The organism is Caballeronia sp. BCC1704 (genome assembly GCF_902833455.1).
GTDB lineage: Bacteria > Pseudomonadota > Gammaproteobacteria > Burkholderiales > Burkholderiaceae > Caballeronia.
Genome location: NZ_CADFFT010000004.1, coordinates 451,941 through 508,895, shown reverse-complemented (window position 1 = coordinate 508,895; position 56,955 = coordinate 451,941). Strand labels below are relative to the sequence as shown.

The following is a 56,955-nucleotide window of genomic DNA, read 5'->3' as shown; positions in this document are numbered from 1 at the left end:
GGCAGCACGGACACATCGATGGCCACGCGCTCGGCGATCTGCGCCTTCAGGTACGCCTTGCCGCGCAAGAGCCAGACAAAGCAGTAGAGGATATAGACCGGATTCTTCTTGACGAGCACGAGGAACGATTCGACCAGCAGATCGGTGGCGGTCAGCGTGCCGTCCAGATCGACGCACAGGGGAACGCTAGCTTCGGCCATGATTTCCTCGTTGCGATCATTCGTCGTGAGATTCGGGCGGGCGCCGCCGAACCGTTTGCGTACAGAATAACGAGGGCTCTTTTTCTAGCTCTGTGCGTTAGGGCACTCGTGTCGCGCGCCCGAGACAGTACGGTATCTGTTTCCCTAGGTTTTGTGAATTGTTTGGGACCGCTTGCTTTCGGGGACGGATGCGGCGCTATTAAGTAAGCGCCGCATGGAAGAAACGGTCTCAGCGGCGCTTCGGCACGCCTTCCCAGTTGATGTCGACGCACAGCACCTGAAGCCCGTAAGGCGTTTGCGCCGCGATGGACGCGGTCACGCACAGGTGCGCCTCGTTGATCGACAAATAGGGTGCCGTCAGATGCACGCGCCCCGGCGCGCGCAGCGCCTCGATGAAATAAGGCCGGCGTTCCCAGCTTGCGCCTTCCGAATGCAGCAGCGGGCTGAAGCGCTTCGCGCGCTGCGACGTCCGCACCACAGGCACGACGTTGTCGCCGATTTGCCGACCCGCGTGGTCGAGCAGGAAACAGCGCGCGGTGTCGGCCAGTTGCAGCAATTCGCTCGTGGCGGCGGCGAGCGCCTCGCCTTCCATCAGCTTGACGGCGGCGCGTTCCAGTCCGCTCACGTACGGTTCGAGCCGCGCGGCCTGAGCGCGCTCGCGGGCCGCGACCCGTTCGCGCGATGCCGCCGAGAGCGCGTCCATCGTTTTTGCAGCGACTTCGCTGTGCACGGCGTCGACGCTCGGCTGCGCGAAATACGCGCCCTGCACGAAATCGACATTGCATTCGAGCGCGATCAGCGCGTCGCGTTCGGTGGCGAGGCCGCCCATCAGCACGAGTTGGCCGGATTCGTGAAGCAGCGACACCAGCCGCGGCAACACGCGCTCGATATGCGAATGCTCGGTCGCCTGCTGAAGAATGCAGCGGTCGAGCGAGACGATATCGGGCCGCAACTGCCACACGCGGTCGATGTTCGAATGCTTCACGCCGAAGCCGTCGAGCGCGATCAGAAAGCCCGACTTGCGCAGCGAATCGACGATCTCGGAAAAGCGCGTCGTCTCGCCGCCCGCCTGCTCGGGCACTTCGAGCACCACGCGCTGCGGCGGCAGGCCGATGTCCTTCAGGGCGGCGAGCAGCGCGTCGCCGTAGCTCGTGTCCATCAGCGCGGCCGGGTGAAGGCTCAGGAAAAGCCATTCGTCGTGGCTGTCGAACGCATTGAAGTTGCCGAGATGCAGCGATTCGGCGAGCCGGCCGAGTTCTAGCAAGTCGCCGCGCCGCGCCGCCTGCGTGAAGACCTCGTGCGACGGCACATGCCGATGCGTCTCGTCGCGCGCCCGCAGCGACGCGTGATAGCCGATCGCCCGCCGGTGCGACACCGAAAACACCGGCTGAAACACGCTGAAAACGGTGTATTCGCCATACAGCACGGTGCGACGCGAGCCGTCGTCGCCGGCAACAGGGCGCGGCGGCTGGAAGCGGGGAGGGTCGAGATCAACCATGCTCATGGTCTAACGGGCGTCGATCGGCTTTATGAGATAGGGGCAGTTTACAAGATCGCATCCGATCATTCGAGCAAGAAGCATGCGAATCGAGCATCGGCGCGGGTTTGCGCAGTGGGGCGCGTGCATTCGTCCGCTTATTGCGGGTCGAGATGACGTCGGGCGTCGCGTCGCGGTGCCGTGCGCACCACTGCGGTGCTGCGCGACGTCGCGATGGGGAGCGCAATCGCTCAGTTGGCTTCCGACGGGTCCGGCTTCTTGCGCGCGCCGCGCACTTCCGGCGCGAGTTGCCCGAAGATCCAAGCGGTCGCCGCCGTGATGACGCCCACGCACAGGAAGGTCGCGTGGAACGCAGGCAGCGAATTCGTTTCGGTGACGCGCGGAAGGAGCCCGGTGAACGTCGAGAGAATCGCGCCCGCGACGGTCACGCCGAGACTCATCGACAGCATCTGCACGAGCGAAAACAAGCTGTTGCCGCTGCTCGCGCCGCCGGTGCCGAGGTCCTTCAGCGTGAGCGTGTTCATCGCGGTGAACTGCATCGAATTGACGGCGCCGAACGCGGCCAGTTGCACGAGCCGCAGCCATAGCGGCTGATGCGCGCTCGTGAGCGCGAAGCTCGCCATCATCAGCCCGACGAGCACGGTGTTCGTCACCAGCACGCGCCGATAACCGACGCGCTCGATCAGCCGCGTGACGAGCCGCTTGCTCGCCATGCCGGCGGCGGCGACGGGCAGCATCATCATGCCCGCCTGAAACGGCGTATAGCCGAGGCTCACTTGCAGCAGGAGCGGAATGAGATACGGCATCGCGCCGCTGCCGATACGCGCGAACAGATTGCCGAGCAGGCCGACGCTGAACGTGTGAATCTTGAAGAGATCGAGCGAGAAGATGGGTTGCGCGGCGCGCGTCGCGTGCAGCCCGTAAGCGACGAAGCAGCCGACGCTCAGAATCAGCAATACGAGCACGATGGCGTGTTGAAGGCCGAGATCGGCGAGACCGTCGAGCGAAATGGTCAGCGCCACCATGCCGACCGCGAGCAGCAGATAGCCCGCGAGATCGAAGCGCGCGGTCGCGGGATTGCGGCTGTCGGGCATGTACAGATTCGTCGCGATGCAGCCGATCACGCCGACCGGAACGTTGATCAGGAAGATCCAGTGCCACGACGCGATCTGCACGAGCCAGCCGCCGAGCGTTGGACCGATGAGCGGTCCGATGAGCCCCGGAATCGCGACGAACGCGAGCGCCGAGAGATAGCGTTCCGCCGGAAAGACGCGCAGCACGGCGAGCCGGCCGACCGGCAGCAGCATCGCGCCGCCCACGCCCTGCACCACGCGAAACGCGACGAGCCCGGTGAGCGACTGCGCCTTCGCGCACAACAGCGAGCCGATGGTGAAGATCAGAATCGCGCTGAAAAACACGCGCCGCGTGCCGAGCTTGTCCGCGAGCCAGCCGGAGACCGGAATCATCATCGCCATGGTCAGTGAGTACGCGATCACGACGCCCTGCATGCGCAGCGGCGCTTCGCCGAGGCTTCGCGCCATCGCGGGCAGCGCGGTGTTGACGATGGTCGAGTCGAGCGTCTGCATGAAGAAGCCCGTCGCGACGAGCCACAGCATGATGGTGAGCGATCGGTCGGACGGCTGAACTGTGGCGGTGTCGGTCATGGCGGGCGACGTCGTTATTTGCGAAGCTCGGCGACGAAGTCGTAGTAGTCGTTGCGGCAGTAGGTATCGGTCAGCTCGATCGCGCGCTGGTCCGCCGTGTAGCCGACGCGCGTGATGAGCAAAAGCGCGTCGTGCGGCGCGATGCCCATCTGTTCAGCAATCTCCGGGCTCGCGTTCACCGCGCGAAAGTGCTGCAACGCGCGCACGATGGAGAGGCCGCGCGTGTCGAGATAGCTGTACAGCGAATCGCCGATGGCGAGCGGATCGGGAATCAGCGCGGCGGGAAAAGTGGAGTTTTCGACGGCCATCACAGTGTCGTCGGCAAGACGCAGGCGCTTCAAACGCGCGACCGTGGCCGCGGGAGAGAGGCCGAGCTGAATCACTTCTTCGCGATTGGCCGGCTCGATGGTGCGCGAAAGCCACTTCGAACTCGGCTGGAAACCGCGCCGGCGCAGCATTTCGGAGAAGCTCGACAGACGCGAGAGCGGGTCTTCGTAACGCGGCCGGATGAAGCTGCCCGCGCCTTGTTCGCGTCGAATGAGCCCTTGCTCGACCAGCAGCGCGATGGCCTTTCTCGACGTGATCCGCGAAACGCCCAGCGCTTCCGAGAGCACGCGCTCCGACGGCAGCGCTTCGCCCGCGTTCCAGCGGTTGTCGTGAATGGCGTTGGCGAGCTTGCGGGCGAGTTGCAGATAGAGCGGAGTGTCGCTGTCCGGGTCCGGGCGCAAGTCGCGCCAGCGGTCTTCCGTGGTCGAGTTCATAAATCGGACGCTGTGGGGCCAAGCGGCGATTTTAAGACAAAGAGCGGGCAAAATTTCCGGCGTTTGCCTGCTCTTTCGGACGAGAGAGTGGAGCGATTTGCGAATCGACCGTTCACGCGGTTGCCGGGCCGCCCACGCCGCGCCCGCCGCGCATGTAGAGCGCCACCGACAACGCCACCGCCGATGCCGCCGCCAGCGCCGCGAACAGGAACACGGAGCCGTAGCCGAATTCGCCTGCGACATAGCCGGCGAGCGGCCCGGTCAGGCCGAGCGACAAGTCGAGGAACACCGAGTACGCGGAGAGCGCCGCGCCGCGGCTCGCGGGCGGCACGAGGCCGACCGCTTCCACGCCGAGCGCCGGAAACACGAGCGCGAAGCCGCATCCGGTCAACGCCGCGCCCGCCAGCGCGAAGGTGGGCTCGGCGGAGAGCCACAGCATCAGCAAGCCGGCGCATTCCAAGGCGAACGACACGATGGCCACGCGAAAGCCGCCATAGACCTTGATCGTGTTGGCGAACAGGAGGCGCGCGCCGACGAAGGTCGTGCCGAACACCGTAAGCGAAAGCGCCGCGTTCGGCCAGTGATGCGCGGCATAGAAAAGCGTGATGAACGTCGCGATCGACCCGAAGCCCGCCGAGCCGAGCGCGAGTCCGAGTCCATGCGGCAGCACGCGGAAAAAGACGCTGCGGTACGACATCCGCTCGCCGTGAACGACAGGCACGCTCGCCATGCGCGCCGCGAGCCAGTAGCCGATGCCGCCGAGCGCGATCACGATGAAGCCGAGCGACGCGAAGCCGAGCGAATGATCGATGGCGACGCCGAGCGGCGCGCCGATCGCAAGCGCGCCGTACGTCGCGATGCCGTTCCACGAAATCACCTTCGCGTTGTGCGCGACGCCCACGCGCCCGATGCCCCAGGTAATCGATCCCGTGCCGACCCAGCTTTCGCCGAAGCCGAGCACGAGCCGCGCGATCACGAGCAGCACGAGGCTCACCGCGTGCCATTGCGCCGCGAGTGCCGAGCACAGCAGCAGCACGCCGCTCGCCGCGCAGGCGGCCAGCCCGTAGAGCACCGTTTTCTTCGGGCCGAGCGTGTCGGCGGTGCGGCCCGCGAGCGGTCGCGACAGCAGCGTGGCGAAGTATTGGACGCTGATCGCCGCGCCCGCCATCACCGAGCCGTAGCCCAAATCCGTATGCACGAAGCCCGGCAGCACCGCGAGCGGAATGCCGATCGTCAGATAGCAGAGGAACGTGTACAGCACGACCGAAACGATCCGTAGAGTGACGGCGAAATCGCCTTGCGGCGCGGCGGCGGTGCGGGGCTGGGTAGACATAGGGAAAGTGCGGACTTGAATTCGGCGCGAAGGCGTGATTCTCCCATATGTTGCGGCGCAGCGTCGCAGCCTTTTTTAACCAAATGGGTCAAATTCGCCGGAAGCACGGTCGTGCCGGATCGCCGAAAGCCTTGTCCGGCAAGGCGCTGGCGACTTATCGCGGGGCGAATATGTCGCACATGCAATGTGCGCTATGGGTTCTGCATTTTGGCGGTGATAGCTTTCGAACCATCGAGGCGGTCGGACTATTCCGAAAATACTCGGCCGAACCTCTCCGCCACCGGCTGCGCACCCCGCGCAACCAGCAAGAAGCCATGAAGCCCCGCGAGACATTCGTCATGACCCAGCCGATCCGCTTTTATCACCGCAACGCGATCCGCGAAGTGAGCGGCGCGTCGCCCACGCGCACCGTTCTTCAATATCTGCGCGAAGACGCGCGATGCACCGGCACGAAGGAAGGCTGCGCCGAGGGCGATTGCGGCGCGTGCACGGTCGTCGTCGGCGAGCCGGACGGCGCGGGCGGCGTCGCGTTCAAGGCGGTCAACGCGTGCGTGCAGTTCCTGCCAACGCTCGATGGCCGCGCGCTTTTCACCGTCGAAGACCTGCGCCAGCCCGACGGCTCGCTGCATCCGGTGCAGCAGGCGCTCGTGGATTGCCACGGATCGCAGTGCGGCTTCTGCACGCCGGGCTTCGCGATGTCGATGTTCGCGCTCTACGAGAAGCACGGTCACGCGACCACCGGCTGCGCGCACCGCACGACGCCTTCGCGCGAGGAAATCAGCAACGCGCTGACCGGCAACCTGTGCCGCTGCACGGGCTACCGGCCGATTATCGACGCGGCCGAGCGCATGTTCGATCACGCGCCGCTCGCGCCCGTCGATGTGCAGTCGCTCGCGCGCACGCTCGACAGCATCACCCGCGACGACACGTTCCACTACGAGCACGCCGGCCGCCAGTTCGACGCGCCGCGCACGGTCGAGGCGCTCGCGAAGATTAAAGCCGAGAAGCCGGACGCGCGCATTCTCGCGGGCAGCACGGACGTCGGCCTGTGGGTGACGAAGCAATTGCGCGATATTGGCGATATCGTCTATGTCGGGCAAATCGATGCGTTCAGGCGCGTCGAGACGACGGACGAGTGGATCGAGATCGGCGCGGGCGTGAGCGTCGAGCGCGCGTACGCGGAACTCGCGAAGACCTATCCCGAACTGGAAGAAATGTGGCTGCGGTTCGCGTCGCTGCCGATCCGCAACGCGGGCACGCTCGGCGGCAACGTGGCGAACGGCTCGCCCATCGGCGATTCGATGCCTGGACTCATCGCGCTGAACGCGCGCGTGGTGCTGGCGAGTATCGACGGCACGCGCGAAATGCCGCTCGAAGACCTGTACCTCGCGTATCAGAAGAAGGACATGGCCGAGCATGAATTTGTCGCGGCGGTGCGCGTGCCGACGCGCACGGGAAAACGCGCGAATCTGCGCTTCCGGACTTATAAGCTGTCCAAACGCTTCGACTCCGACATCTCCGCCGTGTGCGCCGCGTTCGCGTATATCGCGGATGGCGACGTGATCCGCGAGCCGCGCATTGCGTTCGGCGGCATGGCCGCGACGCCCAAGCGCGCCGCGCGCGCCGAAGCCGCGCTCGCCGATGCGCAGTGGCACGAAGCGACGGCGCAGGCCGCGATGCGCGCGCTCGGCGAGGACTACGCGCCGCTCACCGACATGCGCGCGAGCAGCGGCTATCGGCTGGAGACGGCGAAGAGCCTGCTGTACCGCTTCTGGCTTGAGACCCGCCCGCACAATCCGCTCTCGAAATCGAAGCTGGATGTGCGCGCGATCGAACTCGTCGAAGCGAAATAAGGACACACACGAACATGAATCAGCAAGCCGAAGCCTTTCTCGCCGACGCGCAGTCCCTCGTCAACGACGCCGACGCGTTCAAGCAGGTCCACGTCTCGCGGCCGCATGAATCCGCGCATCTGCACGTGAGCGGCCGCGCGAGCTACACCGACGACATTCCGCCCATCGCGGGCACGCTGCACGCCGCGCTCGGGCTGAGCCCGAAGGCGCACGCGAAGATCGTGTCGATGAACTTCGACGCCGTGCGCGCGACGCCGGGCGTGGTCGCCGTCTTCACCGCCGACGACATTCCCGGCGTGAACGACTGCGGCCCGATCATCCACGACGATCCGGTTCTCGCGCCGGGTGTGGTGCAGTACGTCGGCCAGCCGATGTTCATCGTGGTCGCGACGTCGCACGATACGGCGCGGCTCGCGGCGCGGCGCGCGTCGATCGAATTCGAAGACTTGCCCGCCGTGCTCACGGCGGAGGATGCGCGCCGCGCCGAATCGTACGTGCTCAATCCGCTGAAGCTCGCGCGCGGCGATGCAGACGGCGCGATGGCGAAGGCCGCGCATCACGAACGCGGCGCGATGAAGCTCGGCGGCCAGGAGCAGTTCTATCTCGAAGGCCAGATTGCGTACGCGGTGCCGAAGGACGATGACGGCATGCACGTCTACTGCTCGACGCAGCATCCGACGGAAATGCAGCATCTCGTCGCGCATGTGCTCGGCGTGCATTCGCACAACGTGCTCGTCGAATGCCGGCGCATGGGCGGCGGATTCGGGGGCAAGGAATCGCAGTCGGGCATCTTCGCGTGCTGCGCGTCGCTCGCGGCGTGGAAGCTGCTGTGTCCGGTGAAGCTGCGCCCCGACCGCGACGACGACATGATGATTACCGGCAAGCGCCACGACTTCGTGTACGACTTCGAAGTGGGCTATGACGACGAAGGCGTGATCGAGGGTGTCGCCGTCGACATGACTTCGCGCTGCGGCTTTTCCGCCGATCTCTCAGGCCCGGTGATGACGCGCGCCGTCTGTCACTTCGACAACGCGTACTGGCTGCCGAACGTCGCCATCGAAGGCTATTGCGGGAAGACCAACACGCAGTCGAACACCGCGTTTCGCGGCTTCGGCGGGCCGCAGGGCGCGTTCGCGATCGAGTACATCATGGACAACATCGCGCGTTCGGTGGGCCGCGATCCGCTCGATGTCCGCATCGCGAATCTCTACGGCAAGACGGAGAACAACCGCACGCCGTATGGCCAGACGGTCGAGGACAACGTGCTGCACGAGCTGATCGCCGAACTGGCCGCGACGAGCGACTATCGCCGCCGCCGCGAAGCCGTGCGCGAGTTCAACGCGAACAACGAGATTCTGAAGAAGGGACTGGCGCTCACGCCCGTGAAATTCGGCATCGCGTTCAACGTCACGCACTTCAATCAGGCCGGCGCGCTGGTCCATATCTACACCGATGGCTCGATTCTCGTGAACCACGGCGGCACGGAAATGGGCCAGGGGCTGAACACGAAGGTGGCGCAAGTCGTCGCGCATGAACTCGGCATCGACTTCGGCCGCGTGCGCGTGACGGCGACGGACACGAGCAAGGTGGCGAATACGTCGGCGACGGCGGCATCGACCGGAACGGATTTGAACGGCAAGGCCGCGCAGCACGCCGCGCGCCAGTTGCGCGAGCGGCTCGCGACATTCGCGGCGGAGAAGTTCGGCGCGGGCACGGTGCCGGCGGCGAGCGTGCGCTTTGCCAACGACTGCGTGATCGTCGGCGAAGACGCGATTCCATTCGGCGAAGTCGTCGCGAAGGCGTATCTCGCGCGCGTGCAACTGTGGTCCGACGGCTTCTACGCGACGCCCAAGCTCTACTGGGATCAGGCGACGATGCAGGGCCGCCCGTTCTTCTATTACTCCTACGGCGCGGCGGTGTCGGAAGTAGTGATCGACACGCTCACCGGCGAAATGCGCGTGCTGCGCGCGGATGCGCTGCATGACGTGGGCGCGTCGCTGAATCCGGCGCTCGACATCGGGCAAGTGGAGGGCGCGTTCGTGCAAGGCATGGGCTGGCTCACGACGGAAGAACTCTGGTGGAACAAGGACGGCAAGCTGATGACGCACGCGCCGTCGACCTACAAGATCCCGACGGTCAACGACATGCCCGCCGATTTCCGCGTGTCGCTCTTCAAGAACCGCAACGCGGAAGACAGCATTCATCGCTCGAAGGCGGTGGGCGAGCCGCCGCTGCTGCTGCCGTTTTCGGTGTTCTTCGCGATCCGCGATGCAGTCTCCGCGGTCGGCGAACACAAGGTGAATCCGCCGCTGAACGCGCCCGCGACGTCCGAGGAGATTCTGCGCGCGGTCAATGCGGTGAGGAGCGCGCGGTCATGATGCATGTCGTCGTGTTCGGCGCGGGCCACGTCGGCCATGCGCTCGTGAAGGTGCTGGGCACGCTGCCGTGCGTCGTCCAATGGGTCGATGCGCGCGACGAGCTTTTCCCCGACGAAGTGCCCGCGAACGTGCAGATCGAAGCGACGGATCTGCCGGACGCCATCGTCGATGAAGCGCCCGCCGGGGCGTATTTCATCGTGATGACGCACGATCATTCGCTCGACTTCGCGCTCACGCAGCGCATCATGCGGCGCGACGACTTCGCGTACTTCGGGCTCATCGGCTCGAAGACGAAGCGCGTGAAGTTCGAGCGGCGATTGGTGGAGCGCGGGTTGGCCGCAGAACGGCTCGTCGAGATGACGTGCCCGATCGGCGTCGAAGGAATCGTGGATAAAGCGCCGGCGTCGATTGCGCTGGCGGTCGCGGCGCAGGTGTTGCGGGTGCGGGAAGGGCAGGCGCGGTCGGTCGCGCAAAAGCCGGAGAAGTCAAAAGATTTAGCTTGAAGCCTTTTTCGGTGCGAGCCTCAGACGTGATTGCCCGTAGCTGCCTTCCATCCGGCATTTGCACATACAGGAGAAAAGCCAACACGTAAAGCGACGCCATTATGGAAGTAGAGGCCGAATTAAGATATATCTTCTGTCTACCTTACTCTGCCGTCCTTATGATATCGCCCATACCAACTCGCGTCGTGCATCTACGACGGGTGTCGGTAGTAGCTGGAACGCAGCGCGACGGGTGATTTGGGAGAGCAAAGATGGGGTTCAGCTTTAGAAAGAGCATAAAGATCTTGCCGGGAGTACGAGTCAATCTCAGTCGGCGCGGAATTAGCACCTCTTTCAGTGCCAAGGGATTCACGTACAACACGAGGGGGCGGCTAACAGCCAGCATCCCTGGAACGGGTATCAGCTACACCCGCAATATCAAGAGTCAAACGAGGCATAAGCCGGACAAAGCTGCTTTTGCCGTGGTCGAGCATGTGAATGCCGGATTTTCGGAATCGCTCTCCAAACGTGAGCGGACTACCCGCGATTTCGTGCAATTAGTGCAACAGCGCACGAGGGTTGCGCTCCATCAGTATTTTCTTTCGCACGGTGTGTTTGTTTCCCCGCAGGAGCTGACAGAAGCATTGACACTCGAAGCGCATCAGGAATTCTTCGAACGACTATCGCCGCAATTTGAGACCACGAGTAAAGCAATCCGGCTCGCTGACGACATTGGGTCGATATCGCTTGCCGAGAAACAGAAGGCGATGGCCGCGCTCTATGAGATCGAATCCCGATGCGAGCAGGCGCGCGGGGAGCGCGGCGCATTGGAGGTGGCGGCTGTATCGCTGGAGCGAAGCATCGGTAGTTGGCCGGCGTCGCCGAACTTCTTCGGCGCGTTCTGTCTGGGGCTAATCGGATGCGGATTCCTTTATGCAGGCGCCTACGCAATCGGATTCGTTGTCCTAGCAGTCGCAATGGGTCACGGATGGCAAAAACTGAGCGCCTTCGAAAAGAAGAAGCGATATCTGCGTTCTCAAATTGAAGCGGCAGATGCGGAGTTCGATTCGCTTCTCACCGAGGAAATCTCTCAGCGACCCACTGCTCCCGTTCGCGTAGACAATGCACGGTTCAATGCCATCGTGCTCGCTGTCGTCATGTGCGTTATGTCGACTGCGACACTTGGTTTTCGGACGATGAATGGCGTATTGGTTGCGCCGGCGCCTGGCGTCTCTGAAGAGGTCACGCAAAGCGCGGCGGCATCGGTTGCGCAGGGCAATTCATCAACGCCTGACGCCGTCCCCGACTTCGCCTGGTTGGTCGGAAAACAGCCATGGGAGGCGGTCAAGGATCAGCGTTTCCGCGCAGCGTTCAACCACGTTCCGCGCATGGAATGGAAAAGATTCTCGGATCGCCTCGCTCTCAGCGACTCAAAAGGCATTCAATTGAAGGATGGCTATTACTTCGCAGAGGGCTGCAAAGCGCATTCTTGCAACACCGATATCGCGGCTTTCGCAATCAGCGCCGCCACGGGGAAGGGGGACCTGATCTACGCGACTACTCCTGATCAGCCCTCGGGAAAAAGTGTCGGCCACGCATTCTCATGGACTGACATGCCCGTTGCCTCGACCCCGTTAGCAGCCTGGCTGACGCTGAACGGATTGTGATACACGTTACGGGGGCGCGCGTGCCATGAGCGTCGAACGTGTTCAGTGGCTCACCCCTCACGCCCCAAACCCCCGCTCCGCCCGAAACTTTCCCGGCGCGACGCCATACACTTCCTTGAACCGCTTGCTGAACGCCGCTTCCGACTGATAGCCGACGTTCGCCGCGACATCCGCGATGCTCTTCTTGGTGTGCGTGAGCATGGTGCTCGCGAGCTGCATGCGCACATGGCCTAACAGCGCGAGCGGCGAGCTTTCCGAATGCGCCGAGAACGCGCGCATGAACGTGGCGCGCGACATCGCCGCTTCCTTCGCGAGCATGTCGAGCGTCCACGGATCGGCGGGGCGTTCGAGCATCGCGATCACGGACGCGCCCAGCCGCCGGTGCGCCAACAGCGCGAGCACGCCCGAAAGCGACGGCTGCTCGGCCAGCCACGCGCGCAAGACCATCGCGAACAGAGCGGTGGAAAGCGCCGCCACGATCGACGGCGCGCCGAGCTGCGCTTCCTCCGCCTCGCGACGCATCGCCGCGACGAGCGGCCCCAGATACGGCGCGGACGCGCGCGTGAACGACACGTGCACCGCGTCCGGCAACACGTCGATGAGAAGCGCGCGCGGCGCATACGTGAAGCGCCCGCACAGCAGATCCACCGCCGGCTGCGCTTCGCCGCAATTGCTGCGCACCGTGACCGCGCCGTTGTCGCGCGTCTGCATGTCGCCGCCGCGTGTGTCGCCACCCGCGACGTGAAGCACGTGTGCGTCGCCGCGCGGCAGAAAGAGAATATCGCCCGCTTTCAGGTCGATCGGCGCATGGCCCTTGCGCGCCACCGTGCACGCGCCGTCCAGGACGACGTGATACGCCGCCTCGCCGGCCGGCGCGGGCGCGTGATCCACTTCGAGCGGGCCGCGCAAAAGACAACGCAAATCAAGCGCGCCGGAAAGCTGCGCGAGTTGAATCAAGCGGTCGAGAGCGTCCATGTCGTGAGCACGTTATTTGGCGACGGCCGCAGCGGACTCATGCACCGGCGCGGTCTTTCGGCCGATGAGCGAGTCCGACACGCGCGACATCAACGCGCAGAGCCACGCCACATCGGTCGATTGATCCGACTGCGGCTGCGACAGCCGATAGCACTTGATGCGCGGAAACGGCACCGGCGAATCCAGCACCGCGAGCGGAAGCATCGCGGCATAGTGTTGCGCGAAACGGCGCGGCGCGGTGAAGATCAGGTCCGATTGCAACAACACCTGCGGCACGAGACCAAAATACGGAATCGTCGTGACAATTCTTCGGCGGATGCCCGCCCGCGCGAGCCCGATATCGATCGGATGACGCTTCGCGCCGCTGTACGGCGTGGGCGCGAGGTGCGCGGCGAGCGCATAGCGTTCCACCGTCAGCGGCTCGCGCGCGAGCGGATGGTTCGCGCGCATCAGGCAGACGAACACGTCGGAGAAGAGGTCCTGTCGCTCGAAGCGCGGCTCGGGCTTCGTCCAGTTGGCGACCATCAAGTCGATCTCGCCTTCGTCGAGCGCGCGTTCGTGGTCGCGCATCGGGTTCAGGGATTCGATTTCGAGACGCGCATGGGGCGCGGCGTCGCGAAACGCGGCCACGAGCGTCGGCATGAAGAAATCGTTCAGATAGTCCGGCGCGGCGAGCCGGAAGGTGCGGCGCGAATGGGCGGGATCGAAATCGCCGTGCGGCGTCGCGACGAACTCCACCTCGCGCAGCGCGCGCTGCGCGGGCGCGAGCAGCGTCTCGCCGTATTCGGTCGGCACCATGCCTTGCTTGCCGCGCACGAGAATCGGATCGTTCAGGATTTCGCGCAGGCGGCGCAGCGCCGTGCTGATGGCCGGCTGCGTCTGGTTCAGGCGCTGGGCGGTCTGCGTGACGCTGCGCTCCAGCAGCAGCGTGCGCAGGACGCGGATGAGCCAGATGTCGAGGGAATCGGCGGGTTCGTTCATGGGCTTTGCGTGGGACCGGAGGCCGAAGCGCCGTGTCGGGTGCGGCAACGGTTAAAAACGGACGGCGCGGCGCACGGCCGCAACCGAAGTTAACCCTGTTCCGATTTTTGACGCCATAGCGCATGCCCTATGCGCGGCATAGGCGCGGCATAGGCGACGGTCGCGAACGCGTTCGCCGTGGTTCAGCCGCCGACTGCCGTCGTGTCGCCGGGATCGGCTTCCGGACGGGCTATCGGCAACGTGCTGATGCGCTTGACCTCGGCCGCCTCCAGCCAGTTCGGCGAGCGCGCGACGTAGAGCACCATCGGCAGCGTGTCCTCGCCCCAGAAGATCTGATCGTTCACGACGAAGGTCGGCACGCCGAACACGCCCATCGCGACGGCGCGGTCATTGTTGTCGCGCAGCCTCGCCTTCACGTCCTCGTCGTCGATGCGCGATTCCGCCTCCGGCATGCCCACGTATTCGCAGAGCGCGCGAAAGCCATCGGGCGACGATGGATCGCGCCCTTCGCGCCAGATGAAGCGAAAAATGTCGCGCACGCGCGTCATGTCGCCGTTTGCGAGCACGGCGAGCCGCAGCGCCTTCACCGGATCGAACGGATGCGCGGGCGGCATGCGGAACGGAATGCCGAGTTGTTCGGCCCGAAAGAGCGCGTGGCGATACGTGAACACGCGCTTGGACGGAATGGTGGCCGCGTGCGGCTGCTTCCAGCGGTCGAGGAGCTTCAGCAGTTGCACGGGCACGAATTCGAACGGCATGTCGGGCCATTTGTCGTGCTGCTCCAAGAGCAGATACGAGAACGGCGAGATGAAGTCGAAAAAAAAGTACGGGCGACCGTCGGCGGTCGAATGCGGGGCACTCATGTCGTTTCTCCTTGCTTTTGGCGCGCTCGCGCTGGCCTCGTCGTTCGCTCTACGTGTTCGGTTGCTGCGGCGCTCACGCTGCGGCATTCGCCGGCTGGCGTCGTGTCCTGCATCCGGTGCGGCGAACGCGCGCCGCGTATCTCCCGACCGCTTATCGCGATCGAATCATTCGATATTACGTGCTGCGCTGCTCCGTGTCTTCACGCGACGCGACTTGCCGGCGCGAAGGCGGCTGCGCGTTCGCGCCGGCCTCGGCGGCGAGCCGCTCGCGCACGAAGCCGATGTGCTCGCGCAACACATAGAACTGGTCCGCGAAGGCGAGCGGCATCTTCATCCGGTTGACCGCCGATTCGATCGCGTCGATTCGGTCGAGCAGGGCGTCGCGCTGCGCGGTGTCGGGGCCGCTGATCGCCTCCCGTTCGATTGCAATCAACGCGCCATACCAGCGATAGATGCGCGACTTCACGCGCCAGCGATACAGCCCCGGCACGAGCCGCAGCGCCGGAATGAGCACGACGACGAGCGGCACGAGCACGACGAGCACGCGATCGGCGAGACTCGCGATCCAGAACGGCAGCACGCGGTACAGAAAACTCTTGCCCGACTTGTAATAACGCTCGGCGTCGTCGCTGATGCGGAATTCGTGGGCGAGCGGCGCGGGAAATTCGTTCGCGCGCTGCATCAGGTTCGCGCGGCTGTGGACTTCGCGCGCCGCCTCGATGAGCAGGTCCGAGAGCGCGGGATGCAGGCTGTCGCGGGCGACGAGCTCGACGGTCGGCGCGATCATGTGGACCGGGCGCGGCGGCAGATTGTTGGCGAAATCGAACGCGCCCATCGGCAATTCGATCTCGGTGAGGTAGGGAAAGCGCCGCGCGTAGGCGTCGGCCTGCGCGAAGTCCATGAAGCGCACGCCCGGCGTGCGCAGCAGCTTCGCCATCGTCGGCGGCTGCGCGGAATCGCCCGTCAAAAGCGCGGCGTCGATCTGCCCGCCTTCGAGCGCCTTGGCCGCGGCCTCGCCGGACAGCGGCAGCAACTGCGTGTCGCCGCCGGGCTCGATGCCGTTCGCCTTCAGGAGCGTCAGCGCAAGCGCGCGCGTGCCGCTGCCCTCGGCGCCGATGCCGAGCCGCTTTCCCTTGAACTCCGACAGCCGCGAAACCACGGGCCCGCGATAGAACACGGCGAGCGGCACGTATGCGACGCTGCCGAGCGATTCGAGGTCGTCGTGCACTGCGCCCGGCGGCATCATGCCGCCCTGCACGAAACCGACATCGACGCCGGAATCCGGCTTCTCCAGCCGCGTGAGATTGTCGAGCGAGCCTTGGGTCTCCAGCACGTTGAGCGTCACGCGGTTGCGTGCGAGGATCGCCTTGTACTTCTGCGCGCTGTTCCAGAAAGAACTGCCCTTCGGCCCGGCCGCGATGGTGAGCGTGTTCGGCGGCGCGGGTTGAATGAGCCGCACGGCCAGGTATAGCGCCGCGATCGCCACGACGAGAATCGGGCCGAACGTCAGCGCGAGGTCGCGCCACGACACCGCGACGAAACGCGCGACGATTTTCGGTTGCGGCCTGCGTCGCGGGCGTTCCTTTTGGGGATTGCCGTCTGATTGAGTCATCTCGTGCCAACTGTCAACTTCGTGCCCGAGAGCTTACCCGAACGCGCGACGCGAAGCCCTCGCGGCCCGGCTGCCGTCGCGGCGGCGGCATGCGTGTGACACGCGTGTGTCGCGTGCGGGCGGCTCGCGATGTTAAATGCTTTGCGCTAATGCCCGCGCTGGGCTAAATTGACGTTCGCCGCCGCACGGCAAGGACTTCCGTCCGAAAACCCGTTATTTGGGTCAGGCGGGCACGTGCCGCCTTCTTGGGCGCTTGTTGAATTGCCGTGCGTCAGGACAACACATAGACGAGCCGACGGGTCATCCGCCCGAATAACGGCCGAGTTCGTTTCTTCGCCAGCCTCTCGCAGCATTGCATGACAGCATCCGCGGCACGTCGCCGCCGGTTCGCCGGTCCATTGGACCGCCGGCCGCGCGGCCACGGGCATGCGCGGTGCCGTACGCCTTAGGCCGGTCCACGCTGTCCGGCTTGAAGTGCAAACGAGCGAAGCAGCAACTGTGCGAAGTCAACAAGCGAAACAAAAGGAGAAACCATGAAAGTTGTCGATATGTTGAAGGCGCTGGGCGTCGTGGTGTGCGTGGCGGTCGCGTCGAGCGCCTATGCTCAATCCAGCGATGCCGCGGCGACCACCGGCACCGAATCCGCCGCGCCGACCAAGGCGCAGAAGTCCGCGACCAAGAAGACGGATCGCAAGCTCGGCTACGACGTGCGCCGCGCGCTGTCGAAAGCGCAGGGCTTCGATGTGTCGAACGTGTTCGTCCGCGCACGCGGCGGCGCGGTCACGTTGACCGGCACGGTGCCGGAAGGCGCGCAGATCTCTCAGGCCGAAGAAGTGGCGAAGGGCGTGACGGGCGTGCAGTCGGTCTCGAACAAGCTCACGCTGAGCCCGCAAAACGGCGGCAAATAAGCGGCGAGCCTCAGCCGTTTCGGGCGAGGCGCGCGAACGGGCTCCGGCTTAGGTCGGAGCCCGTTTTTGTTTGGTGCGACAGCCGGCCGATGAGCCAGCGCGGCGCTGCCAAGCCGGGTGAATGGGATAGGTGCTGTCCGGCCGCGACGCTGTGCGCGAACGGAGGCAGCGCGTCGGCGAATGGGCGGACGCAGGGCGGCGAGGAGCCCGTTATCGCCTTGTGCGACAGCCGGCCGATGAGCCAGCGCGGCGCTGTCGAGTCGGGTGAATGGGATAGGTGGTGTCCGGCCGCTTCGCTGTGGCGCGAAACGGAGGCCGCGCGTCGGCGAATTGGGGCGACGCAGGGCGGCGAGGAGCCCGTTTTTGTTTGGTGCGACAGCCGGCCGATGAGCCAGCGCGGCGCTGTCGAGTCGGCGATATGTGCTGTTCGGTCGCTCCGCTCTTGCGTGAACCGGGAAATGCGCGTCGACGAATGGGCCGACGCCGGCCGAAGTCGCAACGCCCCGCGAATCGGCAATCGCTCAGCCTGTCACCGCCGATGCGGCACGAGTGCGGATGCCGTGACTGCGGTCTTCGCAGTCGGTAGATTGTCGGCGAAGCGGTGCGTCACCGCCGACGCCGCAGCCGACCAACGATCCATCAATGCGTCACCGCCGACGCCGCAACCGGCGCCGATGCCGCCACAGTACTGGCGGCAGCCTGGGCTTCCTGCTTAGTGGCCGCCGCGGCCTCCGGCGTCTGAATCGCGGTCGCGGCCGCGGCAGGCGCCTGCACGACGATCGGCGTCGGCGTCAACTCCGGCGAGCTGACGATCAGTGAGGGCGCGAGCGGCTTGCTCTCGACTTCATCGGATGCAATGGGCGAGCTGCGCGGCACCGTCGTCAGATAGTGGCCCATCAAGCCGAAAAAGCGGTCATAGAACTTGCCGGCCGGCACGGTTTCGCTCGAGATCTTGACCATCGCGTCGCTGTTCGAGCGGATCGGCAGCGAAAGCGAGCCGAGCACGCTCAGGCCTACGCTCGCGGACGTATCGCTCTTCTTGAGCGCGTAGCCGTCCTGCACGGCGTTCACATAGGCGATGCTCTGATTCGTCGCGTTCTCGCCGGGCGTGCACACGACATGAAACGACACCACGACGTGCGTCTCGGCGGACGGCTGGAAGTTCTTCGTGGCGTCGACGCTGTCGGCCTGCGCCATCGTCGTGAGAAACCCTTGAGACAGCAACGCGCGGCGCGCGGCTTCGCAGGTTTCCTTTACCGTGGCGTCGAAGTTATGCGCGTAGGGGCTCGCGCCGGTGTTGAACAACTCCTGCTGATAGCTGGGCGTGGTAGCGGTGCGGCCACCGCAGGCAGCGAGCGCGAGAAGACCGAGTGAAACGACAGCGAGGCGCAAGGACGACGGGATAGGCATGGCAGGGGGCAGAAACCAGATCTGTGACAAGCAGACACACATTTTAGTGCGGTCCGAGCCTCCGATGAAAAAGCACAATCCGAAAACGTCGAAAAATCCGAGGCTTACAGCGAGATGACCGTCGTAAGGCGCCTGTCGTGGCGCTCACCAAACGCGGACGCGCATGCGAAAAAGCCCGGCGCGGGGCCGGGCTTCGCATCGGTCGATACCGCTTACGGACGATTGAAATCGACCGCATTGACCTCGGCAGTCGCGCGATTCGCGCGTCCGGACGCCGACGCGCCGTCCGCCGAGCCGCCGAACGACGTCGCCGCAGCGCCTTGCGTCCCGTGGATGCGGGCTTCCGCAGCCTGGATCGCGGCCGGGTAAGTCGTGTGATCGCTGGCGGGGTTGTAACCGGCGCGCTGCAGTTCGGCCAGTTGCGCCTTCACTTCGGCGCGGGTCAGAGCGCCGTTTTCGTCCGCGTGGGCCAGCGCCGGGGCAGCCAGTGCCGAAGCGATGACGATGGCGGGAACGATTGATTTGAACATGATAAACCTCCGTATCTGGTTGAGCGGGACGCCGCAGGAGCTTGGACTCGCACTGCGTTGTCGTTGAGATGCAGTGTAAGTCGGCTGCGACTAGGTATAAACCCTAGTTAAGCGAAAGCTGAATTGTCGAAATAGGATTAATCCGCTCAATCGGTTTGCCAGAGCGATTGACGCTGCATCGCATGCAAGTAGCGAGATGCATCGGCCCGCGGCCTAGACGAGCTTCTGCATATTTTTTGTTGCATATCGCGTGGTATCGTCGTCTGCGTACCGCGTCGTCCGCCCACATTAACGTCGGATGAATCCTTCGGGCTGCTTAGCGACGCGCTCTACGGTCAACGCAGCTTTCGCCATGAGAACATCGCCTATGACGACGTTTGATCTCATCTCGCCGCGCGACGAACCTTGCCGGCTCGTCAATCTGGCCCTGCGCGTCCGCGCCTCCTCTACAAGTTCGCAGCCTCACTACACGCCGACGACTTCCGTCCAAGAAGGGCACATCATCGAGGAAACGCCATGAACTTTCCGGTCGATCGCTCCGCGCCGGCGAGCGCGAACGTCGATGCAGCGGCCGCGCCAGCGCCGGTCTCGCGCGCCGGTCCGCGAGCCGCGATGCTGCCGCGCGTGCTTTTTTTCGCGACCGTGCTGTATGGCGCAGCCTTGTTCTGGATCGCGCCGCGTCCGCCGCTCGCCGACTTGCCCCAGCACGCCGGGCAGGTCATGTTGCTGCGCGATCTGCTCGAACATGCGTCGCCGTGGCAAAGCCTCGTGCAACTCAATCTGCTGACGCCATATCTCATCGGCTATGGGCTGGCTTTGCCGCTCACGTATCTCATGCCGGTCGCGGCCGCGCTCAAGTGCCTGATGACGGTCGCGTACCTGGGGTTCGTCGCATCGTGCGTGGGCTTTCGACGTCATTTGCATGGCGATGCACGGCTCGACTGGCTCTTCGTGCCCGGATGTTTCGGCTTCGCGTTCGGATGGGGCTTCTACACGTTTTTGGTCGCGGCGCCGCTGGGCATTCTGTTCATCTGGCTGACGTACGGTTATGCAACGGCGTTGTCGGTGAAGAAGGGTGTCGCCATCGCGCTGGCGGGCGCGGTGCTGTTCTTCTGCCACGGGCTCGTGTTTCTGTTCGCGTGCGCTGTCGGCGTCGGCTTCGTGCTCTTCAAGCAAAGGCCGCTCGCGCGCGGCGTGAAGGCGCTCGCGCCGTTCGTGCCGCTCGGCTTGCTGTGCATTGCCTATGTGCTGCGCAGTCGCGCGACCGATCCGCTGCTCGGGCAGACGGTGCCCGACATCGTCGTATTTAAATGGGGCTGGAATTTGCACCGCGTGCTCTCGCTGCCCGTTTATGTCTGGGGCATGAGCAAGAGCGCCGCCATGTATCTGCCGCTCGTCGCCTTGATGTTCGCGGCGCCTTGGCTCTGGCGCGACAAGATCAATCGGGACCGCGCGGTGATCGTCCCGATGCTGGCCGTGACTTTCATCTGGTTCGCCGTGCCCGACGCGGCGCTCAAGACCGGCTATCTGTATCACCGGTTCGCGCTTTTCCTGCTGCCGGCCTATGCGCTGATGTTCTGTCCCGCGCCACGGCCGGCGAGCGATGCGCGCGCATCGGCGTCGGGTTCGGCGTTGGGTTCGCCCTGGACCGCATGGCGAGGCGTCGGCGTGCAGGCCGCGATCATCGCGGGATGCTGGATTTTTCTCACCGATCAAGCCGTCCGCCTGCATCGCTTCGCCGCCGAGAACGCGCCGCTCGAGAAGCTGCTCGCGCGAGCGGAGCCGGGTCAACGCGCGCTGAACCTCGTGTTCGATCGGGAAAGTCCCGCGTACGGGAGCATCGCCGCTTACATGCATCAGGCGCTGTGGTATCAGGCGGAGAAACACGGGTTCGTCGATTTCAACTTCGCGACGTTCGTGCCGCAGATCGCGCGCTTCAAACCGGGGATGCTGCCTTTGCAACCCCCGGCGCTCGAAGGCGATCCCCGGCGCTTCGACTGGACGAAAGACAACGGGCGGCAGTATCGGTATTTCTTCGTGCACAAGGCGGGGCCCGTACCGGAGAATTTTTTCGTCAACAATGAATGCGATGTCGTTCAGGTCGTGCAAGAGGGCGAATGGTCGCTGTATGAGCGGCGCGATTGTCGCTGACACGGCCCGCCGATTGGCGTGCGCGCCGGCAAACCGCAGCGCGCCCGTCGTTTCGATCAGCTAGTCGGACTGTCCGCCGATGCCAGATGCCCGTGCTTCATCAGCACGGCGCGCGCGCCCGAGGCAAGCAGCGCCTCGCCCTGACGCACCAATGTGCGTCAGTATCACGAGAGGTTCGACCCGCCAACGTACCGTGCGTCGATCATGCCGTGAGCAGACGGCGCCGAATCAAGCGACGCATGACGTTTCGCCTGGGAGCTCTCTCCTCTCGGCCGCAATGCCGGTTCCCGTGCTTACACCGCAAGCGGTTCGGGAACGCTTCACGGTGCTGGGCCGGCCTCCGGCCGACAAATGCGGCGCTCGCTAACCCCGCCACAGGCTCGACGAGAACAGGCGCCATGCGTAACGGCCGCCCAACGCGCGCTTCGCTCGCGCAGTTGCCGTGTCGCATGCGGGTGCGGCGTCTCGCGAAGCATGAGCCGCGATGAAACCTGCCTAGTTCTTCGGATGCGCGAAAAAGAAGCGCAGCATCTCGGCGCTGGCGTCCGGTCCGCTCGGGTCGGTGTAAGTGCCGCGCGCGCTGCCGCCGGACCACGCGTGGGGTGCGCCGTGAAGCGTCCACAGTTCGGCGGGCAGCCCATCGGGCGATACGAACTGCTGCACCGAATGCTGGCGAGTTCCCGCCACGCCCGCCATGCGGCGCTCCGGCCCGCTCGCAACAAAGCCTTCGACGACTCGGCGCGCGTTGACGTGATTCACGGTGGCGTCTGCATCGCCGTGAAAGACGATCAGCGGACAGCGAACGGCCCCCGACGCCGCCGCCTTGCCTTCGCCGCCGCGCATGACGGCGAGCGCGGACGGCAGATCGTGCGCGTGTCCGGCGGGCAGTCCCGAGTGAACGCCCGCTGCCGCGTACAAGTCGGGATAGCGTTGCGCCATGATCGCCGCCATCGCACCGCCCGCCGACAAGCCCGCGACGTAGACGCGCTTCGCATCCACATTGTGAGTGGCCATGATTTCGCGCGTGATGCCGGCTATCAGCGACGGCTCGCCCGCGTCGCGCTGCTGGTCGGACGGCTTGAACCAGTTCCAGCATTTCGATGCATTCGCGCTTTGCGGCTGAACCGGGTACGCGACGATGCACGGCTGCCGTTCCGCGAGCGCGTTCATTTGCGTGCCGGCCGCGAAGTCGTCGGCGTTCTGCGTGCAGCCGTGCAGCATCACGACGAGCGGCAATGGCTCGTTGCGATAACCGCTCGGCACATAAAGCTTGTAGTCGCGCTGACCGGCGGCATTCGCGTAGCGGCGCGTGCTGAAGTGCCCGCGATCTTCCACTTCGGGCTGCGGTTCGGCGCGCGCGGGCGTCTTGAGGCGTTCGGTGAAGCGTGAGAGCCCGGACGCGGGCGCGGAGGACTCCGCGTGGGCATGGTCGCCGCGCATCGCGCGCTTGACGACGTCGGTGGCGGCATCGCTGTTGCCGTTCTGAAAGAGCTGAAAAGCCTCTTTCATCGAGTCGAGAAAACCTTCGTTCAGTTTCATGTCTTGTCCGGTTTCGGATGCAGAGCGGTCGAGCCGCAATCAGCGGATCCGGTCTGCAAGCGCGGCCTTGACGGCCGGCGATGCGTGAAGGGCACCTCGAACCAGAATCGATTCGATGGTGGCAAGCGCGAGTTCGGGGGAAACGTCGGCGGCGATGCTCGCGAGGCCCAGCACCTGAATCTTCAGCCGTTCATTGGCCGCGCGCACCGCTTCCAGGTCCTGTCTGGAGAAATATTGAAGCCCGAGCACGAGCGCACGCCGGGTCGCCGTTTCCCGAACGACGGACGCGTGCACCGCGAGTTGATTGCGGATAGCCGTGCGGATCAGGTCCGTGCGGTTCGAGTAAAAGCCTTCTTCGACGAGCAGATCGATCTGGCCGAGGTCGACGGGGCCGAGGTTGATCGTGATTTTTTCGGTGTCGCCGCCTTTTGAGCGGGTGAGGTCGTTTGGTTGTACGGGCATAAGGGGCTCCATCCTGCTGCCATCTAGGTGGATGGTCAGCGGCGGGTTTTCAAGTGGCAGTTCGCATTTTTTAAAGCGCGCGGTCGCGTCGCGCAGCGGGATATGGCGGCGCGGTTGCGCAATCTGCGGCGGAGGAGGGAACTGCCTTCTCGTGATAACTAATGGCTAGTCGCCGCTTTGTGCGGCGAACCGCGTTGTCGGCGTAACCGGCGCGGCAAGGCTTGGAATTAGCGGCGCGGCGCCCTTCGGGATCAGTTGGCCGACGCCGGTCACGTGGCCGCGCGGCAAGCCTGTCGACGCGAGGCCCGCACTGCGAGCTTGCCGGTAGCGCGGCCCCGGCGGCTGTACGCGACTCAGCCAGTCGCTAGCGCCTCGCACGCGTCAGTTTGGCGACGCATTGCGCAAAACGCTCGTTGCTGGCCGCGATACCGTATTCCTCAGCGCGTTCCAGCGCGCTTTGGCGCATGCGATTGCTCAACGCATCGTCGGTAAGCAAGCGGCGCATGGCGCTCGCGAGTTCCTAGTCCGCTCGAACTGTGAATCCTGTTGCCAAGCGCCAGTCGCGTAGGCGTGCGGCAAGCCTGTCGACGCGGGTCCGCATTGCGAGCGTGCCAGTAGCGCGGCCCATGCGGCCGTACAGAAAACAAGCGGCCGCTAGCGCCTCGCACTCGTCAGTTCCGACACGCATCGCGCAAAACGCTCGTTGCTGGCTGCAATGCCGTACTCTTCAGCGCGTTCCAGCGCACGCGCGCGCATGCGATGCATCAACGTTTCGTCAGTGATCAGGCGGCGCATGGCTTCGGCGAGTTCGTCGTCCGCTCCGATCGGAAACAAGATGCCGAAGCGGCCGTCGCCGAGAATCTCGCGCGGGCCGGTCGGGCAATCGCTCGCTATCACGGGCGTGCCCAGCGCGAGCGCCTCGAGCAGCACCATCGGCATGCCCTCGTAGCGCGAACTGAGCACCAGAACGCGCGCGCTGGCGACCAGCGCGTGCGGGTTGTTGCGATAACCCGCGAAGTGCACGCGCGCGGCGATACCGAGCGCGTCTGCGAGCCCTTCGAGTTCGCCGCGAAACGCGCCGTCGCCGACGATCACCAGATGCTCCGCGATATCGCCGGCACTCACGAGCCGCGCGTAAGCCCGCAGCAATGTGCGATGGTCCTTCTGGATTTCGTCGAGTCGCGCGACGGACACGATGTACGGCGCATCGCACAGCGGCTTTTCGGTCGCCAGCGCGTCGCGGCGAATACGTTCTATATCGATGGCGTTCGGCAGCACGAACAGCCGCTGCAGCCCGTCGCCGAACATGCGGCGCGCTTCATCGGCCATGTGCTGATTCAGCGCGGCCACGCCGTCGTAACGCGCGAACTGCGCCGCGAGCCGGCGCTTCTTGCGCGGACGGTCGCCCAGCCGCGCATCGAAGCTAAAGTGGTTGACGCCGAGCCACGCCGTGCCGAACTGGCCCGCCAGGCGGCGCAGCGACATGTCGAAATCGACGATCAGCGCGTGCCGCCGCGCCAGTGCTTGAATGCGTCGCTTCACATAGGGCCGCACAGAGAGCGTGTTGAAGACGTCACGCCCCACGCGCCCGAGCTTGCTCAGCTTGCGCGCGTAACGTCGCGTCTGAAAGTAATTGAGCCATTGCTTATCAGCGAGGATCTCGATGCCGACATCCGGCGGCACGAGCGCCCGAAAGCGGCTCTCGAACGCCGGGGAGGAATGCATCACGGACAGCGTGACGCTGAAGCGCTCACGGTCGAAGACCCGCAGCCACTGGATGAGCGACGATTCGATCCCGCCGTCGTTGAAGTCGACGATATGGAAAAGCACCGGCACACGTTCGCCCGCTGGCGGCCGTGCGTTGGTTTCGGAGTCGGCTTGGCTTGCGATTGGGCTTGCGGGAAGAGCGGCAGTCGGCACTGTGGGAACGCGTTCGTCGAAAAGAGAAGGGCGAAGCTGCCATGCTACCGCAGTTGCCGAGAGGCAAAGACGAGCGCCCGCGACCAAAGATTTCGTCTCGAGGACCGGAACGCGCCCGCTCGCAGGCGCCGCGGCCCGCCAGCGATGGCAGCGAAGCTGTCACTGATCCAGTCTAGACGCTTTATGAACATGACCGCGCGCACACGTCCGAAGCCGTCTCCCTCCCTCCTTGAAATTGTCAAATCCGGTCCATATAATTGGCACTCACTGCACGAGAGTGCTAACAAGATTTCCGTCCGGCGGGCTCCGCCCAAAAGACGGGCTTTCCCGCGTTTTCAGTCTCATTCAAGAGAGGAGTGTGTATGAACCTTCGTCCTTTGCACGATCGCGTCATCGTCAAACGTCTGGACCAGGAAACCAAGACCGCATCGGGCATCGTGATCCCGGAAGCAGCGGCAGAAAAGCCGGATCAAGGCGAAGTCCTGGCCGTCGGCCCGGGCAAGCGCGATGACAAGGGCACGCAAAACGCCCTCGACGTGAAGGTGGGCGACCGCGTGCTCTTCGGCAAATACGCCGGCCAGACCGTCAAGGTCGACGGGCAGGAACTGCTCGTCATGCGCGAAGAAGACATCATGGCCGTTCTGGTCAACAAGTAAGCATTCTTCCTGTACGCCGGGCTTCGCGCCGAAAGGGCGGCGGGCCGGCACACTGAATCGAATCAAGGAGTCTGGATATGGCAGCTAAAGAAGTCACTTTCGGCGATTCCGCACGCGCCAAGATGGTCGAAGGCGTGAACATTCTGGCCAACGCGGTCAAGGTCACGCTGGGTCCGAAGGGCCGCAATGTCGTGCTCGAGCGTTCGTTCGGCGGCCCGACGGTCACCAAGGACGGTGTCTCGGTCGCGAAGGAAATCGAACTGAAGGACAAGCTCCAAAACATGGGCGCGCAAATGGTCAAGGAAGTCGCTTCCAAGACCAGCGACAACGCAGGTGACGGCACCACGACCGCTACCGTGCTCGCACAGTCCATCGTTCGCGAAGGCATGAAGTACGTCGCATCGGGCATGAACCCGATGGACCTGAAGCGCGGCATCGACAAGGCCGTCGCAGCAGCCATCGAAGAACTGCGCAAGATCAGCAAGCCCTGCACGACGAACAAGGAAATCGCGCAAGTCGGCTCGATCTCGGCGAACAGCGACACGTCCATCGGCGAGCGCATCGCTGAAGCCATGGACAAGGTCGGCAAGGAAGGCGTGATCACCGTCGAAGACGGCAAGTCGCTGCAAGACGAGCTGGACGTCGTGGAAGGCATGCAGTTCGACCGCGGCTACCTGTCGCCGTACTTCATCAACAACCCGGACAAGCAAGTCGCCGTTCTGGAAAACCCGTTCGTGCTGCTGCACGACAAGAAGGTTTCCAACATCCGCGATCTGCTGCCGGTGCTGGAACAAGTCGCGAAGGCCGGCCGTCCGCTGCTGATCATCGCTGAAGACGTCGAAGGCGAAGCGCTCGCAACGCTGGTCGTCAACAACATCCGCGGCATTTTGAAGACCGTTGCTGTCAAGGCTCCGGGCTTCGGCGACCGTCGCAAGGCCATGCTGGAAGACATCGCGATCCTGACCGGCGGTCAAGTCATCGCGGAAGAAACCGGCCTGACGCTGGAAAAGGCGACGCTGCAAGAGCTGGGTCAAGCCAAGCGCATCGAAGTGGGCAAGGAAAACACGACGATCATCGACGGCGCTGGCGAAGCCGTGAACATCGAAGCGCGCGTGAAGCAAGTGCGCAAGCAGATCGAAGAAGCGACGTCGGACTACGACCGTGAGAAGCTGCAAGAGCGCGTGGCCAAGCTGGCCGGCGGCGTGGCAGTGATCAAGGTCGGCGCTGCGACCGAAGTCGAAATGAAGGAAAAGAAGGCACGTGTCGAAGACGCTCTGCACGCAACGCGCGCAGCAGTGGAAGAAGGCATCGTGGCTGGCGGCGGCGTCGCGCTGATCCGTGCTCGCAAGGCCATCGAAGGCCTGAAGGGCGCGAACTCGGACCAGGACGCGGGTATCCGCATCGTCCTGCGTGCGATGGAAGAGCCGCTGCGCCAGATCGTCACGAACGGCGGCGAAGAAGCCTCGGTCGTGGTGGCGGCTGTTGCTCAAGGTTCGGGCAACTACGGCTACAACGCGGCAACCGGCGAGTACGGTGACCTGGTGGAAGCCGGTGTCGTCGACCCGACCAAGGTGACGCGCACGGCGCTGCAAAACGCGGCATCGGTGGCAGGCCTGCTGCTGACGACCGACGCAGCCGTCGCCGAACTGCCGAAGGAAGATGCTCCGATGCCTGGCGGCATGCCCGGCGGCATGGGCGGCATGGGCATGGACATGTAAGACGGCTTCGGCCCGATTACATCGGTGCGAGTCTCGCAAGGGGCTCGCGCCATGCCAGAAAAAACCTGCAGCGATGCAGGTTTTTTTTCGTCCATCGACAAGCTATTTGTTCATCTCGTCGCGCAGCTTTTGCGCGGCGGCTTTGTAGTCGTATGTCGGGTAAAACTCCGTGTGATATCCGCCCCACGCGGTCGTCTCGATCGCGCGATTCACTTCCCGCAGCCTGTCCGCCGGCACGCGCAACGTCACCACTTGCCCGATGCCCATCATCACGTACCACGACACCACTTCCACGCCTGGCGGCGGAAACGTCTTGAAGTAGCCTTGTTCCTTCAACTGCTGGTTGATCTTCGGCAGCGGCTTGGACTCGTCGTGCTTGAGGAAGATGGTCAGCAGGAACGTGCCGTCGCCCGCAGGCGTGGCCGGCGGCGGCGATGCGTCCTGCGCATGGACGGGCAGCGCCGCCGAGACAATCGTGGCGAGCATCGTGGTTCGGATCAGGCGAGCGAAGCGTCGTGCCGGCTTGTGCATCAGCGGATCTCCTTCGGAAGCAACGAACGGAAGCGGAAAGGCACTACGCCTTCCGATGATGAAGATGCAGACGCTCCATCACATGCAGCGCGTTGGGCTGCGCGTGGCCGAGCGTCGTGTTGTCGAAGATGCACCACACCTCGGGCGTCTTTTTCGCGCGGGCTTGCAGCGTGCGCGCGAGATCGTCGAGATACGGGAAGTCGTACGAAGACTTGTAGAGATCCGGCGAGCCGTGCAGCCGCACATAGACGAGCGACGTGTCCGCCCGATGCTTGATCTCGCAGTCGTCGGGAATCGGATCGGCGTCCACGTACGCGATGTGATGCGCTTTCAGAAGCGCCGCCGCATCCTTGGTGAACCAGCTCGGATGGCGCGCCTCGCAGGCAACCGGCAGCATGGTGCGCTCGCGCAGCGCCTTGAAGAAGGCATCGGCCAGATCGTGTTCGAACGCGAGGCTCGGCGGCAGTTGCGCAAGCCAGCAGCCGAGCTTGTCGCCCAGCTTGCCGGCGGCGGCCAGAAATTCGTCGATGAGCTCGTTGGTGTCGGCGAGCCGCGCGTCGTGCGTGATCGCCTTGGGCAGCTTCACCGAAAAGCGGAACGAGTCGGGCACGCTCTGCGCCCACTTCTCGTAGGTCTGCTCGCGATGCGGCTTATAGAAGCTCGAGTTGATTTCGACGCACGTCAGCACGCGCGCGTAGCGTTCGAGATGCGTGCCTTCGTCGGGAAAGCTCGACTGGACCGAGCTCGAAAGCGCCCAGCCCGCGCAGCCGACGCGGATGGCGCCTTGCGGGCCGGGCTTGTGCAGATGGGGCAGTCGATACGGCATGCGCTCGCAAAGCCTCCCTTCGTTGGTCTCCGAACTCCGTTCGTGTCGCTTCGTTCACTGCATCGTTGGCACCGATTTCGTCTAATGCCGGGCTTCTCCGGGCAATCCGGCCGAATCATCGGGCAAAGACGCGGCGTCGGTTTCGTCGTCCGCGTCGTTGGATCGCGCCCAGAAAAAGCGATCCGGCAAGTACGCGCCCATGCCCGGACGAAACGCGGCGCGCGCCGCCTGAAACACGTACTCCTGCGCCTCGCGCGCGGCCTCGGCGGGCTCCTGACCGTTCGCGAGCAGCGCGGCAACCGCGGCGCCGAGCGTGTCGGTGAGGCCCATCACGCGATGCAGCCCGCGATCCCACAGGTCCTGCCGCACCTGTCCTTCCTCGCTGTACAGCGTGTTCACATGCCGATGCGTGCCCGTTTCCATCGCCAGCACGTACTCGCAGCCCTGCGCGAGAATGTGCGAGATGGCGGAATCAAGCGTCGGCGCTTCCGCGTCGCTGTCCGGCTGCGCAAGCTGCAAAAGCGTCGCGTGATCGGCGATCAGCATGGTCGTCTGCGGCACGAGCAGGTCGGCGAGCGATTCGCGCAGCTCGTCGGCGGACAGTACGTGTTCGTCGTCGAGCGTGAAGTCGGGCGCGAGGATCAGCGGAACGTCGTCGTAGTCGGACACCACTTCCGCGATCGCGGAGACCACTTCCGCCCGCGTGGCCGCGCCGATCTTGAATGCGGCAATCGGCATGTCTTCTAGCAACATGCGCGCCTGAGCGGCGACCGCGTCGGGGTCGAGGCCGTTGACCTCATCGCAGGTTGCGGAATCGCGCACGGCGTAGCCGGTGAGAACCGTTGCGCTGTGGCAGCCCATGCTGGCGAGCGTGAGCAAATCGGCTTGCAGGCCGGAGCCGCCCGTTGGGTCCGAGAGCCCGAAAGTCAGAACGATCGGTGGAGAGTCGCCGGTCATGGCAAGAGCGGACATTTTTGATTTGAATTGCACGAGTGAGACGTTTCAGTTGCAGCGAACGCGAAAAAAGCCGCGCACGCGCCCGGACACGGTTCGATTATGCGGCCTATTGCCGCCCGCCTGCCGTCCGTGCGCACCTTTTTGCAGAGCGGTGACGCACACATCCCGCTATTTGGGGGATGCACGTCGGGCCGGCGCCTTGCTAGGCATCCACACGGCAACACGGTACCATCATGGCCTAATTTCAATCGACCAATCGACGCGGCATAAGTATGGAATACAGAAGCTGGATGTGCCTGATCTGCGGCTGGATCTACGACGAAGAGGCGGGATTGCCGGAAGAGGGCATCGCGCCGGGTACCCGCTGGGAGGACGTTCCGATCAACTGGACCTGTCCCGAATGCGGAGCACGCAAGGAAGATTTCGAGATGGTCCAGATCTGATCCGCATGCTCTACCGCGCCGCATGGCTCACGCCATGCGGCGCGTGTTTTTTGCGGCCTGCGATTCGTGCAGGCGTCGCAGGCGAGTCGGGTCGCGCGTCGGCGCCAATCCGGCAGGAACATTCGTTCCCGCCTGCGCTCGTAAAAGGCATACGCTTTGAGCACGACAGGCTCGGCGGCGCTTCGCTGCCGCGCTCGTCGATAATGCAGTTCAACCGCGCGTCGAGGCGGCGTCGCCACGCGCGTTTCTGGCTTGTGAGCGCCCGTTATGACATCTCGTCCCGACCTTCCCGTTCCGATCGAAGCCTTGCCGAACCCGCGCGGCGGCTCAGTCCGGCTCGCCGAAATGGCGCTCACGGACGCCATGCACGCGTTCCAGCGGCAGGGCGAGATCGCGCCCGCGCTCAAGCGCGCGATTGCCGCGCTGCATTCGGCCGGATGGCTGCCCGCGCAACGTTTCGCGGAAGCGCTCGCGCTCGTCGCGCCGCTCGGCGATGAATCGGAGGGCACGCACGACCGCATCGCTCTCGCCATGTCCGCGTTCCGCGCGGCGGTCGAGCGCCACAACCTGCGCGAGCTGTCGTGTTCGACGGAACTCTTCGATCACTATCGCGGGCTGCACGCGCTTTTGGCCGTGCATACGCGCATCGCACCGGTTTCCTACGACGACCTCGCGCTCGCCGGACGCGCCATTGCGCCGTCGACGCTGCGGGGCGTCGCGCCCGAAAGGCTCGCGCGGGTCCGGGCGCACTACGAGGCGGCGCTGCTCGCGTTGCTGCGCGCGGGCGCCGACCAGCCGCAAGCCGACATCGACGAAACCTTCTCGCGGCTCGATGCCTGTCTCGCCGAGCTCGCGGGCCCCGATCCGTACGATTTCTGGCGGCTCGCGTCGTCCACGGTGCGGGCGCTGCGCGACCGGGCCGGCCGTCATGCCGATCTTTCCAGCTACGCGGACGCCAAGCGGCTCTACGCCCGCTTCAACCTCGTGCTGGCGGATCAGGCGCACGCGTCGACGTTCGCGCCGCGTTCGCTCGTGCGCGCGACGCTCGCGTTGCTGTGGCGCGACTTCGCGCTCTACGGCGCGACGCCTGAAGACGCCGAACACGTCGACGTTTTGCGCGACTACGGCCTGACCGTGGCGTGGCACGTCGCGGCGACGCCCGCGTCCGAAGCCGCGTGGGAGCAGGGCGCGGCGCAGGCAAGCGAGGAAAGCACGCGCGAGGCCGTCACGCGCGATCTCGGCGTGCTGCGCGTGAACGCGGCCGCCTACGAAGACTTTCTGCAAAGCGCGGAGGCCTCGATCGAAGGGCTCGTCGAGCGCGGCACGCAGGCGAGCGAGACCGGCACCGTCGATTCCGCCGCCGCGCTGCATGCGGCGAACGCGTCGCATCGGCTGGGCGCGGCGGCTTGCGCGCTCGGGCTCGGGCACGTCTCGCTGCTCGCCGATACGCTCGGTCTCGCGTGGCGGCGCGTCGCGCATCAGGGCGAAGGCGCGGCCGAAAGCAATGCCCGCGGCCTCGACGCCTCCATCCCCGAGCGCGCCGCGCAAACGCTGCGCTCGATGCTGCATCAGGCGGCCGCGGGGATTGCGCCGTCGGAAGGACGCGCCTCGATTGCCGCGCTGACCGCGATGATCGAGCGTCCTCCGGCCGTCACGCGATAGCGTCGTCGTCGTCCTCGTCTGGGGACGACGCCCGTTTTCTGGCCGGCCCGCGCACGACGTCGTAACGCAGCAGTGTCCGCTTGCGCGCGGCGTCGTGATCGACGATCGGCGGCGGATAGTCCGCGCCCAACGCGATATTCGCGGCCTTCAGCGCGTCGGGTTTCGCGAGCCACGGCGCATGAATGTCGCGGTCGGACAGCGCCGCCAGCTCCGGCACGTAGTGGCGGATGAACTTGCCGGCGGCATCGAACTTCTGCGACTGCGTCACCGGATTGAAGATGCGGAAGTACGGCTGCGCGTCGCATCCGCTAGAGGCGGCCCACTGCCAGCCGCCGCTATTCGACGAAAGCTCGAAGTCGTTCAGCTGCGCCTCGAAATACGCCTCGCCGCGCCGCCAGTCGATGCCGAGATCCTTCGTCAGGAAACTCGCCGTCACCATGCGCAGCCGGTTGTGCATGTAGCCCGAGGTGTTGAGCTGGCGCATGGCGGCATCCACGAGCGGGTAGCCGGTTTGTCCAGCGCACCACGCGGCGAAATTCGCGTCGGCCGCCTCGCCCGTTTCCCATTCGATGCGGTCGTACTCCGGCTTGAACGCACGATGATCGCCCGGCATGCCCACGCGCGGAAAATGATGCAGCACCGCGAAGTAGAAGTCCCGCCAGATAAGCTCGGAAAGCCACGTCTGCGCGCCGCGGTCGCCGTGGCGCTGCGCGTCGTGCGCGACGCGGGCGAGCGCGCGGATGGACACCGTGCCGTGCCGCAAGTGCACGCCCATGTAGCTCGGGCCTTTCACCGCCGGAAAGTCGCGCGTGCGGTCGTAGTCCGTCATGCGGTCGCGGAAGTCGTCGAAGAGCGCGTACGCGCCGACGGTGCCTGCCGGGAACGCGGGGCCTTCTGCATCGGCGAAACCGAGCGCGGCGAGCGACGGAATGCCTTGATCCGCCTGCGCGGGCGGCTTGCCGAGCGCGTGCAGATTGTCTTCCGACGCATACGGCTGCAACGCGTCCGGCGTGAGCGTTTCGAGCCACTTGCGTTTGTACGGCGTGAACACCGTGTACGGCTTGGCGCTGCCCGTCAGCACGTCGTCGCGGTCGAAGATCGCCTGATCCTTAAACTCGAAAAACGCGATGTTCGCGCTCGCGAGCCTTTGCGCGACTGCTTCGTCGCGTGCCTTCGCGGACGGCTCGTAGTCGCGGTTCACGAACACGGCGTTTGCGCCGCACTCGCGGGCGAGCGCGGGAATCGCGTCGAGCGGCATGGCATGCCGCACCAGCAGCGCGCCGCCGGCCGCCTGAAGCGTGCGGTCCAGCTCGACCACGCTCGCATGAATGAAGGGCACGCGACGGTCGTTTTTAGCGAGCGGAGCGAGGATTTCGCGGTCGAAAACGAACGCGCACAGCACGCGACGGCACCTTGTAAGCGCATGATAGAGTGCAGCATTGTCTGCCGCGCGCAGGTCCCGCCGAAACCAGACCAGCCCCACATCGAAGTCGGCCATCTCGCAGCGCCTTTGTTAAAATCCTGAATTATGTCCAAGACTTCCGATCGCATCAATTTGACGAACCAGTTCCTGATCGCCATGCCCTCCATGGTCGATCCGACGTTTTCCGGAACGGTGGTCTACCTTTGCGATCACACCGATCGCGGTGCGCTGGGTCTCGTCATCAACAGGCCGACCGACATCGACCTGCAATCGCTTTTCAACCGCATCGACCTCAAGCTCGAAATCGAGCCGCTCGTGCATTTGCCCGTGTATTACGGCGGTCCGGTGCAGACGGAGCGCGGCTTTGTCCTGCACGAGGCGGGCGAGGGCGAACCGTACAGCTCGTCCATGAGCGTGCCCGGCGGCCTTGCCATGACCACATCGAAAGACGTGCTCGAAGCGGTCGCGAGCGGCAAGGGCCCCGAGCGTTTCCTGCTGACGCTCGGCCACGCGGGCTGGGGCGCGGGGCAGCTCGAAGAAGAAATCTCGAAGAACGGCTGGCTCACGGTCGAAGCGGATTCGCGCATCATTTTCGACGTGCCCGCCGAAGACCGCCTCGAAGCGGCGCTGTCGCTGCTCGGCGTGTCGCGCTCCATGCTTTCCGGCGAAGCAGGGCACGCATGAGCCGCGAAGCCACGCTGCTGGCATTCGATTACGGCGAAAAGCGCATCGGTGTCGCCGTCGGCAATACGTTGACGCGTAACGCGCGGGCGCTCGCCGTGCTCGAAAACCGCGACCGCGACTATCGCTTTCAGGAAGTCGGCAAGCTCTTGCAAGAGTGGAAGCCGGACGCCGTGGTCGTCGGCATGCCGATGCATCCGGACGGCACGCCGCACGAAATGAGCGCGCTTGCGAAACGCTTCGGCAATCAGGTGAACGGCCGTTTCAACGTGCCGGTGCAGTGGGTGGACGAGCGATATTCGTCCGTCGATGCGAAAGCCGACTTGCGCGAGCGCGGCGTGCGCCCGAATGCGCGCGGCCGCTTCGACGGCATCGACGCCGAAGCTGCCCGCGTCATCCTCCAACAATATCTCGACGGACTTCCCGACGATCATGAGTTCCATTGACGCAGAGGCGCTGTATCGCGCGCTCGTCGAACAGATTCGCGAGGCTTACGGCGCGTCGCTCGCGGCGGCAGACGGCGTGGCGCTCGCGGGCATCTACAGCGGCGGCGCGTGGCTTGCCGAGCGGCTCGCGAAAGACGTGGGCGCGCCGCATTTCGGCGTGGTGAACGTGGCGCTGCATCGCGACGACTACGCGAAGAAGGGCCTGCACAGTCAGGCGAGCCCGACTTCATTGCCGTTCGCAGTCGAAGGCCGCCGCATTCTGCTGATCGACGACGTGCTTTCCACCGGCCGCACCGTGCGCGCGGCGATCAACGAGCTCTACGATTACGGCCGTCCCGCGTCCATCGATTTCGCCGTGCTCGCCGACCGCGGCGGACGCGAAATGCCGATTGCGGCGCGCTTCACCGGCGGCATGGTGGACGTCGCAACGAACGAAGACCTCGTGCTCGCGCGCCGCGACGACGGCACCTTCGGCTTCACGACCGAGCCGCGCACGCACTGACGCTCAAGCGGCACGCGTCTCACGCCCAAGCAGCAAGCCTTTTCTCAAAGCAACGCCTGGATCACCATGAACACCGCCACGCAGAGCGCAGCCGAACCGGGCGCGCAGCAAGCTGACAAGACCAGCGACACCTTCCGCTACGGCTTTCTCAAAGGCAACCCGCAGCTCACGAAAAACGGCGAGCTGAAGCACTTGCTGACCATCGAGGGCCTGCCGCGCAGCATCGTCACGCATATTCTCGATACCGCCGAGCAGTTCGTGAGCGTTACCGATCGCGAAGTCAAGAAGGTGCCGCTTCTGCGCGGCAAGTCGGTATTCAACCTCTTCTTCGAGAATTCGACGCGCACGCGCACCACGTTCGAAATCGCGGCGAAGCGCCTCTCGGCGGACGTGCTGAATCTGAACATCAACGCGTCGTCGACGAGCAAGGGCGAGTCGCTGCTCGACACCATCAACAATCTCTCCGCGATGCACGCCGACATGTTCGTCGTGCGTCATGCGTCGAGCGGCGCGCCGTATCTGATCGCCGAGCATTGCGCGCCGCACGTGCACGTGATCAACGCGGGCGATGGCCGTCACGCGCATCCGACGCAGGGCCTGCTCGACATGTACACCATTCGCCACTACAAGCGCGACTTCACGAAGCTGCGGGTGGCGATTGTCGGCGACATTCTGCATTCGCGCGTCGCGCGCTCGGACATTCATGCGCTCACGACCTTGGGCGTGCCGGAAGTGCGCGCCATCGGTCCGCGCACGCTGTTGCCGAGCAACCTCGATCAGATGGGCGTGCACGTCTACCACAACCTCGACGAAGGTCTGAAGGGCGTGGACGTCATCATCATGCTGCGGTTGCAGAACGAGCGCATGAGCGGCGCGCTTCTGCCGTCCGCGCAGGAGTACTTCAAGAGCTGGGGCCTCACGCCCGAGCGTCTCGCGCTGGCCGCGCCGGATGCCATCGTGATGCACCCCGGCCCGATGAACCGCGGCGTGGAAATCGATTCGCAAGTGGCCGACGGGCCGCAGTCGGTCATCCTGAATCAGGTGACCTTCGGCATCGCCGTGCGCATGGCGGTGATGGGCATTGTGGCCGGCAACAGCGACTAATCAGAACGACATGAAGATCCAGATTCAAGGCGGCACCATCATCGATCCGGCCGCAGGCACCGAAACGCGTAACGACGTATTCATCGCGGCCGGACGTATCGTCGCGATCGGCGAGGCGCCCGCCGATTTCAACGCGGCCAAGGTCATCGACGCTAACGGCTTGCATATCGCGCCGGGCTTCGTTGATTTGTCCGCGCGTCTGCGCGAGCCGGGCTTCGAGCACAAGGCGACGCTCGAATCCGAAATGGCCGCCGCGATGGCGGGCGGCGTGACGAGCCTCGTCTGCCCGCCCGACACCGATCCGACGCTCGACGAACCGGGCCTCGTCGAAATGCTCAAGTTCCGCGCGCAGAAGCTGCATCAGGCGCATGTGTATCCGCTCGGCGCGCTGACCGTCGGGCTGAAGGGCGAGAGCATCACCGAAATGGTGGAACTGACGGAGGCCGGCTGCATCGGCTTCTCGCAGGCGGACAACCCGATTGTCGATACCCGCACGCTGCTGCGCGCGCTGCAATACGCGACGACCTACGGCTACACCGTGTGGCTGCGCCCGCAGGACGCGTTCATGGCGAAGGGCGGCGTGGCGGCGAGCGGCGCGGTGGCGTCGCGGCTCGGGCTGTCGGGCGTGCCGGTGTCGGCGGAAACCATAGCCCTACATACCATTTTCGAACTGATGCGCGTGACCGGCGCGCGCGTGCATCTGTCGCACGTGTCGTCGGCGGCGGGCGTGGCGCTCGTGCGCGCGGCCAAAGCCGAAGGTCTCGCCGTCACGTGCGACGTCACGATCAACCACGTCCATTTGACGGACGTGGACATCGGCTATTTCGATTCGCAGTTCCGCCTCGATCCGCCGTTGCGCCAGCAACGCGACCGCGAAGCGATTCGCTCGGGCCTCGACGACGGCACCATCGACGCCATTTGCTCGGACCACACGCCGCTCGACGATGACGAGAAGCTCCTGCCATTCGCCGAAGCGACGCCGGGCGCGACCGGTCTCGAACTGCTGCTCTCGCTGACGGTGAAGTGGGCGCGTGAAGCGAACCTGCCGCTCGCGAAGGCGCTGGCGCGCATCACGTCCGCGCCGGCCGATGTGCTGAAGCTGCCGGCGGGGCGCATCGCCGTGGGCGCGCTCGCCGATCTCTGCGTGTTCGATGCGGGCGCTTCCTGGCGCGTCGATCCGCGCAAGCTGAAGAGCCAGGGCCGCAATTCGCCGTTCCTGGGCTATGAGCTGCCGGCTCGCGTGCGCGCGACCATCGTCGGCGGGCATCTCGCTTACGAAAGCCGCTGATTCATGAAGTTGATGTTGCGCAAGCTGCGCCTCGCTGCTCATTTGCTGCACGGCGCATGGATCGTGGCGCGGCGCTTTCCCGGCGCTACTGCAAGCGAGCGCATGGCGATGAACCGCGCATGGTCGCTCGAGATGCTGCGGCTCGCGGGCATGAAGCTCGTTGTGCATAACGACGAAGCGCGGCTGGATGCCGGCGTGCTCGTCGTCGGCAACCATGTGTCGTGGATCGATATTTACGTGATCAACGCGTGGCGGCCGACGCCGTTCGTATCGAAGGCCGAGATTCGCCAGTGGCCGGTGGTCGGCTGGCTCGCGCAACAGCTCGGCACCGTGTTCGTCCAGCGCGAGAAGCGCAGCGACGCGAAGCGCATCATGCATGAGCTGGCGGACCGGCTCGTCGCAGGCGAAATGATGTGCGTCTTTCCCGAAGGCACGACGAGCGACGGCGTATCGCTGCTGCCGTTTCACGCGAATTTGTTTCAGGCGGCGGTGTCTGCGTCGCGTCCGGTGCAGCCGATCTGCCTCATGTACGAGGATGCGCGCGGCATGCAGACGACCGCGCCCGCGTATATCGGCGATATGTCGCTCAGCGATTCGCTCGATGCGCTGTTGCGCGGCGGGCCGATCACCGCGCATCTCTACGTGTGCGATCCGCTCGCGCCGGGCGCTGACCGGCGGCTGCTCGCAAGCGAGGCGCAAGCGGCGGTTCAGGCGGCGCTGGAGCGGATGCGGGGCGCGCCGGCCGTCGTCATGGAAGCGCCGCTGGCGCCGCCGATCACTTCTTCATCGCGCAACTCACCTGCGTGACGACGCGCTGCGCGGGGTCTTTCGTCAGCCGCACTGCCGACAGCTTGTTGCCCCACACGCAGCCGGAATCGAGACAGAGAACGTCGTCGCGGATCATGAGGCCGAGCGCGGCCCAGTGTCCGAAGACGATGGTGACGTCCCGCGTGCGGCGGCCCGGCACGTCGAACCAAGGCATGTAGCCGGGCGGCGCGGTGTCCGGGCCCCCGTTGCCGGCGAATTCCATCGCGCCTTCCGCTGTACAGAAGCGGATGCGCGTGAGCGCGTTGTAGATCACGCGCAGGCGGTCCATGCCGGTCAGCGAATCTTCCCAGCGATGCGGCTCGTTGCCGTAGAGTTCGGCCAGCGTCTCTTTCCAGTTCGGCGCGCGCAGTGCGGTTTCGAGTTCGTGCGCGAGTTCCAGCGTCATCGTGACGTCCCACTGCGGCAAGACGCCTGCGTGAACCATCAGCGCGCCGTCTTCGAAATGGGCGACCGGCTTGTGCCGCACCCATTCGATGAGATCGGCGCAGTCCGGTGCCCCGAGGATGTCGTCGAGCGTGTCGCCTTTTTTCGGCTTGCGCAGGCCGGCGGCGACGGAGAGCAGATTCAGATCGTGATTGCCGAGCACGACGGTCGCGCGCGAACCGAGCGCGATCACGTCGCGCAACGTTTCCAGCGACTTGGGGCCACGGTTGATGAGATCGCCCGCGAACCAGAGCGGCGTGTCGGGTTCGGGCGCGGCTTTCTTGAGCAGGCGCTGAAACGGGTCGCAGCAGCCTTGGAGGTCGCCAAAGACGAGGGGAGCGGACGAGACCGCGAGGCTTGCGGAGAGTGCGTCGGTCATGGGTTCAGTGCGAAAGCGCGACGCGGCTTTGAAGTCGCGAGCCGGACGCCAGTCGAATTGCGGTGCGACAAATTATGCCGGTGATTAGAAAAACGCAACGCTCGATCGCTTTCGTACAAAAGATCACCACGGCGTCATTCCCGCCCACGCGACGGAAATTGACTAGCTGTATCAAGTTGTTAGCCGTGTAGTTTTTGCACTGCATGGCTTTATAATTGGCGGCTGACCAAAAATTGAACCGCGTCCGGCAGTCGGTCGCGGTTCCCGCATTTGATGCATCGGGGCATCGAATGCTGCAATTTTTTCCACAGCTTGCGCGTGCGTGTTCAGTCGCGCGAAGACTACAAGCAGCCAAAGGGTTTCTATGATTCTCGTGACGGGCGGCGCCGGTTTTATCGGCGCGAATTTTGTTCTGGACTGGCTCAAAGGCTCCGATGAGCCCGTGCTCAACGTCGATAAGCTGACGTACGCGGGAAATCTCGGCACGCTGAAATCGCTCAAGGACGACACCCGCCACCTGTTCGTGCGTGCCGATATTTGCGACCGCGCAGCAATGGACGAACTGCTCGCCACGCACAAGCCGCGCGCCATTCTGCATTTCGCGGCAGAAAGCCACGTCGACCGCTCGATTCACGGTCCGGCGGATTTCGTGCAGACGAACGTCGTCGGCACGTTCACGTTGCTGGAAGCTGCGCGCATGTACTGGAGCGCGCTGCCCGAAGCGGAGAAGCAAGCGTTTCGCTTCCTGCACGTCTCGACGGACGAAGTCTTCGGTTCGCTTTCCGCAACCGATCCGCAATTCTCCGAGACCACGCCTTACGCGCCGAATAGCCCTTATTCGGCGACCAAGGCTGGCTCCGACCATCTGGTTCGCGCGTATCACCACACGTACGGTTTGCCCGTGCTCACGACGAACTGCTCGAATAACTACGGCCCGTATCAGTTCCCCGAGAAACTGATCCCGCTGATGATCGCGAACGCGCTCGCAGGCAAGCCGCTGCCGGTTTATGGCGACGGTCAGAACGTGCGCGACTGGCTGTATGTGGGCGATCACTGCTCGGCCATCCGCGAAGTGCTGGCTAACGGCAAGCCTGGCGAGACGTATAACGTCGGCGGCTGGAACGAGAAGAAGAACCTCGAAGTCGTGCATACGCTTTGCGATCTGCTCGACGAGAAGAAACCGAAGGCAAGCGGTTCGTATCGCGATCAGATCACGTATGTGACGGATCGCCCGGGACACGATCGCCGCTACGCCATCGACGCGCGCAAGCTGGAGCGCGAACTCGGCTGGAAGCCGGCCGAAACGTTCGAGACGGGTCTCGCCAAGACCGTTCAGTGGTATCTGGACAATCAGGAATGGGCGGACGAAGTCGCTTCCGGCGAATACCGGAAGTGGGTCGAGACGAATTACGCGCAGCGGGCATAAGGAGCAGGCATGGCGCGCAAAGGCATTATTCTCGCCGGCGGGTCCGGCACGCGGCTCTATCCGATCACGCACGCAGTATCGAAGCAACTGCTGCCCGTGTACGACAAGCCGATGATCTACTATCCGCTGTCGACGCTGATGATCGCGGGCATTCGCGATGTCCTCGTCATTTCGACGCCGCAAGACACGCCGCGTTTCGAAGCCATGCTCGGGGACGGCAGCCAGTGGGGCATGAACATTCAGTACGCAGTGCAGCCGTCGCCGGACGGGCTCGCGCAGGCGTTTATCATCGGCAAGGAGTTCGTGGGCAACGATCCTTCCGCGCTCATTCTGGGCGACAACATTTTCTACGGTCACGATCTAGCGAAGCAGTTGGCGAACGCCAATGCGCGTACCGACTGCGCGACGGTTTTCGCCTATCACGTGCATGATCCGGAGCGTTATGGCGTCGTGGAGTTCGACGAGAGCTTCCGCGCGCTGTCGATCGAAGAGAAGCCGGCGAAACCGCGATCCAACTACGCGGTGACGGGTCTGTATTTCTACGATAACCAGGTGTGCGACATCGCAGCGGACATCAAGCCGTCCCCGCGCGGCGAGCTCGAAATCACCGACGTCAACTCGCGCTATCTTCAGCAGCAAAGGCTGAACGTCGAGATCATGGGTCGCGGTTACGCGTGGCTCGACACCGGCACGCATGAGTCGCTGATCGAGGCGGCGACGTTTATCGCGACTTTGCAAAAGCGTCAGGGGCTGGTGGTGGCTTGCCCGGAAGAGATCGCGTACCGCAAGGAATGGATCGACGACGAGCAACTGCTTGCGCTAGCGAAGCCGCTGTCGAAGAACGCGTACGGTCAATATCTGCTCAACCTTCCGAAGGACCAAGTCGCATGGCCATCCAGGTAACTGCCACGGCGCTGCCCGAAGTCAAGATCATCGAGCCGAGAGTGTTCGGCGATGCGCGCGGCTTCTTCTACGAGAGCTTCAATGCGCGCGAGTTTGCCGAGCACGTGGAAGCGGGCGTCGAGTTTGTGCAGGACAATCATTCGCGTTCGGCGAAGGGCGTGCTTCGCGGGCTGCATTATCAGATCCAGCATCCGCAGGGCAAGCTCGTTCGCGTGGTGGAGGGCGAAGTTTTTGACGTCGCCGTGGATATTCGCAAGAGCTCGCCGAACTTCGGCAAGTGGGTGGGCGTAAATCTGTCGGAAGAGAATCATCGGCAGTTGTGGGTGCCGCCGGGCTTCGCGCATGGGTTCGTCGTGCTGTCGGAGACGGCGCAGTTTCTTTATAAGACGACGGATTATTGGTATCCGGAGTTCGAGCGGAGCATTGTGTGGAATGACGTCGACCTCGCCATTGCATGGCCGTTCGAGGGCGAGTTGATCATCGCCGCCAAGGACCGGGACGGTGCCGCGCTCGCCGGTGCCGAGGTGTTCCAATGAGACTGCTGTTGACCGGTGCGAACGGGCAGGTCGGCTGGGAGTTGGCGCGCAGCCTCTTGCCGCTCGGTGAGGTCGTGCTGGCGACTCGCCAGACTGCCGACTTCACTAAGCCGAACGGCGTGGCGGGGCTTGTCGAATCGGTGCGTCCCGATGTCATTGTGAATGCGGCTGCATATACCGCCGTGGACAATGCCGAGCAGGAAGAGGAAGTCGCACGCCGCATCAACGGCGATGCGGTTGCGGAAATCGCCGCAGCCGCCGCGCGTACCGGGGCGCTGCTCGTCCACTATTCGACGGACTACGTGTTCGACGGGACCGCGAAGGACAGCGCAAAGGAAACGGACGCCGCTGCACCGCTCAACGCCTACGGTCGTTCCAAGCTCGCCGGCGAAGAGGCGATCATCGCGTCGCAATGCGACTATCTGATTTTCAGAACGACGTGGGTCTACGCCGCGCGCGGCAAGAATTTTCTCTTGACCATGCTCAAGCTCGCGGCCCAACGCGAGGAGCTGAAGGTGGTCGCAGACCAGACGGGTGCACCGACGAGCGCCCGGCTGATCGCCGACCTGACGGCTCACTGTATCCGTCACGCACACGCCGAACGGCTCGACGGGCGCTTCGAGAGCGGCCGCTTTCATATGACGGCGGGCGGTAGCGTGAGCTGGCATGGCTTCGCCGAGGCGCTGATCGACTATGCGCGGGCCGTCGGTCGATTCGATATCAAGACGCGCACCATTCTCCCGATTGCGACGTCGGAATATCCTCTTCCCGCGCGTCGTCCGGCGAATTCTCGCCTCGACTGTTCGCACTTCGACAGGCGGTTCGGTCTGCATCGTCCTGCCTGGGATGTGTGCATGCGACAAACCATAGACCAGCTCGCCGGCGTTTGACGGCCCCTCGCGCCAACTTGCGCGTGCGATCAAGTTTCGAAGAGTAAAGGACTGAATGAGCCGTTACAGCTACCGTAATCCCTTGGCAGTCGTCGATTCGCTCGTCAGCCAGCGAGCCCTGATTTATCAGTTCGTCAAAAGAGAGGTGTCAGGACGATACAAAGGATCGTTTCTCGGTCTCTTTTGGTCATTCGTGAATCCGCTGCTGCTTCTGAGCGTGTACACCTTCGTGTTCGGCGTCGTCTTCAAGTCGAAGTGGCGTCCGGCCTCGACGAGCCATTTCGAATTCGCGGTGGTCATGTTCGTGGGCGTGCTGACGCACGGGCTACTGGCCGAGTGCATCAATCGCGCGCCGGGCATGATCGTGGCGAACACGAATTATGTGAAACGCGTGGTGTTTCCCCTGGAGACGCTCACGTGGATCACCCTTGGCACTGCTCTCTTTCATACGTTCATCGCGTCGCTGATTCTTATCGGCGGAATTCTGCTCTGGCAGCAGCATCTTCCGGTTACGGCGTGGACGGTGCCGCTGATCCTCGTGCCGTACCTGTTGCTCATCGCGGGCGTAACGTGGTTTCTCATGTCTCTCGGTGTCTTCCTGCGTGACATCGGGCAACTCATGTCCATCGTCACGTCGCTTCTGATGTTCCTGTCACCGGTCTTTTATCCGACAACGTCCGTGCCCGAGCAGCTGCGATTCCTGATCGAATGGAATCCGCTGACGTTCATCATCGAGCAGCTTCGTAACGCGCTGATCTGGGGTGGTACTCCGGACTGGCTCGGCATCCTGAAGTATTTCGTGTTTGGCTACATCGCCGCGTGGTTCGGCTATGCCTGGTTTCAACGGACCCGCGGCGGCTTCGCGGATATCCTCTGAGCAGGCGCGAACGAGACATCTATGAGTGAATCCGCGATCGACATCCGCGACGTCGGCAAGTGCTACAACATCTATGAGCGCCCCCGAGACCGCCTACTCCAGATGCTGGTCGGACGACGTCGCCAGTTATTCCGTCAATTCTGGGCATTGAAGAACATCAGTTTCACGGTTCCCAAGGGAGAAACCATCGGGATCGTGGGCCGGAATGGGTCGGGCAAGTCAACGTTGTTGCAGATCATCGCCGGCACGCTCACGCCCACCACAGGCTCGGTGTCGGTTCATGGCCGCGTCGCGGCCCTCCTTGAACTGGGATCGGGCTTCAATCCGGAATTTACCGGACGAGAAAACGTCTATCTGAACGCCTCCCTGCTGGGCCTGTCGACCGAAGAGGTGGACGAACGCTTCGATAGCATCGTGTCCTTCGCGGATATCGGCGCATTCGTCGATCAGCCCGTGAAGACTTATTCGAGCGGGATGATGGTTCGTCTTGCGTTCGCGGTTCAGGCGCAGACGAATCCGGAAATTCTTATCGTTGACGAGGCCCTCGCCGTTGGCGACGCGCGTTTCCAGGCGAAATGTTTCGACCGCCTGAAGCAACTGAAAGACAACGGCACCAGCATTCTGCTGGTGACGCATAGCAGCGAGCAAATCGTGACGCATTGCTCGAGCGCCGTGCTGATCGATTCGGGCGAAATGCTGCAGCAAGGCGCGCCGCGCGAGATCGTGAACCGCTACCTGGACCTGCTTTTTGGCCGCGACAGCAATCGCAAGCGGGTGAAGTCGTCACAATCCGACGAAAACGGCAACGGATCGGACGGTAATGGCAAGAAGCGGATCGACGAGAGCATCGACGTCGGCGCAGGGAAGCTTCTCTTCGACGAAGATGCGTTCTCGCAGCGGCCCGGCTACAACCCCTACGAGTACCGATGGGGCGACGGGTCTGCGGTCATCAGCGACTTCCGGCTCGAAAGCGACGGCGTCGAATATCCGCATTCGGTGGAGAGCGGCGCGCGCTTGCGCCTCGATGTGGCAGTGACGTTTCAGCGCACCCTCGTGCGCCCCATTCTGGGCGTGACGGTCAAGACAAAGGAAGGCGTTACCGTCTTCGGTTCCAACTCGGAGTTGCTCGCCTGTGACGAAGTAAAAAACATGGGCGGAGCCGGCGAGCGCATGCGCGCCACGGTATTTCTCGACTGCAAGCTAGGGCAGGGCGACTACTTCATCTCGCTCGGCATAGCGACGCGAGAAGGCGAGAACATCGTGCCTCACGATCGGCGCTACGATTCCATCCATCTGGTCGTGAGCCCGGATTCGTCTTTCTTCGGATTGCTCGACATGAATATGTCGATGCAACTGCATCAGCCATGAGCGGATTTCGCGCCAAACTGCGCACCGTCAGGCGCGCGCGCAACGTTATTGCTGCAGCCGGCGGCCCTGCCGCGGTCTCGCGCTATGCGTTGAGATTGTTGCGTACGGAGGGACCCACGGGGCTGTGGTCTCGGGTCGCGCGGCACGTCCTTGGTAACAGGCCGGTCGGATCGGACGTTCGCGGCGATCGCGCCGAGCAACGCGCCAAGAAGCGCGCCGCTCTTGCTTCGCAGTTGACGCTGCTCGACGCGAGCGACGGCGCCTTGCTGACGGAAGCCTCGCGAACGACATTCGGCGGCGTCGGCGAAACCGTGGTGTCCGTACTGCTGATCCATCGTCAGGAGCGTCAGCGCGTTGTCGAAAGCCTGCTCGCGCTGAAGCACGCCACCGCCGGCGGCGCCGCCGCGATGCAAATGAACGTCATACGCGTCGGCGAGGCCGAGGCCTGGCTGGAAACGCTGAGCGGGCTCCGGCTGCTACGCTCGCCGTCAGAAGCCGAGATGCTCGACACCGTGCGCGCAGCCGTCCAGGACCTGCAAGGCGAGTTCGTCCTGCTGACGACCGATGCCGTGCAGGCTCAGGCGGGCGCTATCGATGCGCTGGTGCATCGCTTGAGAACCGAGAGTAGTGCGGTGGCTGCCTGCGGCATGATCGTCTGCGCCGATGCGACGCTCGTTGAATCGGGCGCGCTGTGGGGTCCGGATGGCGGCCTTCGCCGCCTGGGCAATGGCGACGACGCGAGCGATCCGTCTTACGCCGTCAGCCGGCGCGTGCCCGCGGCGACCGACCTCGCGGTCCTGGTCCGCCGTGATGCGCTGCTGGGGGCCGCTGAAGTCGCGCACGCGCAGGTTCACGCTGCATCCGCCGTCGACGCGCTCATGCGCGCCTTTTGGCAGAGCGACGAAGCGATCGTCTTCGAGCCGCTTGCACGCTTCGCCTGCCCCGCAATGCCTGCGGAGCCGCCCCGGACCGTGGCGATCCTTGGTGGGAAAGAGCGATCGTCCGACCGCGTGGCGCGAGAGGCGTCGGATATTCGCGTGCTCGCCTTCTATCTTCCGCAATATCATCCGATTCCCGAGAACGACGAGTGGTGGGGCAAAGGTTTCACCGAGTGGACCAATGTCTCGAAGGCCAAGCCGAACTTCGATGGTCATTATCAGCCGCACCTTCCGGCCGACCTCGGTTTTTATGATTTACGCGTCCCGGAAGTCCGGCAGGCGCAGGCGGATCTCGCGCGCGGGGCGGGGTTAGCCGGTTTTTGTTACTACTACTATTGGTTCAGCGGCCGCCGCCTTCTGGAGCGGCCCCTTCAGGAAGTGCTCGACACCGGCAAGCCTAGTTTTCCGTTCTGCATCTGCTGGGCGAACGAGAACTGGACGCGTCGCTGGGACGGGCTGGAGTCGTCGCTGCTCATGGGGCAGTCGTATACGCCGGAAGACGAAGCGGCGCTCTTTCGCGACTGGCTGCCGCTTCTGCGCGACGAACGGTATATCCGCGTCAACGGCAAGCCGCTCGTGCTCATTTATCGGATCTCTTTGCTTCCAGAGCCGCGCAGGGCGGCAGCCACGTGGCGACGCATGGCGCGAGACGCCGGTCTGGGCGACGTGTATCTGGCCTACGTGCAGTCGTTCGACAGTTGGGCACGCGGCGAAAAGCCGAGCGACTTCGACTTCGACGCCAGCGTGGAATTCCCTCCTCACGGTTGCGGCGTGCCGTACACAGGCGAAGTGGAAGGCCTCGCTCCGAAGTTCCGGGGCGCGCTGTTCGATTACCAGGCCACCGCCGAAGTCTGCCTTGCGAAGACAAATCCCGGTTACGCGATGTTTCGCGGCACGATGCCTTCATGGGACAACACGGCGCGCAAGCAGGACACGGGGCACATTTTTCTCGGCGCATCGCCTGAAGCGTATGAGAAGTGGCTGGACGGCGCGCTGTCGTACACCGACCGCTTCGCGTGCGGCGATGAGCGCATCGTCTTCGTTAACGCGTGGAACGAATGGGGCGAAGGCAATCACCTCGAGCCGGATATGCGCTACAAGCACGCTTACCTCGACGCCACGCGCCGAGCCATATCGAGATGGACGCGCCGCCCGGCATGAACTCCATGGACCGCGTGAGCTTTCACCGTCTTCAGTCGATACTGCGCTTTCAGTCGCGCGCCTGGTTGCGGCGCGTTCGCGCGACGTGCGGCCGTACCGGGATGTCACGCCTCGCGTCGGCCGTGTTGACCGCGGTGGGATCACGCGCCCTCGCGGCCGCGAGCGAAATGCGAGCACGTACCGGCTCGGATGAAGCCAACGCGGCGCTGAAGTTGCTGGAAAGGCTTCCCTTGCGGACACGCGACAGCCTGCGTTCGGCGTTTCTGGCGGTTCGTGGGGGACGGCGACATCCCGAATACAGCGACCGGCTTCTTCCCGGCATGGCACCGTCGGAGATAAGGACCATCGCCCTCTACCGCTGGAGCGCCACCTGGGACTGGCAGGCCGTGGCGGCCGCCGGCGTGAGGTTCGTCGGACACAGACAACCTCGAATCCCCGGAAAGTTCGGCTTCTATCCGAAGACCGATCACGATCTCGCTGTTCGACACGCGCGGCTTGCGTCCGACTACGGCATCCACGCTTTCTGCATCCCCGCTCGGAGCGCCGCCGCCAGCGACGGTGTGACGGCGGCAGAACTGTTGCGGCTTCTGAACGACCCAGACTTGACGCTGCGCCTTTGCGTTCTCTTCGATCTTGCGCCCGACGCCGCTTCCGCTGCGGCCTGGGACGAGTGGCGCGATGTGCTGACGCATCCACGTTATCTTCAGGCGGCCGGCGGGCCTCTCGTCCTGGTCACGGGATCGCACGTTGGAACCGGCGCCCGGCTCTCCAGAGCGATGCTGGCGGAGATTGGCGTTGCCGACGCGCATCTGGTGGCGGTCTCGGCCGAGCCGGTTGCCGACGGAGGCTACGACGGCATCGCACGGCTTTCGCTTGGTCCTGCTGCCGCGCCCGTTCAGCCCGTGCTGCTCGATGCGCACTTCGGGGGCGCACTGTCCCGTTATGCCGACGACGCCAGATGGCTGCTCGGCGACGACCATGCGCGCCCACCGTTTTATCCGACGGTGATGGCCGGGATGGACGACAGCCCGCTTGTCGGCGAGCGGGCGCGAATCTGCACGGACCCGACTCCCTCGAAGTACGCGTCCGCGCTGGCGGCTGCATGCGCACGGGCAAGAAGCCGCACCGACCGACCGTCGTTTGTCTTTCTGAATGCCTGGAACGACTGGCTGCGCGGCGCAGTGCTCGAACCGGATGCCGATACGGGCTTCGCTTACCTTGAGCGAACGCGCCGAGTGCTCGAGCAATTCACCTCAGGAATGCCGGACGGCTGGCGTCCGGACAGTCGCGAAGTCGCCGTGATCGTGCATTTGCACTATACGGAACTGTGGCCCGAAATCAGCGGGTTTCTCGCTAACGTGCCTGCTGGCTTCAAGTTGTATGTATCCGTCAATCAACACGCGCCAGCCGAGTGCGAGACCGAGATCCTCGCATCGTTCCCTCATGCGGTCGTCGAGCGGCTCGAGAATCGTGGACGGGACTTGTATCCGTTCCTGCACATGCTCGCCCGGGCACGCGCCGACGGATGCCGTTTTGTATGCAAGATTCATTCGAAGAAGTCGCTGCACCGGGTCGACGGGGACGTGTGGCGGCGCGATCTTTTCGGCAAGCTGCTAGGCAGCGAGCCCGGGCCGCTGCGCATTCTTCATGCGATGCAGTCGCGACCGTCGGTGGGCATGATCGGTCCCGAAGGGCACATGGTCCTGTCGGACCGCTTCCGGGGTTCCAACGACGCACGCGTGCGCGAACTGGCGGCGTCGCTCGGATTCGACGCGGCGGACATGCGGTATCGTTTCGCGGCCGGCACCATGTTCTGGGCAAGAATGGAGGCGCTCGAACCGCTGCTCGGCCTCGGCCTGAACCGCGACTCGTTCGACGAGGAAAACGGTCAGACGGACGGCACGCTCGCACACGCGCTCGAGCGCCTGCTACCGCTCTCGGCGCGGCGCGCGGGAATGAGTGTCATCGACACCGGTGAGATCGCCGGCGGCAGTCATCGAGCTGCGGCCGTTTCCGAAGACGGCGCCTACCGGTGGGCACAGTCGTCGCGAAACACCTGAGGCCGCGCCGACGCGGCCGCTGTCATCAGCAGAACATTGCAACATAAAACGAAGGATCAACGCATGTCATTTTCGCTGGAGCGAAGCGGATATCGGTTCGATGCCGCCACCCGGGTGTGGCGGCGACGGGGCTACGAAGGAATCGCCTATAGCGACGGCGATGCAGTCGAGGAGCGAATCGGGCAAATCGTGGCTGGCGCGGCCGACGTTTCGCTTCATTCCGCGGAGTTGACGACGCGCATCTCGGACTGGCCATCGCTCTACCATCTATCGAGCGGGCGAGCGAACGTGCTTCGTCCGTTCGAGGCGAAGCTCGCGTCGCGTCGCGTGCTCGAAATCGGCGCGGGTTGCGGTGCGATCAGCCGCTATCTGGGCGAAGCCGGCGCGGACTTGCTCGCGCTCGAAGGATCGCCCAGACGTGCCGCCATCGCTGCTTCGCGATCGCGCGATCTGCCGAACGTGCACGTAGTGACCGAACGTTTCGACGACTTCCGGACCGACGAGCGTTTCGACGTCGTCACGCTCATCGGCGTGCTGGAATATGCATCGCTCTTCACGCCGGGAAGCGAGCCCGCTGTCGCCATGCTGCGTCGCGTGCGGGACTTGCTCGCGCCGGGCGGCATCGTCATCGTCGCGATCGAGAATCAGGTCGGCCTGAAATATTTCGCCGGAGCGCCCGAGGATCACGTGGGAGTGCCGATGTTTGGCATCGAGGACCGCTACGGCGATGTCGGGCCCCGCACGTTCGGCAAGGGCGAACTGACGTCGGTGTTCCAGCGCGCTGCGTTCGCCGCGCCGAACTTTCTGGCGCCGTTCCCCGACTACAAGTTCCCGGTTGCGGTCGTGAGCGAGCGCGGTTTCTCGCATCCCGCTTTCGAAGCATCGGCGCTCGCCGTGCAGACGGTGCATCAAGACCCGCAACTGCCGACGAATCTGTCCTTTATCCTGCAACGCGCATGGCCGACCTTGATCCGCAACGGACTCGGCATGGACGTGGCGAACTCCTTCATCGTCGTGGCGAGCGCAGAGGAAGCCGGTCAGAGCTTGCCAAAGGAGGCGCTCGCTTACTACTACAACACGACGCGCCGCGCCCCGTTCTGCAAGGAGGTCCTCTTCCGGGCGGTCGGCGCAGAGGTCGTTGCCGAGTCGCGAGCCCTTTATGTGTCGACCGGTTCGGCCCGGCATTCGGGACGCTACCGTTTCCTGCTGAACGAAACCGAAGCGTATGCGCCTGGCCGCCTGCTCGCGGACGAGTTCGTCAGCATCATCTCGAAAGACGGTTGGACGCCGTCGGAGATCGGCGCATTCCTGCGGCGCTACCTAGACCTGGCGCAGCGGCTCGTACGTGAGCGAGGTCACGACTGCACGCTGGATTCTGCGCATGCTTCGGTGCCGGGCTGTTTCCTCGACCTCATTCCTCAAAACATCGTGCTGCGCCACGACGGTCTCGCGCGGGCAATCGACCTCGAATGGCAGACGAAGGACAGCATCGAATTAGGATTCCTTTTGTTCCGGGCGATGCTGTCATTGATCAATCGGAATTTCAGCTTCTCGCCGCGCAGCGATGCGGCGTTGCTGAGCCGAAAGCAGTTATTTATCGATGCGGCGCGCGCGGCCGGCATGGCGATTAGTGATGAAGACTTCCACCGCTACGCTGCGGAGGAGGGCGAATTCCAGAGCTTCGCGACGGGCCGGGACGTGTCCGAATTCCTGGCGGGTTGGGCGGACGAGGGCCTGCCGCTCGCGTCGACTGCACCGGCCCGGTTCACCGCGACCGTCTACTACGGACATCCGGATGTCGGTTTCTCGGACAGCCGCACAGTCGCCGCGCAAGTGAGCGGCGGGCCGGAGACCGTCCGACTGACGCTGCCGCCGGACGCGTCTTCGCCGAGCATGTTGCGCATCGACCCCTCCGACCGCCCCGCCTGGTATCAGATTTCGAGCATCGAGGTGCTGGATGACCGGGGCATTCTCCGCTGGACTTGCGCGCTGAAAGACGATCTCGTGCTTTCGCCGTCCGTCATCCCGTTGCGGGCCGCGCCGGGCGACGCGGGGTTGTTGATCTTCGCGAGCGACAACGATCCGCAGATGCTTCCCGTCATGCCGGCCGACATCGCCTCGCAGGTCGGCGCCGGGTGGGCGCTGGAAATGCGCATTCGTATCGTCGAGACGCACGAGATAGCGAGGCGGTTCGGCGACAGCATGGCGCACTGGGCGGGACAGGTCGAACAAGCGCGCGCGGGCGTTGATCGGGCCGCAGCGGAACAGTTGCACACTGCCCGGGCCCTGCGCGACCTGAGCGAGCAGCTTGCCGCGAGCCAGCAACGCGTGCTGGCGCTCGAAGCGCGCCTCGCCGCCAGTGGCATCGCGTTGGACGGAGGAGAGGGGCAGTGAACAACTCGAATCAACCGCTGATGCCGGCTGCAGACATGCCACTTCTCACCATCATCACGCCCTGTTACAAGACCGTCGCCTACTATCTGGAGCGTCTCGCGACTTCGCTGTGGCCGGTGCAGTCGGACGTGCAGTGGATCGTCGTCAACGACTCGCCGGAGGACACGGCCATCGATGCGTTCGCGCAACGCATGGCGTCGTGCTTCGAGCACTTCGAATACGTTCGCCATGACCGCAATCGCGGAATCTTCGCGGCTTATACATCCGCGCTCGTTGCCGCCAGCGCACCGTATGCGGCGATTCTGGATCACGATGACGAAGTCGATCTCATACCGCTCGTGCAATTCCTGAAGCGTCATCGCGACGAATACGATCTCGTCTTCACCGACGAAACCAAGTTCTCGGCCGAGACGCGAGAGCGTTACTGGAAGCCGGAATTCGACGGCCTCAGCGCGATGCATTACTTCTACATGCATCACATCACCTGTTTCCGCACGAGCATCTGCAAGGAGATGATCCTCGCGGAGCCCGACGCAGAGGCCCGCTATCGCAGCTGTTTCGACATCTGGCTTGCGTTCGGCTACCAGCGGCGCTTTGCCGACAGGGCGCTCAAGCATGCGCATCTGCCGTATGCGGCGTACGGATGGCGAATTCATCCCGCGAGCACTGCGATGAACCTGGGGCAAAAGCCCAAGGCGGAAGCCGAGCGGCTGGAAATCGCGGCCAGGCTCTACGAGCCGCTCGATGCCGGCGCGGCCATCTCGGTCGATCCCGTCGCGCGATATGTCGTGCGTTACGAGCATGCCCTTTCGTCGTCCGAGTCGCAGGGCGAACTTGCCGCACTCCTGTCTGCGCATTTCGATGCCGGATTCGCCGCGCCCGATGGCCGGCGTGTCGATGTGGCCTCGTCTGTCGATCCGGGCTTGCTGAATCTGCTCGCACGCGTCCCCGTCGGATTGCTCGCCTGGCATGCCGGCGAACGCTGTCTCGTTCTGCCGCGAACGGCTGTCCCTGAGACAAGCGAACTGGGAAGGCAAGTTGCGCGACATGTTCGCGACGTACCGTTCGTGGCGCCGGCAACGACGCTCGACGGCGCCGCGCTCGATGCCGTGTTTCTCCGGCGGCCGGCTGTTCTCGTGCGCAAAGACTCGGGATTTGCGCTGGATCGCTCCCGACTGAACGTCCTTGTTGTCTGACCCGATGTACCCAACCATGACTTCATATTCGCCACTCGTCACCGTTGTCCTGCCCGTCTACAACGGCCAGCGTTTTCTCCGGGACACGCTCGAGTCAATCAGCGCGCAGCAGCGGGAGGACGTCGAAGTCGTTATCGTGGATGACGGCTCGTCGGACGACAGCTGGGACATCATCAGCCAATGGAGCAGTGCGCAACCGTTTCATGTGCGCACCGTTCGCAAGCCGACGAACTACGGCGTCTGCGCCGCGCTGATCGACGCCACATCCGTCGCGCGCGGGCGTTACATTGCACAGATCGGGCACGACGACGTATGGCTGCCCGGCCATCTCTCCGGACTGGTCGACGCACTCGAACGCCATCCGGATGCCTCCGCGGCATTCGCGGATATCGCGTACATCAACGCGGAAGGCATGCCCGCCAATGTCACGATCTTCAATCACGCGCTGCTTCGGTCGAATACGCACGCCGAGCTGTTCGCGGCGTTGCTGAGCGGCAACTTTCTTTGTGCGCCCGCTTCGATGTTCAGGCGCGACCGTTTCAGGCAATCGTTCTGGGGTGTGTCGAACGAGCGTCTGCAGGACTTCGAATTATGGCTGAATCTTCTGTTCGAAGGCCGATTCGTCAGTTCGGAAGCGTCGACCTGTCTATACCGCGTGCATGCGAACAACCTGAGCAGCGGATCGGCCATGCGCCGCCAGAGCGAGTACGAACTGCTCGCCACGCTTACACGCGTGCTGTTGAGCGAGCGTTTCGGCCGCTTCTACCGGTCCATTGAGCTTCCCGATGAGCGGCTTGCATTCGTCGACAGTGCGCACGCTCGCTTGATCAATGTCACGGAATACGCACCTGCCATCCGGTCGCTGCACTCGATGCTGCTGGAAAATCTCGTAGCGCTCGAAGACGTGTGGCCGGCGCGCATCAACGCCTTGCGGGCCGAGCTCGCATTGCGGCTTGGCATGTATCGGAAATACCTGGCGATTTCCAAGACATATCCCGCCCATTATGCCGACTCGCTTCCGCATATTCCTTACCTGGTGCCCGTTCACGACAAGGTTGGGAGCCCTTACGCCGCGCTGGTCGAGGCGGGCGTCTTTCGCGACGGAAGGGGCGTGGACGTGGCGGGGTCGGGCACGGTCTATTTCTTCGCCTGTCCGGAGCACGAAGTAGAGGCACACATGAAGTACCCGTCTTTCGCTGAAGCCGTGGCGCGGCGCCGCCTGATCGTCTTCGGCGCGGAGGCGACGCAGCCGGTGCAGAGCGGCTTCGCGCTCGGGTCCAATGCCCGCGTCGATCATGGACTGATCGACAAGATCTTCCGCTTTTTCGAGGAGGATCATGGCTCGTTCCAGGTGCATTCGGAGTGGCGCGGCGCTGCTGCGCCGCTGCAAAAAACCATGTTGCGCCGGTTGTATCATCGTACCGGCGGTTTCGTTCCCGAACGATATCGGCCCGCCGTCGCGGCCGGGGTGCGCAGGCTTCTGCGCCGCCGCTAACGTTTTCTCAATTGCTGACAGCTCGACATGAACCCAAAAACAGTGCTGGTCACGGCCGCCGGAACCGCGACGGCCGTCAACGTCATCAAGAGCCTGAGTGCGCTCGAGGGCGTGCGTATCGTGACCACTGATTCGAACCCTGCACAATTGATCGCGGCGCCCACACGCTGGCAGACGACTCACTATCAGGTGCCCCTCGCCTCGGACGTCGAAGCGTTCGTCGATGCGCTCAGCCGCATCGCGAAGCAGGAAAGCGTCGATGCGATCTACCCGATTCACGATCAGGAGATTCTGGCCGTCGCGCAATTTCGCTCGCGTTTCAACGACACGGTGAAGACGCCGGCATTGACCGCCGCCGCAGTCCAGGAGTGCAACGACAAATGGAAGAATTTCCAGAAATGCCGTGCGTCCGGGTTACCCGTACCCGACACCCTGCTCGGAAGCGAGCTCACCGCGCAAAACTTTGCCGCGCCGATGGTGCGCAAGCCCCGCCGGGGTGTGGGCAGCGCGGGCGTGCGAGTCGTGAACGCGTATGACGAGCTTCGTCCGGACGATCTGACCGAGGACGTCGTCTTCCAGTCTGTTTGCATCAAACCCGAATATACGATTGACGTCCTCGCCCTTGACGACTACTTTGGCGCCGTGGTGCGGGACCGGCTCGAAACCAAGGCTGGCGTCTGCGTGAAGGCGCGCGTGTTCTTCGACGCGGAGTTGCAAGCCCTGAGTCAGCGGGTGGCGGCTGCGTTCGGCTTGCGCGGGATGTTCTGCTTCCAGGTCATGACCGACCCGGCTGGCGGATACCGCATCGTCGACATCAATCCACGGTGTGGCGGCGGCACCGCGCTCACGGACGCGTGCGGCTATCCGATCTATGCAACGTATTTCAGTGATCTGCTCGGCTTGCCAATAGCCGCCGCACTGAAAGACCAGTGCCGGCAACGCACGGAGCAAGGCGGTTCCGCGCTGGTATGCCGCTATTATCAGGAAGTCGTGACCTTCGAATCGGCGGATACCACGCCATGACGGACCGATCGCATCTACCGCTGATCGGCTTCGATCTCGACGGGACATTGATCACCTGCCGCGCCAAGCAGTTGTCCGCTCTGCGCGAGGCGCTGCGCGCCTGCGAGTTAGAATACGCGTCGGACGACGCCTTCTGGCAACTCAAGCGCGACGGCGCGACGACCGTCGATGCGCTCGTCGCCACGGGGCTCGATGAGCAAGAAGCGGGCGCTGTTTCGAAAGCGTGGGTCGAATGTGTCGAAACATGGCCGCACATGCAATGCGATGCCGTCTTCGATGACGCGATTCAGTTGCTCGAGAGGTTAAGGCCGAAGTCGCGGCTGTTTCTGCTGTCGGCGCGCCGGGACCCGGATCTGTTTCATCGACAGATCGCCGCCCTGGGGCTTGCGCGGCTGTTCGACATCATCGAAGTGGTGAAGTCGGGCAAGGACGCAGCGCAAAGGAAAGCTGTGAGACTTCGCTCTCACGGTGCGGTCTGTTACGTGGGCGATACTGAAAGCGACATGGAGGCCGCGCAGCAGGCGGGCTGTCCGATGTACGTCGTATCCACCGGACAGCGCAGCCGGTCCTTTCTGGAGCGGGCCGCAGCCCGCAGTCAAGCCGCCATGCCAATATTCGATGACCTGGCTGGCGCTATATATGAGGTGGAACGTGAGTTTTTCAGTTGAAGAGTGTCGGTTCATCGAGCTTCCCCAATTCGCGGACCGTCGCGGGAACCTCTCATTCGTTCAGGAGGGCGATGTTCCGTTCGACTTCCGACGGCTCTATTACTTGTACGACGTTCCATTTGGCGTGGAACGCGCCGGCCATGCGCACAAGAATCTTCATCAGTTGTTCTTCGCATTCGCTGGTTCGTACGAACTGCATCTGGACGATGGCGTGAACACGCGGACCGTGGTTATCAACCAGCCGAATCGCCCGTTCTATGTCTGCCCTCATATCTGGCGCGTGGTGAACAACTTCACCTCCGGCGCGGTCTGCGCGGTGCTGGCGAGCGAGACGTACTCCGAGTCCGACTATCTTCGAACCTATGACGGTTTCCTCGACTTCTTGCGGGAAATCGGCAAGCCTATCAAAAGTGACCTCGCATGAATGTGCCCTTTCTCGAGCTCTCGCGGCTCAACGCGCGCTATAAGCAGACTTTCTTCGAACAACTCGACGGCTTTTACGACGCCGGCTCGCTGATCGGCGGGAAGCATCTCGCCGATTTCGAGAGCGCCTTTGCGCAATACTGCGGCACCCGGCACTGCGTGGGCGTGGGCAACGGCCTCGACGCGCTCACGCTGTCGTTGCGCGCACTGGAGATCGGTGAGGGCGACGAGGTGATCGTCCCGGCCCAGACTTTCGTTGCCACGTGGCTGGCGGTCACGCAGGTCGGCGCGACGAACGTCCCGGTGGACGTCGAACCGCGTAGCGCGAATCTCGATGCTTCGCTGGTCGAAGCCGCTATTACGCCGCGGACGAAAGCGATCATCGCCGTGCATTTGTACGGCGCGACGGCAAACGTCGCGCAACTGAAGGAAATCTGCGCGCGCCATAAGCTGTATCTGATCGAAGACGCGGCTCAGGCGCACGGCGATGTGCGCGATGGCAAGAAGGCGGGCGCGCATGGAGACATTGCCGCGTTCAGCTTC

General features: G+C 64.1%; 50 protein-coding genes and 1 pseudogene (2 of these 51 running past the window's edge). 31 read left to right on the top strand and 20 right to left on the bottom strand.

Annotated elements, in window-relative coordinates; genetic code table 11:
* The 5 genes from HWX53_RS22090 to HWX53_RS22070 all read right to left on the bottom strand — a co-directional run.
* Nucleotides 1–200: the 5' end (the start) of a UbiA family prenyltransferase gene (locus tag HWX53_RS22090; protein WP_175944833.1), read on the bottom strand. The gene continues 1,222 nt to the left of window position 1, outside the view; only the first 200 of its 1,422 coding nucleotides appear in the window; it begins with the start codon at nt 198–200; its stop codon lies beyond the left edge, outside the window.
* A 229-nt stretch (nt 201–429) separates the two neighbouring features.
* Complete coding sequence (locus HWX53_RS22085) at nt 430–1,704, bottom strand: EAL domain-containing protein (RefSeq protein WP_175944832.1); 1,275 nt, start codon at nt 1,702–1,704, stop codon at nt 430–432.
* Between the two features lie 224 nt (nt 1,705–1,928).
* Nucleotides 1,929–3,362 (bottom strand): multidrug transporter subunit MdtD, encoded by a 1,434-nt coding sequence (gene mdtD, locus HWX53_RS22080; RefSeq protein ID WP_175944830.1) that lies wholly within the window; start codon nt 3,360–3,362, stop codon nt 1,929–1,931.
* Between the two features lie 14 nt (nt 3,363–3,376).
* Nucleotides 3,377–4,123 carry a GntR family transcriptional regulator gene (locus HWX53_RS22075; protein ID WP_175944828.1) on the bottom strand — a complete coding sequence of 249 codons (747 nt, stop codon included), beginning with the start codon at nt 4,121–4,123 and terminating at the stop codon, nt 3,377–3,379.
* A 112-nt stretch (nt 4,124–4,235) separates the two neighbouring features.
* Nucleotides 4,236–5,456 (bottom strand): MFS transporter, encoded by a 1,221-nt coding sequence (locus HWX53_RS22070; protein ID WP_175944826.1) that lies wholly within the window; start codon nt 5,454–5,456, stop codon nt 4,236–4,238.
* 338 nt (nt 5,457–5,794) lie between these two features.
* On the opposite strand from HWX53_RS22070, the gene xdhA reads away from it, so the two are divergent.
* From xdhA to HWX53_RS22050, 4 genes are all read left to right on the top strand, one after another.
* Complete coding sequence (gene xdhA, locus HWX53_RS22065; RefSeq protein ID WP_175944824.1) at nt 5,795–7,309, top strand: xanthine dehydrogenase small subunit; 1,515 nt, start codon at nt 5,795–5,797, stop codon at nt 7,307–7,309.
* 14 nt (nt 7,310–7,323) lie between these two features.
* A complete protein-coding gene (gene xdhB / locus HWX53_RS22060; RefSeq protein ID WP_175944822.1) occupies nt 7,324–9,687 on the top strand; it encodes a xanthine dehydrogenase molybdopterin binding subunit in 2,364 nt (787 codons plus the stop codon).
* On the top strand, nt 9,684–10,190 hold the full coding sequence (gene xdhC, locus HWX53_RS22055) for a xanthine dehydrogenase accessory protein XdhC (RefSeq protein ID WP_175944821.1): 507 nt from the start codon (nt 9,684–9,686) through the stop codon (nt 10,188–10,190). Before xdhB ends, xdhC begins: the two co-directional genes overlap by 4 nt.
* A 251-nt stretch (nt 10,191–10,441) precedes the next feature.
* A complete protein-coding gene (locus HWX53_RS22050; protein ID WP_175944819.1) occupies nt 10,442–11,836 on the top strand; it encodes a DUF4236 domain-containing protein in 1,395 nt (464 codons plus the stop codon).
* Between the two features lie 57 nt (nt 11,837–11,893).
* Here the strand turns inward: HWX53_RS22050 and HWX53_RS22045 are convergent, their stop codons facing one another.
* From HWX53_RS22045 to HWX53_RS22030, 4 genes are all read right to left on the bottom strand, one after another.
* Nucleotides 11,894–12,811, bottom strand: coding sequence for an AraC family transcriptional regulator (locus HWX53_RS22045; protein WP_175944817.1), 918 nt, complete (start codon nt 12,809–12,811; stop codon nt 11,894–11,896).
* 12 nt (nt 12,812–12,823) lie between these two features.
* Entirely contained in the window at nt 12,824–13,792 is a 969-nt protein-coding gene (locus tag HWX53_RS22040) for a LysR family transcriptional regulator (protein ID WP_175944815.1), read from the bottom strand.
* A 182-nt stretch (nt 13,793–13,974) separates the two neighbouring features.
* Nucleotides 13,975–14,655, bottom strand: a complete 681-nt coding sequence (locus HWX53_RS22035) for a 2-hydroxychromene-2-carboxylate isomerase (protein ID WP_175944813.1) — start codon at nt 14,653–14,655, stop codon at nt 13,975–13,977.
* Nucleotides 14,656–14,830: 175 nt separating this feature from the next.
* Nucleotides 14,831–16,267, bottom strand: a complete 1,437-nt coding sequence (locus tag HWX53_RS22030) for a TAXI family TRAP transporter solute-binding subunit (protein ID WP_175944811.1) — start codon at nt 16,265–16,267, stop codon at nt 14,831–14,833.
* 533 nt (nt 16,268–16,800) lie between these two features.
* On the opposite strand from HWX53_RS22030, the gene HWX53_RS22025 reads away from it, so the two are divergent.
* Nucleotides 16,801–17,175 (top strand): BON domain-containing protein, encoded by a 375-nt coding sequence (locus tag HWX53_RS22025; RefSeq protein ID WP_175944809.1) that lies wholly within the window; start codon nt 16,801–16,803, stop codon nt 17,173–17,175.
* A 639-nt stretch (nt 17,176–17,814) separates the two neighbouring features.
* Here the strand turns inward: HWX53_RS22025 and HWX53_RS22020 are convergent.
* Complete coding sequence (locus HWX53_RS22020) at nt 17,815–18,585, bottom strand: DUF2242 domain-containing protein (protein WP_175945293.1); 771 nt, start codon at nt 18,583–18,585, stop codon at nt 17,815–17,817.
* A gap of 212 nt (nt 18,586–18,797) precedes the next feature.
* Nucleotides 18,798–19,115, bottom strand: coding sequence for a DUF4148 domain-containing protein (locus HWX53_RS22015; protein ID WP_175944808.1), 318 nt, complete (start codon nt 19,113–19,115; stop codon nt 18,798–18,800).
* Between the two features lie 516 nt (nt 19,116–19,631).
* Between HWX53_RS22015 and HWX53_RS22010 the strand changes: the two genes are divergently transcribed.
* Nucleotides 19,632–21,266, top strand: coding sequence for a hypothetical protein (locus HWX53_RS22010; RefSeq protein WP_175944806.1), 1,635 nt, complete (start codon nt 19,632–19,634; stop codon nt 21,264–21,266).
* Nucleotides 21,267–21,299: 33 nt separating this feature from the next.
* Here HWX53_RS22010 and HWX53_RS27770 read toward each other — a convergent pair.
* From HWX53_RS27770 to HWX53_RS21995, 4 genes and pseudogenes are all read right to left on the bottom strand, one after another.
* Nucleotides 21,300–21,418 (bottom strand): annotated as a pseudogene (locus HWX53_RS27770) (bifunctional hydroxymethylpyrimidine kinase/phosphomethylpyrimidine kinase); the annotation flags it as partial.
* A gap of 343 nt (nt 21,419–21,761) precedes the next feature.
* Complete coding sequence (locus HWX53_RS22005) at nt 21,762–22,805, bottom strand: PHB depolymerase family esterase (protein ID WP_175944803.1); 1,044 nt, start codon at nt 22,803–22,805, stop codon at nt 21,762–21,764.
* Nucleotides 22,806–22,844: 39 nt separating this feature from the next.
* Entirely contained in the window at nt 22,845–23,267 is a 423-nt protein-coding gene (locus HWX53_RS22000; RefSeq protein WP_175944802.1) for a CopG family transcriptional regulator, read from the bottom strand.
* 654 nt (nt 23,268–23,921) lie between these two features.
* The gene (locus HWX53_RS21995) at nt 23,922–25,097 is read right to left on the bottom strand and encodes a glycosyltransferase (protein ID WP_175945291.1); all 1,176 of its coding nucleotides are present in this window, start codon (nt 25,095–25,097) and stop codon (nt 23,922–23,924) included.
* Nucleotides 25,098–25,549: 452 nt separating this feature from the next.
* Here HWX53_RS21995 and groES point away from each other — a divergent pair, with 452 nt between their 5' ends.
* Both groES and groL read left to right on the top strand, forming a co-directional pair.
* Nucleotides 25,550–25,843, top strand: a complete 294-nt coding sequence (gene groES / locus HWX53_RS21990; protein ID WP_159836846.1) for a co-chaperone GroES — start codon at nt 25,550–25,552, stop codon at nt 25,841–25,843.
* A 77-nt stretch (nt 25,844–25,920) separates the two neighbouring features.
* Entirely contained in the window at nt 25,921–27,561 is a 1,641-nt protein-coding gene (gene groL, locus HWX53_RS21985) for a chaperonin GroEL (protein ID WP_175944800.1), read from the top strand.
* 102 nt (nt 27,562–27,663) lie between these two features.
* Here groL and HWX53_RS21980 read toward each other — a convergent pair whose 3' ends face one another.
* The 3 genes from HWX53_RS21980 to HWX53_RS21970 form a co-directional block, all read right to left on the bottom strand.
* Nucleotides 27,664–28,047 carry a hypothetical protein gene (locus HWX53_RS21980; RefSeq protein ID WP_175945289.1) on the bottom strand — a complete coding sequence of 128 codons (384 nt, stop codon included), beginning with the start codon at nt 28,045–28,047 and terminating at the stop codon, nt 27,664–27,666.
* Between the two features lie 88 nt (nt 28,048–28,135).
* Nucleotides 28,136–28,918, bottom strand: coding sequence for a DUF72 domain-containing protein (locus tag HWX53_RS21975; RefSeq protein ID WP_175944798.1), 783 nt, complete (start codon nt 28,916–28,918; stop codon nt 28,136–28,138).
* A gap of 81 nt (nt 28,919–28,999) precedes the next feature.
* A complete protein-coding gene (locus HWX53_RS21970; protein WP_175945287.1) occupies nt 29,000–29,875 on the bottom strand; it encodes a hydroxymethylpyrimidine/phosphomethylpyrimidine kinase in 876 nt (291 codons plus the stop codon).
* A 272-nt stretch (nt 29,876–30,147) separates the two neighbouring features.
* On the opposite strand from HWX53_RS21970, the gene HWX53_RS21965 reads away from it, so the two are divergent.
* Both HWX53_RS21965 and HWX53_RS21960 read left to right on the top strand, forming a co-directional pair.
* The gene (locus HWX53_RS21965) at nt 30,148–30,318 is read left to right on the top strand and encodes a rubredoxin (protein WP_025527884.1); all 171 of its coding nucleotides are present in this window, start codon (nt 30,148–30,150) and stop codon (nt 30,316–30,318) included.
* Between the two features lie 267 nt (nt 30,319–30,585).
* Complete coding sequence (locus HWX53_RS21960; RefSeq protein WP_175944796.1) at nt 30,586–31,980, top strand: hypothetical protein; 1,395 nt, start codon at nt 30,586–30,588, stop codon at nt 31,978–31,980.
* On the opposite strand, the gene HWX53_RS21955 is transcribed toward HWX53_RS21960, so the two are convergent.
* Nucleotides 31,970–33,478 carry a deoxyribodipyrimidine photo-lyase gene (locus HWX53_RS21955; protein WP_175944794.1) on the bottom strand — a complete coding sequence of 503 codons (1,509 nt, stop codon included), beginning with the start codon at nt 33,476–33,478 and terminating at the stop codon, nt 31,970–31,972. The two genes, HWX53_RS21960 and HWX53_RS21955, sit on opposite strands and share 11 nt — an antisense overlap.
* Before the next feature lie 30 nt (nt 33,479–33,508).
* Here HWX53_RS21955 and HWX53_RS21950 point away from each other — a divergent pair, with 30 nt between their 5' ends.
* The 6 genes from HWX53_RS21950 (at nt 33,509) to HWX53_RS21925 (ending at nt 38,231) form a co-directional block, all read left to right on the top strand.
* Complete coding sequence (locus tag HWX53_RS21950; protein WP_175944792.1) at nt 33,509–34,087, top strand: YqgE/AlgH family protein; 579 nt, start codon at nt 33,509–33,511, stop codon at nt 34,085–34,087.
* A complete protein-coding gene (gene ruvX, locus HWX53_RS21945; protein ID WP_175944790.1) occupies nt 34,084–34,530 on the top strand; it encodes a Holliday junction resolvase RuvX in 447 nt (148 codons plus the stop codon). Before HWX53_RS21950 ends, ruvX begins: the two co-directional genes overlap by 4 nt.
* Nucleotides 34,517–35,032, top strand: a complete 516-nt coding sequence (pyrR, locus tag HWX53_RS21940; protein ID WP_175944788.1) for a bifunctional pyr operon transcriptional regulator/uracil phosphoribosyltransferase PyrR — start codon at nt 34,517–34,519, stop codon at nt 35,030–35,032. Before ruvX ends, pyrR begins: the two co-directional genes overlap by 14 nt.
* 66 nt (nt 35,033–35,098) lie before the next feature.
* Entirely contained in the window at nt 35,099–36,136 is a 1,038-nt protein-coding gene (locus tag HWX53_RS21935) for an aspartate carbamoyltransferase catalytic subunit (protein ID WP_175944786.1), read from the top strand.
* 10 nt (nt 36,137–36,146) lie between these two features.
* Nucleotides 36,147–37,424 carry a dihydroorotase gene (locus HWX53_RS21930; protein WP_175944784.1) on the top strand — a complete coding sequence of 426 codons (1,278 nt, stop codon included), beginning with the start codon at nt 36,147–36,149 and terminating at the stop codon, nt 37,422–37,424.
* 3 nt (nt 37,425–37,427) lie between these two features.
* Nucleotides 37,428–38,231 (top strand): lysophospholipid acyltransferase family protein, encoded by an 804-nt coding sequence (locus HWX53_RS21925; protein ID WP_175944782.1) that lies wholly within the window; start codon nt 37,428–37,430, stop codon nt 38,229–38,231.
* Here HWX53_RS21925 and HWX53_RS21920 read toward each other — a convergent pair.
* Nucleotides 38,200–39,054 (bottom strand): symmetrical bis(5'-nucleosyl)-tetraphosphatase, encoded by an 855-nt coding sequence (locus tag HWX53_RS21920; protein WP_175944780.1) that lies wholly within the window; start codon nt 39,052–39,054, stop codon nt 38,200–38,202. The genes HWX53_RS21925 and HWX53_RS21920 overlap by 32 nt on opposite strands.
* A 364-nt stretch (nt 39,055–39,418) precedes the next feature.
* Here HWX53_RS21920 and rfbB point away from each other — a divergent pair, with 364 nt between their 5' ends.
* The 15 genes from rfbB to HWX53_RS21845 form a co-directional block, all read left to right on the top strand.
* A complete protein-coding gene (gene rfbB / locus HWX53_RS21915) occupies nt 39,419–40,480 on the top strand; it encodes a dTDP-glucose 4,6-dehydratase (protein WP_175944778.1) in 1,062 nt (353 codons plus the stop codon).
* A gap of 9 nt (nt 40,481–40,489) precedes the next feature.
* On the top strand, nt 40,490–41,383 hold the full coding sequence (gene rfbA / locus HWX53_RS21910) for a glucose-1-phosphate thymidylyltransferase RfbA (protein WP_175944776.1): 894 nt from the start codon (nt 40,490–40,492) through the stop codon (nt 41,381–41,383).
* Nucleotides 41,368–41,919, top strand: coding sequence for a dTDP-4-dehydrorhamnose 3,5-epimerase (gene rfbC / locus HWX53_RS21905; RefSeq protein ID WP_175944774.1), 552 nt, complete (start codon nt 41,368–41,370; stop codon nt 41,917–41,919). Before rfbA ends, rfbC begins: the two co-directional genes overlap by 16 nt.
* Nucleotides 41,916–42,809: a dTDP-4-dehydrorhamnose reductase gene (rfbD, locus tag HWX53_RS21900; protein ID WP_175944772.1), complete on the top strand. Its 894-nt coding sequence runs from the start codon at nt 41,916–41,918 to the stop codon at nt 42,807–42,809. The genes rfbC and rfbD overlap by 4 nt, the downstream gene beginning before the upstream one ends.
* A 55-nt stretch (nt 42,810–42,864) precedes the next feature.
* Entirely contained in the window at nt 42,865–43,686 is an 822-nt protein-coding gene (locus tag HWX53_RS21895) for an ABC transporter permease (protein WP_175944770.1), read from the top strand.
* A 21-nt stretch (nt 43,687–43,707) separates the two neighbouring features.
* On the top strand, nt 43,708–45,054 hold the full coding sequence (locus HWX53_RS21890) for an ABC transporter ATP-binding protein (RefSeq protein ID WP_175944768.1): 1,347 nt from the start codon (nt 43,708–43,710) through the stop codon (nt 45,052–45,054).
* A 233-nt stretch (nt 45,055–45,287) separates the two neighbouring features.
* Nucleotides 45,288–47,153, top strand: a complete 1,866-nt coding sequence (locus HWX53_RS27465; protein WP_208454809.1) for a glycoside hydrolase family 99-like domain-containing protein — start codon at nt 45,288–45,290, stop codon at nt 47,151–47,153.
* Nucleotides 47,132–49,213 carry a rhamnan synthesis F family protein gene (locus tag HWX53_RS21880; RefSeq protein ID WP_175944766.1) on the top strand — a complete coding sequence of 694 codons (2,082 nt, stop codon included), beginning with the start codon at nt 47,132–47,134 and terminating at the stop codon, nt 49,211–49,213. Before HWX53_RS27465 ends, HWX53_RS21880 begins: the two co-directional genes overlap by 22 nt.
* A 63-nt stretch (nt 49,214–49,276) precedes the next feature.
* Nucleotides 49,277–51,607, top strand: a complete 2,331-nt coding sequence (locus tag HWX53_RS21875; RefSeq protein WP_175944764.1) for a class I SAM-dependent methyltransferase — start codon at nt 49,277–49,279, stop codon at nt 51,605–51,607.
* 35 nt (nt 51,608–51,642) lie between these two features.
* Nucleotides 51,643–52,803 carry a glycosyltransferase gene (locus HWX53_RS21870; protein WP_175944762.1) on the top strand — a complete coding sequence of 387 codons (1,161 nt, stop codon included), beginning with the start codon at nt 51,643–51,645 and terminating at the stop codon, nt 52,801–52,803.
* A 16-nt stretch (nt 52,804–52,819) separates the two neighbouring features.
* Complete coding sequence (locus HWX53_RS21865; protein WP_175944760.1) at nt 52,820–54,298, top strand: glycosyltransferase; 1,479 nt, start codon at nt 52,820–52,822, stop codon at nt 54,296–54,298.
* A 42-nt stretch (nt 54,299–54,340) separates the two neighbouring features.
* The gene (locus HWX53_RS21860) at nt 54,341–55,321 is read left to right on the top strand and encodes an ATP-grasp domain-containing protein (protein ID WP_175944759.1); all 981 of its coding nucleotides are present in this window, start codon (nt 54,341–54,343) and stop codon (nt 55,319–55,321) included.
* Nucleotides 55,318–55,989, top strand: a complete 672-nt coding sequence (locus HWX53_RS21855) for an HAD family hydrolase (protein ID WP_175944757.1) — start codon at nt 55,318–55,320, stop codon at nt 55,987–55,989. The genes HWX53_RS21860 and HWX53_RS21855 overlap by 4 nt, the downstream gene beginning before the upstream one ends.
* Nucleotides 55,961–56,413 (top strand): FdtA/QdtA family cupin domain-containing protein, encoded by a 453-nt coding sequence (locus HWX53_RS21850; RefSeq protein ID WP_175944755.1) that lies wholly within the window; start codon nt 55,961–55,963, stop codon nt 56,411–56,413. Before HWX53_RS21855 ends, HWX53_RS21850 begins: the two co-directional genes overlap by 29 nt.
* On the top strand, nt 56,410–56,955 hold the 5' end (the start) of the coding sequence (locus HWX53_RS21845) for a DegT/DnrJ/EryC1/StrS family aminotransferase (protein WP_175944753.1). The gene runs 564 nt beyond the window's last position; only the first 546 of its 1,110 coding nucleotides appear in the window; it begins with the start codon at nt 56,410–56,412; the stop codon falls past the right edge of the window. The genes HWX53_RS21850 and HWX53_RS21845 overlap by 4 nt, the downstream gene beginning before the upstream one ends.

What these genes read in the sequence shown, in the direction of transcription:
- HWX53_RS22030 (WP_175944811.1), bottom strand. Translation starts at nt 16,267, where the DNA reads ATGACTCAATCAGACGGCAATCCCCAAAAGGAACGCCCGCGACGCAGG.
- HWX53_RS21850 (WP_175944755.1), top strand. Translation starts at nt 55,961, where the DNA reads ATGAGGTGGAACGTGAGTTTTTCAGTTGAAGAGTGTCGGTTCATCGAG.
- HWX53_RS22025 (WP_175944809.1), top strand. Translation starts at nt 16,801, where the DNA reads ATGAAAGTTGTCGATATGTTGAAGGCGCTGGGCGTCGTGGTGTGCGTG.
- HWX53_RS21975 (WP_175944798.1), bottom strand. Translation starts at nt 28,918, where the DNA reads ATGCCGTATCGACTGCCCCATCTGCACAAGCCCGGCCCGCAAGGCGCC.
- rfbA (WP_175944776.1), top strand. Translation starts at nt 40,490, where the DNA reads ATGGCGCGCAAAGGCATTATTCTCGCCGGCGGGTCCGGCACGCGGCTC.
- HWX53_RS22085 (WP_175944832.1), bottom strand. Translation starts at nt 1,704, where the DNA reads ATGAGCATGGTTGATCTCGACCCTCCCCGCTTCCAGCCGCCGCGCCCT.
- HWX53_RS21865 (WP_175944760.1), top strand. Translation starts at nt 52,820, where the DNA reads ATGACTTCATATTCGCCACTCGTCACCGTTGTCCTGCCCGTCTACAAC.
- HWX53_RS21930 (WP_175944784.1), top strand. Translation starts at nt 36,147, where the DNA reads ATGAAGATCCAGATTCAAGGCGGCACCATCATCGATCCGGCCGCAGGC.
- HWX53_RS21935 (WP_175944786.1), top strand. Translation starts at nt 35,099, where the DNA reads ATGAACACCGCCACGCAGAGCGCAGCCGAACCGGGCGCGCAGCAAGCT.
- HWX53_RS22045 (WP_175944817.1), bottom strand. Translation starts at nt 12,811, where the DNA reads ATGGACGCTCTCGACCGCTTGATTCAACTCGCGCAGCTTTCCGGCGCG.
- HWX53_RS21890 (WP_175944768.1), top strand. Translation starts at nt 43,708, where the DNA reads ATGAGTGAATCCGCGATCGACATCCGCGACGTCGGCAAGTGCTACAAC.
- HWX53_RS22005 (WP_175944803.1), bottom strand. Translation starts at nt 22,805, where the DNA reads ATGAAACTGAACGAAGGTTTTCTCGACTCGATGAAAGAGGCTTTTCAG.
- ruvX (WP_175944790.1), top strand. Translation starts at nt 34,084, where the DNA reads ATGAGCCGCGAAGCCACGCTGCTGGCATTCGATTACGGCGAAAAGCGC.
- HWX53_RS21955 (WP_175944794.1), bottom strand. Translation starts at nt 33,478, where the DNA reads ATGGCCGACTTCGATGTGGGGCTGGTCTGGTTTCGGCGGGACCTGCGC.
- HWX53_RS21960 (WP_175944796.1), top strand. Translation starts at nt 30,586, where the DNA reads ATGACATCTCGTCCCGACCTTCCCGTTCCGATCGAAGCCTTGCCGAAC.
- pyrR (WP_175944788.1), top strand. Translation starts at nt 34,517, where the DNA reads ATGAGTTCCATTGACGCAGAGGCGCTGTATCGCGCGCTCGTCGAACAG.
- HWX53_RS21855 (WP_175944757.1), top strand. Translation starts at nt 55,318, where the DNA reads ATGACGGACCGATCGCATCTACCGCTGATCGGCTTCGATCTCGACGGG.
- groES (WP_159836846.1), top strand. Translation starts at nt 25,550, where the DNA reads ATGAACCTTCGTCCTTTGCACGATCGCGTCATCGTCAAACGTCTGGAC.
- HWX53_RS21895 (WP_175944770.1), top strand. Translation starts at nt 42,865, where the DNA reads ATGAGCCGTTACAGCTACCGTAATCCCTTGGCAGTCGTCGATTCGCTC.
- HWX53_RS22035 (WP_175944813.1), bottom strand. Translation starts at nt 14,655, where the DNA reads ATGAGTGCCCCGCATTCGACCGCCGACGGTCGCCCGTACTTTTTTTTC.
- rfbC (WP_175944774.1), top strand. Translation starts at nt 41,368, where the DNA reads ATGGCCATCCAGGTAACTGCCACGGCGCTGCCCGAAGTCAAGATCATC.
- HWX53_RS21870 (WP_175944762.1), top strand. Translation starts at nt 51,643, where the DNA reads ATGCCACTTCTCACCATCATCACGCCCTGTTACAAGACCGTCGCCTAC.
- HWX53_RS22070 (WP_175944826.1), bottom strand. Translation starts at nt 5,456, where the DNA reads ATGTCTACCCAGCCCCGCACCGCCGCCGCGCCGCAAGGCGATTTCGCC.
- xdhA (WP_175944824.1), top strand. Translation starts at nt 5,795, where the DNA reads ATGACCCAGCCGATCCGCTTTTATCACCGCAACGCGATCCGCGAAGTG.
- HWX53_RS22015 (WP_175944808.1), bottom strand. Translation starts at nt 19,115, where the DNA reads ATGTTCAAATCAATCGTTCCCGCCATCGTCATCGCTTCGGCACTGGCT.
- HWX53_RS21880 (WP_175944766.1), top strand. Translation starts at nt 47,132, where the DNA reads ATGGACGCGCCGCCCGGCATGAACTCCATGGACCGCGTGAGCTTTCAC.
- HWX53_RS22020 (WP_175945293.1), bottom strand. Translation starts at nt 18,585, where the DNA reads ATGCCTATCCCGTCGTCCTTGCGCCTCGCTGTCGTTTCACTCGGTCTT.
- HWX53_RS21950 (WP_175944792.1), top strand. Translation starts at nt 33,509, where the DNA reads ATGTCCAAGACTTCCGATCGCATCAATTTGACGAACCAGTTCCTGATC.
- HWX53_RS22000 (WP_175944802.1), bottom strand. Translation starts at nt 23,267, where the DNA reads ATGCCCGTACAACCAAACGACCTCACCCGCTCAAAAGGCGGCGACACC.
- HWX53_RS21980 (WP_175945289.1), bottom strand. Translation starts at nt 28,047, where the DNA reads ATGCTCGCCACGATTGTCTCGGCGGCGCTGCCCGTCCATGCGCAGGAC.
- HWX53_RS22040 (WP_175944815.1), bottom strand. Translation starts at nt 13,792, where the DNA reads ATGAACGAACCCGCCGATTCCCTCGACATCTGGCTCATCCGCGTCCTG.
- HWX53_RS21925 (WP_175944782.1), top strand. Translation starts at nt 37,428, where the DNA reads ATGAAGTTGATGTTGCGCAAGCTGCGCCTCGCTGCTCATTTGCTGCAC.
- xdhC (WP_175944821.1), top strand. Translation starts at nt 9,684, where the DNA reads ATGATGCATGTCGTCGTGTTCGGCGCGGGCCACGTCGGCCATGCGCTC.
- xdhB (WP_175944822.1), top strand. Translation starts at nt 7,324, where the DNA reads ATGAATCAGCAAGCCGAAGCCTTTCTCGCCGACGCGCAGTCCCTCGTC.
- HWX53_RS22050 (WP_175944819.1), top strand. Translation starts at nt 10,442, where the DNA reads ATGGGGTTCAGCTTTAGAAAGAGCATAAAGATCTTGCCGGGAGTACGA.
- rfbB (WP_175944778.1), top strand. Translation starts at nt 39,419, where the DNA reads ATGATTCTCGTGACGGGCGGCGCCGGTTTTATCGGCGCGAATTTTGTT.
- rfbD (WP_175944772.1), top strand. Translation starts at nt 41,916, where the DNA reads ATGAGACTGCTGTTGACCGGTGCGAACGGGCAGGTCGGCTGGGAGTTG.
- HWX53_RS22075 (WP_175944828.1), bottom strand. Translation starts at nt 4,123, where the DNA reads ATGAACTCGACCACGGAAGACCGCTGGCGCGACTTGCGCCCGGACCCG.
- HWX53_RS21965 (WP_025527884.1), top strand. Translation starts at nt 30,148, where the DNA reads ATGGAATACAGAAGCTGGATGTGCCTGATCTGCGGCTGGATCTACGAC.
- HWX53_RS21875 (WP_175944764.1), top strand. Translation starts at nt 49,277, where the DNA reads ATGTCATTTTCGCTGGAGCGAAGCGGATATCGGTTCGATGCCGCCACC.
- HWX53_RS22010 (WP_175944806.1), top strand. Translation starts at nt 19,632, where the DNA reads ATGAACTTTCCGGTCGATCGCTCCGCGCCGGCGAGCGCGAACGTCGAT.
- groL (WP_175944800.1), top strand. Translation starts at nt 25,921, where the DNA reads ATGGCAGCTAAAGAAGTCACTTTCGGCGATTCCGCACGCGCCAAGATG.
- mdtD (WP_175944830.1), bottom strand. Translation starts at nt 3,362, where the DNA reads ATGACCGACACCGCCACAGTTCAGCCGTCCGACCGATCGCTCACCATC.
- HWX53_RS21920 (WP_175944780.1), bottom strand. Translation starts at nt 39,054, where the DNA reads ATGACCGACGCACTCTCCGCAAGCCTCGCGGTCTCGTCCGCTCCCCTC.
- HWX53_RS21970 (WP_175945287.1), bottom strand. Translation starts at nt 29,875, where the DNA reads ATGACCGGCGACTCTCCACCGATCGTTCTGACTTTCGGGCTCTCGGAC.